The organism is Cellulomonas uda (genome assembly GCF_006538705.1).
GTDB classification, from domain to species: domain Bacteria; phylum Actinomycetota; class Actinomycetes; order Actinomycetales; family Cellulomonadaceae; genus Cellulomonas; species Cellulomonas uda.
In genome coordinates this window covers 1-51,476 of record NZ_BJLP01000029.1, presented here as the reverse complement: position 1 = coordinate 51,476, position 51,476 = coordinate 1, and the positions used below count along the sequence as shown (strand labels likewise).

General features: G+C 73.3%; 43 protein-coding genes and 1 pseudogene. 19 read left to right on the top strand and 25 right to left on the bottom strand.

All coding sequences use genetic code 11. The annotated features are described in order from the left end of the window. Nucleotides 1-45: 45 nt before the first annotated feature. Nucleotides 46-1,965, bottom strand: coding sequence for a carboxypeptidase regulatory-like domain-containing protein (locus CUD01_RS09720; protein WP_141320648.1), 1,920 nt, complete (start codon nucleotides 1,963-1,965; stop codon nucleotides 46-48). 196 nt (nucleotides 1,966-2,161) lie between these two features. Here CUD01_RS09720 and CUD01_RS09715 point away from each other — a divergent pair, with 196 nt between their 5' ends. Next, nucleotides 2,162-2,335: a translation initiation factor 2 gene (locus CUD01_RS09715; protein ID WP_094180187.1), complete on the top strand. Its 174-nt coding sequence runs from the start codon at nucleotides 2,162-2,164 to the stop codon at nucleotides 2,333-2,335. Nucleotides 2,336-2,408: 73 nt separating this feature from the next. Here CUD01_RS09715 and CUD01_RS17260 read toward each other — a convergent pair whose 3' ends face one another. Beyond that, nucleotides 2,409-2,531 (bottom strand): hypothetical protein, encoded by a 123-nt coding sequence (locus CUD01_RS17260; RefSeq protein ID WP_279589642.1) that lies wholly within the window; start codon nucleotides 2,529-2,531, stop codon nucleotides 2,409-2,411. A 120-nt stretch (nucleotides 2,532-2,651) separates the two neighbouring features. Between CUD01_RS17260 and acnA the strand changes: the two genes are divergently transcribed. Next, nucleotides 2,652-5,396, top strand: coding sequence for an aconitate hydratase AcnA (gene acnA, locus CUD01_RS09710; protein ID WP_141320646.1), 2,745 nt, complete (start codon nucleotides 2,652-2,654; stop codon nucleotides 5,394-5,396). A gap of 173 nt (nucleotides 5,397-5,569) precedes the next feature. Then, nucleotides 5,570-9,307 (top strand): hypothetical protein, encoded by a 3,738-nt coding sequence (locus CUD01_RS09705; RefSeq protein WP_141320644.1) that lies wholly within the window; start codon nucleotides 5,570-5,572, stop codon nucleotides 9,305-9,307. 229 nt (nucleotides 9,308-9,536) lie between these two features. On the opposite strand, the gene CUD01_RS09700 is transcribed toward CUD01_RS09705, so the two are convergent. From CUD01_RS09700 to CUD01_RS09675, 6 genes are all read right to left on the bottom strand, one after another. Beyond that, entirely contained in the window at nucleotides 9,537-10,010 is a 474-nt protein-coding gene (locus CUD01_RS09700; RefSeq protein ID WP_141320642.1) for an aromatic ring-opening dioxygenase LigA, read from the bottom strand. Between the two features lie 163 nt (nucleotides 10,011-10,173). Then, a complete protein-coding gene (locus CUD01_RS09695; protein WP_244937734.1) occupies nucleotides 10,174-11,067 on the bottom strand; it encodes a phosphotransferase in 894 nt (297 codons plus the stop codon). Continuing rightward, nucleotides 11,064-11,786, bottom strand: a complete 723-nt coding sequence (locus CUD01_RS09690) for an NUDIX hydrolase (protein ID WP_232514672.1) — start codon at nucleotides 11,784-11,786, stop codon at nucleotides 11,064-11,066. The genes CUD01_RS09695 and CUD01_RS09690 overlap by 4 nt, the downstream gene beginning before the upstream one ends. Further along, nucleotides 11,783-12,481, bottom strand: coding sequence for a type 1 glutamine amidotransferase (locus tag CUD01_RS09685; protein WP_244937733.1), 699 nt, complete (start codon nucleotides 12,479-12,481; stop codon nucleotides 11,783-11,785). The genes CUD01_RS09690 and CUD01_RS09685 overlap by 4 nt, the downstream gene beginning before the upstream one ends. After that, nucleotides 12,478-13,932 carry a GuaB1 family IMP dehydrogenase-related protein gene (locus CUD01_RS09680; RefSeq protein WP_141320638.1) on the bottom strand — a complete coding sequence of 485 codons (1,455 nt, stop codon included), beginning with the start codon at nucleotides 13,930-13,932 and terminating at the stop codon, nucleotides 12,478-12,480. The genes CUD01_RS09685 and CUD01_RS09680 overlap by 4 nt, the downstream gene beginning before the upstream one ends. A 93-nt stretch (nucleotides 13,933-14,025) precedes the next feature. Further along, nucleotides 14,026-14,853 (bottom strand): alpha/beta fold hydrolase, encoded by an 828-nt coding sequence (locus CUD01_RS09675; RefSeq protein WP_141320636.1) that lies wholly within the window; start codon nucleotides 14,851-14,853, stop codon nucleotides 14,026-14,028. Nucleotides 14,854-14,918: 65 nt separating this feature from the next. Between CUD01_RS09675 and CUD01_RS09670 the strand changes: the two genes are divergently transcribed. The 4 genes from CUD01_RS09670 (at nucleotide 14,919) to pflA (ending at nucleotide 20,841) form a co-directional block, all read left to right on the top strand. After that, nucleotides 14,919-15,506: a DUF4126 domain-containing protein gene (locus CUD01_RS09670; protein WP_141320634.1), complete on the top strand. Its 588-nt coding sequence runs from the start codon at nucleotides 14,919-14,921 to the stop codon at nucleotides 15,504-15,506. A 78-nt stretch (nucleotides 15,507-15,584) separates the two neighbouring features. Beyond that, a complete protein-coding gene (dxs, locus tag CUD01_RS09665; RefSeq protein WP_141320632.1) occupies nucleotides 15,585-17,474 on the top strand; it encodes a 1-deoxy-D-xylulose-5-phosphate synthase in 1,890 nt (629 codons plus the stop codon). 111 nt (nucleotides 17,475-17,585) lie between these two features. Further along, complete coding sequence (gene pflB / locus CUD01_RS09660; RefSeq protein ID WP_141320630.1) at nucleotides 17,586-19,859, top strand: formate C-acetyltransferase; 2,274 nt, start codon at nucleotides 17,586-17,588, stop codon at nucleotides 19,857-19,859. An 88-nt stretch (nucleotides 19,860-19,947) separates the two neighbouring features. Then, nucleotides 19,948-20,841 carry a pyruvate formate-lyase-activating protein gene (gene pflA / locus CUD01_RS09655; RefSeq protein WP_141320628.1) on the top strand — a complete coding sequence of 298 codons (894 nt, stop codon included), beginning with the start codon at nucleotides 19,948-19,950 and terminating at the stop codon, nucleotides 20,839-20,841. Here pflA and CUD01_RS09650 read toward each other — a convergent pair. The 6 genes from CUD01_RS09650 to CUD01_RS09625 all read right to left on the bottom strand — a co-directional run bounded on the left by CUD01_RS09650 (nucleotide 20,838) and on the right by CUD01_RS09625 (nucleotide 27,883). After that, nucleotides 20,838-21,506 carry a maleylpyruvate isomerase N-terminal domain-containing protein gene (locus tag CUD01_RS09650; protein ID WP_094180177.1) on the bottom strand — a complete coding sequence of 223 codons (669 nt, stop codon included), beginning with the start codon at nucleotides 21,504-21,506 and terminating at the stop codon, nucleotides 20,838-20,840. The genes pflA and CUD01_RS09650 overlap by 4 nt on opposite strands. Nucleotides 21,507-21,653: 147 nt before the next feature. Beyond that, nucleotides 21,654-23,768: a 3-hydroxyacyl-CoA dehydrogenase NAD-binding domain-containing protein gene (locus CUD01_RS09645; protein WP_141320654.1), complete on the bottom strand. Its 2,115-nt coding sequence runs from the start codon at nucleotides 23,766-23,768 to the stop codon at nucleotides 21,654-21,656. A 56-nt stretch (nucleotides 23,769-23,824) separates the two neighbouring features. After that, nucleotides 23,825-25,087: a thiolase family protein gene (locus CUD01_RS09640; protein WP_141320626.1), complete on the bottom strand. Its 1,263-nt coding sequence runs from the start codon at nucleotides 25,085-25,087 to the stop codon at nucleotides 23,825-23,827. 192 nt (nucleotides 25,088-25,279) lie between these two features. Beyond that, the gene (locus CUD01_RS09635) at nucleotides 25,280-26,614 is read right to left on the bottom strand and encodes an HRDC domain-containing protein (RefSeq protein ID WP_141320624.1); all 1,335 of its coding nucleotides are present in this window, start codon (nucleotides 26,612-26,614) and stop codon (nucleotides 25,280-25,282) included. Between the two features lie 67 nt (nucleotides 26,615-26,681). Next, on the bottom strand, nucleotides 26,682-27,185 hold the full coding sequence (locus tag CUD01_RS17255; protein ID WP_280525816.1) for a helix-turn-helix transcriptional regulator: 504 nt from the start codon (nucleotides 27,183-27,185) through the stop codon (nucleotides 26,682-26,684). Nucleotides 27,186-27,298: 113 nt separating this feature from the next. Beyond that, nucleotides 27,299-27,883, bottom strand: a complete 585-nt coding sequence (locus CUD01_RS09625; RefSeq protein WP_094180174.1) for a DUF3000 domain-containing protein — start codon at nucleotides 27,881-27,883, stop codon at nucleotides 27,299-27,301. 362 nt (nucleotides 27,884-28,245) lie between these two features. On the opposite strand from CUD01_RS09625, the gene CUD01_RS16570 reads away from it, so the two are divergent. From CUD01_RS16570 to CUD01_RS09610, 3 genes are all read left to right on the top strand, one after another. Further along, nucleotides 28,246-28,617 (top strand): YbaB/EbfC family nucleoid-associated protein, encoded by a 372-nt coding sequence (locus tag CUD01_RS16570; protein WP_166771998.1) that lies wholly within the window; start codon nucleotides 28,246-28,248, stop codon nucleotides 28,615-28,617. A 127-nt stretch (nucleotides 28,618-28,744) separates the two neighbouring features. Then, the gene (gene gnd, locus CUD01_RS09615) at nucleotides 28,745-30,205 is read left to right on the top strand and encodes an NADP-dependent phosphogluconate dehydrogenase (protein WP_094180172.1); all 1,461 of its coding nucleotides are present in this window, start codon (nucleotides 28,745-28,747) and stop codon (nucleotides 30,203-30,205) included. Beyond that, entirely contained in the window at nucleotides 30,202-31,467 is a 1,266-nt protein-coding gene (locus CUD01_RS09610; protein ID WP_141320620.1) for a carboxylate--amine ligase, read from the top strand. The genes gnd and CUD01_RS09610 overlap by 4 nt, the downstream gene beginning before the upstream one ends. Before the next feature lie 33 nt (nucleotides 31,468-31,500). On the opposite strand, the gene CUD01_RS09605 is transcribed toward CUD01_RS09610, so the two are convergent. From CUD01_RS09605 to CUD01_RS09570, 8 genes are read right to left on the bottom strand one after another with little or no spacing between them, the layout of a single operon-like run. Continuing rightward, nucleotides 31,501-31,986: a hypothetical protein gene (locus CUD01_RS09605; RefSeq protein ID WP_141320618.1), complete on the bottom strand. Its 486-nt coding sequence runs from the start codon at nucleotides 31,984-31,986 to the stop codon at nucleotides 31,501-31,503. Continuing rightward, nucleotides 31,983-32,795, bottom strand: a complete 813-nt coding sequence (locus CUD01_RS09600) for a dihydrofolate reductase family protein (protein ID WP_141320616.1) — start codon at nucleotides 32,793-32,795, stop codon at nucleotides 31,983-31,985. The genes CUD01_RS09605 and CUD01_RS09600 overlap by 4 nt, the downstream gene beginning before the upstream one ends. Nucleotides 32,796-32,829: 34 nt before the next feature. Continuing rightward, nucleotides 32,830-34,014, bottom strand: coding sequence for a uroporphyrinogen-III C-methyltransferase (cobA, locus tag CUD01_RS09595; protein ID WP_141320614.1), 1,185 nt, complete (start codon nucleotides 34,012-34,014; stop codon nucleotides 32,830-32,832). Continuing rightward, the gene (locus CUD01_RS09590; protein WP_243860750.1) at nucleotides 34,014-35,522 is read right to left on the bottom strand and encodes a sulfate adenylyltransferase subunit 1; all 1,509 of its coding nucleotides are present in this window, start codon (nucleotides 35,520-35,522) and stop codon (nucleotides 34,014-34,016) included. The genes cobA and CUD01_RS09590 overlap by 1 nt, the downstream gene beginning before the upstream one ends. Next, the gene (gene cysD / locus CUD01_RS09585) at nucleotides 35,522-36,472 is read right to left on the bottom strand and encodes a sulfate adenylyltransferase subunit CysD (protein ID WP_198303534.1); all 951 of its coding nucleotides are present in this window, start codon (nucleotides 36,470-36,472) and stop codon (nucleotides 35,522-35,524) included. The genes CUD01_RS09590 and cysD overlap by 1 nt, the downstream gene beginning before the upstream one ends. Beyond that, nucleotides 36,469-37,188, bottom strand: a complete 720-nt coding sequence (locus tag CUD01_RS09580; protein ID WP_141320612.1) for a phosphoadenylyl-sulfate reductase — start codon at nucleotides 37,186-37,188, stop codon at nucleotides 36,469-36,471. The genes cysD and CUD01_RS09580 overlap by 4 nt, the downstream gene beginning before the upstream one ends. After that, a complete protein-coding gene (locus CUD01_RS09575) occupies nucleotides 37,185-37,382 on the bottom strand; it encodes a hypothetical protein (protein ID WP_094180165.1) in 198 nt (65 codons plus the stop codon). Before CUD01_RS09575 ends, CUD01_RS09580 begins: the two co-directional genes overlap by 4 nt. Further along, nucleotides 37,379-39,040 (bottom strand): nitrite/sulfite reductase, encoded by a 1,662-nt coding sequence (locus CUD01_RS09570; protein WP_141320610.1) that lies wholly within the window; start codon nucleotides 39,038-39,040, stop codon nucleotides 37,379-37,381. Before CUD01_RS09570 ends, CUD01_RS09575 begins: the two co-directional genes overlap by 4 nt. A 331-nt stretch (nucleotides 39,041-39,371) precedes the next feature. Here CUD01_RS09570 and zapE point away from each other — a divergent pair, with 331 nt between their 5' ends. Continuing rightward, the gene (gene zapE, locus CUD01_RS09565; RefSeq protein ID WP_371860778.1) at nucleotides 39,372-40,427 is read left to right on the top strand and encodes a cell division protein ZapE; all 1,056 of its coding nucleotides are present in this window, start codon (nucleotides 39,372-39,374) and stop codon (nucleotides 40,425-40,427) included. On the opposite strand, the gene CUD01_RS09560 is transcribed toward zapE, so the two are convergent. After that, on the bottom strand, nucleotides 40,367-43,918 hold the full coding sequence (locus tag CUD01_RS09560; protein ID WP_141320606.1) for a bifunctional proline dehydrogenase/L-glutamate gamma-semialdehyde dehydrogenase: 3,552 nt from the start codon (nucleotides 43,916-43,918) through the stop codon (nucleotides 40,367-40,369). The genes zapE and CUD01_RS09560 overlap by 61 nt on opposite strands. A gap of 493 nt (nucleotides 43,919-44,411) precedes the next feature. On the opposite strand from CUD01_RS09560, the gene CUD01_RS16845 reads away from it, so the two are divergent. The 3 genes from CUD01_RS16845 to CUD01_RS09545 all read left to right on the top strand — a co-directional run bounded on the left by CUD01_RS16845 (nucleotide 44,412) and on the right by CUD01_RS09545 (nucleotide 46,854). Beyond that, on the top strand, nucleotides 44,412-45,383 hold the full coding sequence (locus CUD01_RS16845; RefSeq protein ID WP_141320604.1) for an RHS repeat-associated core domain-containing protein: 972 nt from the start codon (nucleotides 44,412-44,414) through the stop codon (nucleotides 45,381-45,383). Next, nucleotides 45,380-45,655, top strand: a complete 276-nt coding sequence (locus CUD01_RS09550; RefSeq protein WP_232514669.1) for a MafI family immunity protein — start codon at nucleotides 45,380-45,382, stop codon at nucleotides 45,653-45,655. The genes CUD01_RS16845 and CUD01_RS09550 overlap by 4 nt, the downstream gene beginning before the upstream one ends. 725 nt (nucleotides 45,656-46,380) lie before the next feature. Further along, on the top strand, nucleotides 46,381-46,854 hold the full coding sequence (locus CUD01_RS09545) for a hypothetical protein (RefSeq protein WP_141320602.1): 474 nt from the start codon (nucleotides 46,381-46,383) through the stop codon (nucleotides 46,852-46,854). A 38-nt stretch (nucleotides 46,855-46,892) separates the two neighbouring features. On the opposite strand, the gene CUD01_RS09540 is transcribed toward CUD01_RS09545, so the two are convergent. Further along, the gene (locus CUD01_RS09540) at nucleotides 46,893-47,432 is read right to left on the bottom strand and encodes an endonuclease V (protein ID WP_094180153.1); all 540 of its coding nucleotides are present in this window, start codon (nucleotides 47,430-47,432) and stop codon (nucleotides 46,893-46,895) included. An 8-nt stretch (nucleotides 47,433-47,440) separates the two neighbouring features. Next, nucleotides 47,441-47,860, bottom strand: coding sequence for a helix-turn-helix domain-containing protein (locus CUD01_RS09535; protein ID WP_166771999.1), 420 nt, complete (start codon nucleotides 47,858-47,860; stop codon nucleotides 47,441-47,443). A gap of 150 nt (nucleotides 47,861-48,010) precedes the next feature. On the opposite strand from CUD01_RS09535, the pseudogene CUD01_RS17395 reads away from it, so the two are divergent. The 5 genes and pseudogenes from CUD01_RS17395 to CUD01_RS09505 all read left to right on the top strand — a co-directional run. Then, nucleotides 48,011-48,211: pseudogene (locus CUD01_RS17395) on the top strand (CHC2 zinc finger domain-containing protein); the annotation flags it as partial. Nucleotides 48,212-48,557: 346 nt separating this feature from the next. Then, the gene (locus tag CUD01_RS17090) at nucleotides 48,558-48,977 is read left to right on the top strand and encodes a hypothetical protein (RefSeq protein WP_141320598.1); all 420 of its coding nucleotides are present in this window, start codon (nucleotides 48,558-48,560) and stop codon (nucleotides 48,975-48,977) included. A gap of 74 nt (nucleotides 48,978-49,051) precedes the next feature. After that, entirely contained in the window at nucleotides 49,052-50,104 is a 1,053-nt protein-coding gene (gene xerC / locus CUD01_RS09515) for a site-specific tyrosine recombinase XerC (protein WP_208404934.1), read from the top strand. 199 nt (nucleotides 50,105-50,303) lie between these two features. Further along, nucleotides 50,304-50,861 (top strand): guanyl-specific ribonuclease, encoded by a 558-nt coding sequence (locus CUD01_RS09510; protein WP_141320594.1) that lies wholly within the window; start codon nucleotides 50,304-50,306, stop codon nucleotides 50,859-50,861. Next, nucleotides 50,858-51,385 carry a barstar family protein gene (locus CUD01_RS09505; protein WP_141320592.1) on the top strand — a complete coding sequence of 176 codons (528 nt, stop codon included), beginning with the start codon at nucleotides 50,858-50,860 and terminating at the stop codon, nucleotides 51,383-51,385. Before CUD01_RS09510 ends, CUD01_RS09505 begins: the two co-directional genes overlap by 4 nt. Nucleotides 51,386-51,476: the final 91 nt, after the last annotated feature.

Sequence of the window (51,476 nt, the reverse complement as noted above, 5' to 3'; positions counted from 1 at the left end):
CCCGCCGAGCCCCTGGGCCGGCGGGCGTCGCAGCGCGCGAGCAGGTCAGACGACCTTGGCGGTGCTCGCCGACGACCGCGACTGCGACACGTACCCCGACCGCGAGCCCGTGACCCGCACGTGCAGGCGCGCCCCACGGTCCGCCTTCGCCACGACGTAGGTCTTGCCCGTCGCGCCGGAGATCGCCGTGCCGTTGCGGTACCAGCGGTAGGTGAACGTGACGCCCGAGGGCTTCCACGTGCCGACCTTCGCGGTGAGCGTCCGGCCGACCTTCGCGGTGCCGCTCACGGTCGGCGTCGCGGGCACGAGGACGCCCTTGACCGTCGCCGTGCTCGCCGACGTGCGCGACGCCGTGTCGTAGCCCGCGCGGGCGCCCGTGACCTTGACCTTCACCCTCGCGCCGCGGTCCGCCGCCTTGAGCGTGTAGGTCTTGCCGGTCGCCCCGCTGATCGCCGTGCTCCCGCGGTACCACTGGTAGGTGAGGGTCGTCGGGGTCGGCGACCACGTGCCGACCTTCGCGGTGAGGGTCTGGCCGACGACCGCGGTGCCCGCGACCGTCGGGGTCGCGGGCGTGAACGCCAGGCCCGGGACCCGCACCTTCGCCGTCGCGAGGCGCTCGCCACCGCCGCTCGCCGTGAACCGGGCGCGCACCTCGACGGTCGCGGTGCGGTGCGCCGCCGTGACGGCGAAGGTCGTGCCGTAGCCGGCCGGGACGCCGTTCACGTACCACTCGGACCAGACCGACGAACCGGCGGGCGAGAGGGCGCCGTGCGACGCGGTGAGGGTCTGGCCGGGTGCGGGCGTGCCCGTGATCGTCAGCGGCGAGGTGACCGTCGGAGCGGTCCGGCCGATCGGGCCCAGCGAGGTGAGCCGGGTGGCGGTCGCGTACCCGCTGCGCCGTCCCGTGACCTCGACGCCGACCTGCATGCCCTGCTGCGCGCTCGTCGTCGTGAACGTCGCGGCCGTCGCACCCGGGATCTGCTCGCGCCCACCGGCCTCCGAGTACGTGTACCAGCGGTAGCTCAGGCTCACCGTGCCGGGGCCCCACGTCCCGGGGGACGCGGTGAGCGTCGTCCCCGTGTCCGTGCTGCCGACGATCGCGGGGTAGCCGAGGGTCAGCGCCTTGCCTGCCGTCGGCATGACGACGGTGACGTCCACGCGCTGACCCACGTCCGTGAACGAGATGTCGCTCGCGTCGGCGAGCGCGACGCCGGACCCGCCGCCCGCGTCCCAGCACCCGTCGGTGTGGCGGACCGCGGGCGTCCACCTGCCCATGCCCTCGTCGGTCGGCTGGTACCAGGAGTCGGTGAAGCAGAGCCGCCACGTCGTGCCGGGGTCCGCCGCGAACCACATGCGACCGCCCTCGTCGGTCAGCAGCGGCCCGTACTGGCGGCCGAGCCACGCACCGGTGTCCGGGTGCTGCTCGAGGACGTCCCACGCGATGTTCTCGAGCGGGGCCCCGTGCTCGTCGACCGCGTGCCCGACGAAGCCCGAGGTCGGCCGCAACCGGAACGCCACGCCCGTCAGGTCGCTCGTGCCCGTGTCGAACGTCGTCCACGCCTCGACCCCGGCGGTGCCGTCCCACGTCTGGTGCCGCCACAGGTCCTCGGCCGCCCAGTCGTCGTCGACCGAGAGCTCGCTGCGGCCGGGCGGGACGGCCGCGATGGTGAACCGGCCGTCGCTCGCGGTCGTGGCCGACAGCACGCGGCCACCGCCGTCGGGGCTGATCGAGACGACCAGGTCCGCGATCGGCTGGTCGGCCTCGTCGGTCACGCGGCCGGACACGGAGATGGTGTCGGCGGCGTGCGCGGGCAGCGCCGGGGCCAGTGTCGCGAGGAGCAGGGCGACCACGACGGACGCGGTCCTGCCTCGTCGTCGCAGGGGAGTGCGGGGGCGGTCGGGCAGGTGCACGGTCGTGTCCTCAGGGTCGGTCGTCGTGGCCAGGGCACTCGGGGGCTGCGTCATCGTATGCGCGTGCACGGCACGAAAGGCCCGGGTTCGTCCCGCGACGCACGGTTCACCCGACCGTGGTGCGCCGACGGTATCGGTGGTGCGCCGTTCGGGGCGTCGCTGCCGTGCGCGCGGGCGCGGGCACGCCTAGCGTGGAGGCGGGCCCGGCCGGTGCCGGCCGGGGCCGCACACGAGCCGAGAGGAGCCGGGCATGAGCGAGCAGGACGCGGCCCACAAGCTGGCCGAGGCGCGTCGCGTCGCGACGGAGGAGCTGTTCAAGCAGGGCACGCCGGAGTACGACCAGCGCGCGCACCAGCGAGCCGTCGAGGCCGAGCGCAAGGCCGCCGAGGCGGCCCAGGCGGCGAAGGCGGACGGCGAGCACTGAGCCGGCGGGGGAGCCGGGTCGGGCTGACGCGCGACGACGAGGGCCGGGCGGCTGCGGACGCCCGGCCCTCGTGCTAGTCGTCCACGTGCTCGTCGTCCGTGCTCGCGCTCGCGCTCGTGCTCGTGATCGTGCCCGGCGGGGCGCTGCCGAGCGCGCCGCGCCGTGGGACGGACGTGCGCGAAGGCCCTTCGACCATGTATCTTGACGTCGAGATAACTGGTCGTCCCACCGGCGTCGTCACGGCCTAGGCTGGCATCGACGCCCTGCGGTCCGGAGGACCCCGTCCCCGGCGCACTCGCCCCAGAAGGAGCCGCCCGTGAGCACCGTCGACAGCTTCGGATCCAAGGGAACGCTGCAGGTCGGTGACGCCTCGTACGAGGTGTACCGCCTGTCCGCCGTCCCCGGACTGGAGCGACTGCCCTTCAGCCTCAAGGTCCTCGCCGAGAACCTGCTGCGCACGGAGGACGGCGCGAACATCACGGCGGACCACATCCGGGCGCTCGCCACGTGGGACCCCGATGCGCAGCCCGACACGGAGATCCAGTTCACGCCCGCGCGCGTGATCATGCAGGACTTCACGGGCGTCCCGTGCGTCGTCGACCTCGCGACGATGCGCGAGGCCGTCGCCGAGCTCGGTGGCGACCCGGAGCGCATCAACCCGCTCGCCCCGGCCGAGATGGTCATCGACCACTCCGTGCAGATCGACGTGGCCGGCCGCGCCGACGCGTTCGAGCGCAACGTCGAGCTCGAGTACCAGCGCAACCGCGAGCGCTACCAGTTCCTGCGCTGGGGCCAGACCGCGTTCGACGACTTCAAGGTCGTCCCGCCGGGCACCGGCATCGTGCACCAGGTGAACATCGAGTACCTGGCGCGCGGCGTCATGGTCCGCGACGGCAAGGCGTACCCCGACACGTGCGTCGGCACCGACTCGCACACGACGATGGTCAACGGCCTCGGCGTGCTCGGCTGGGGCGTCGGCGGCATCGAGGCCGAGGCCGCCATGCTCGGCCAGCCCGTCTCGATGCTCATCCCGCGCGTCGTCGGGTTCAAGCTCACGGGCACCATCCCCGCGGGCGTCACCGCGACCGACGTCGTGCTCACGATCACCCAGAAGCTGCGCCAGCACGGCGTGGTCGGCAAGTTCGTCGAGTTCTACGGCGAGGGCGTGGCGGCCGTGCCGCTCGCGAACCGCGCGACGATCGGCAACATGAGCCCCGAGTTCGGCTCGACCGTCGCGATCTTCCCGATCGACGGCGTGACGATCGACTACCTGCGCCTGACCGGCCGCTCGGCCGAGCAGCTCGCGCTCGTCGAGGCGTACGCCAAGGAGCAGGGCCTGTGGCTCGACCCCTCGGCAGAGGGCTACACCGAGCCGGTGTTCTCGGAGTACCTCGAGCTCGACCTGTCGACGGTCGTGCCGTCGATCGCCGGCCCGAAGCGCCCGCAGGACCGCATCGAGCTCTCGAAGGCCAAGGAGCAGTTCCAGCGGGACCTGCCGACCTACGCGCCCGAGCTCAACCAGGTCGACGAGGCCGAGCGTGAGTCGTTCCCGGCGTCGGACTCGCCCGCGATCTCGTCGTCGGCGACCCGCACGTACTCGGTCACGGACAGCGAGGGCCGCGCGTTCGAGCTGTTCCACGGTGCGGTCGCGATCGCCTCGATCACGTCGTGCACCAACACCTCGAACCCGTCGGTCATGATGGCCGCCGCGCTGCTCGCGAAGAACGCGGTCGAGAAGGGCCTCGTCGCCAAGCCGTGGGTCAAGACGTCGATGGCGCCCGGCTCGCAGGTCGTGACGAACTACTACGAGAAGGCCGGCCTGTGGCCGTACCTCGAGAAGCTCGGCTTCCACCTGGTCGGCTACGGCTGCGCGACGTGCATCGGCAACTCCGGTCCGCTCGACGAGAAGGTGTCGGCCGTGGTGCAGGAGCACGACCTGGCGGTCGCCGCGGTGCTCTCCGGCAACCGCAACTTCGAGGGTCGCATCAACCCCGACGTGAAGATGAACTACCTCGCGTCGCCGCCGCTGGTCATCGCGTACGCGCTCGCCGGGACCATGGACTTCGACTTCGAGGCCGACCCGCTGGGCCGCACCGAGGACGGGCACCCGATCTTCCTGGCCGACATCTGGCCCGCGCCCGAGCAGGTGCAGGCCACGATCGACGCGTCCATCGACCGCGAGATGTTCGAGGACGACTACGCCGACGTGTTCTCCGGCGACGAGCGCTGGCGCGGGCTGGACACGCCCGAGGGCAACGTCTTCTCGTGGGACCCGCAGTCGACGTACGTGCGCAAGCCCCCGTACTTCGACGGCATGGGCGCCACGCCCGAGCCCGTCACGGACATCTCGGGTGCGCGCGTGCTCGCCAAGCTGGGCGACTCGGTCACGACCGACCACATCAGCCCCGCGGGCTCGATCAAGGCGGACAGCCCGGCCGGCGTCTACCTCGCCGAGCACGGCGTCGAGCGTCGTGACTTCAACTCCTACGGCTCGCGCCGCGGGAACCACGAGGTCATGATCCGCGGCACGTTCGCGAACATCCGGCTGCGCAACCAGCTCGTGCCCGGCGTCGAGGGCGGGTTCACCAAGAACCTCCTCACGGGCGAGGACACGACGATCTACGACGCGTCGGTCGCCTACCAGGCAGCGGGCGTCCCGCTGGTCGTCCTCGGTGGCAAGGAGTACGGCTCGGGCTCGTCGCGCGACTGGGCCGCCAAGGGCACGCGCCTGCTCGGCGTGCGTGCGGTGATCACCGAGTCGTTCGAGCGGATCCACCGCTCCAACCTCATCGGGATGGGCGTCCTGCCGCTGCAGTTCCCGGAGGGGGAGTCCGCCGACTCGCTCGGCCTGGACGGCACGGAGACGTTCGACATCGCCGGTGTCACCGCGCTCAACGACGGCGTGACGCCGCGGACGGTCAAGGTCACGGCGACGAAGGCCGACGGCACCGTGGTCGCGTTCGACGCCGTGGTGCGCATCGACACCCCCGGTGAGGCGGACTACTACCGCAACGGCGGCATCCTGCAGTACGTCCTGCGCCAGGTCGCCGGCGTCGCCTGACGCACTCACGCACCGACGACGAGGCCCGCCTCCGGCGCCCGCGGGAGGCGGGCCTCGTCGCGACGTCATCCGGTCGGGTGATCCCGACCGAGAGTGGCAGGTCCCCGAGCACGGTGCCTGGGATACTCCCATCGGTCGCGGCGCGCGGGTGCCGCCCGACGAACAGGATCCTGGTGCATCATCTGACTCGAACGCGCCGGGCGGTCGTCGCACTCGTCGCCGCGATCGTCCTCAGCCTGGTGGGTCTCACGCCGGCCACAGGCGTCGGCGACGCCGTCCTGTCCGGGACCGTCGTCCCACCGCCCGGCGTCCCGACGGCTGCCGGTGCCACCGTGCACGTGTACGAGCCGGACAACCCGTGGCCCCGGACGAGCGCGCCTGTGGGTGCGGACGGTGCGTTCACCGCGGGTGGCCTGGTGACAGGGGCAGGCTACGAGCTCCGCCTCGGATGGCCGGACAAGGCCGTCCTGACCGGCTACTACGAGGGCGACGCGCTCCCGCTCACGCCCCAGCATTCGTACGCACGCCCAGTGGCGCCGGGTGAGCGGCCCGTCCTCCGGCCTCGAGCCGCCGCCGCCATGTCCGGCGTGCTCGACCTGTCCGATGCCCCGGGCGTGGCGCCGACGGAGGTCACGGTGCACGCGGCCGCGTCACCGGCGCACAACGTCTGGAGCGCGAGCGAGGTGTCGACGACGGTCGACGCGGACGGCACGTTCGTGCTGGACGGGCTCGACCCCACAGCGACGTACCGCCTCGGGTGGTCGGGGCAAGGTATCCCGACCGGCTACTTCAGCGGTGGCGTCGCCGTGAGTGATGACCCGACGCCGATCCCGCCGCGCTCCGGCGTCGTCCTCCCCGTCGGTCACTACGTGCCGATCACCGGACGGGTCGAGCTGCCCGAGGGCGTGTCGTGGGACGCGACCGCGATGGACCTGCGCGTAGGGGACCTGTGGACGCCCGTCGACGACGGCAGGTTCACGCAGGAGCGGGTCCCTTCGTGGGCGACCGCGACCCTGGAGGTGGCCGACACCAGCGGACTCCTGGAGCCCGGATACCTCGCGAGTCCCGAGGGCACGACCACGCCGGATCGCGTGCGTGCGTGGCGGATCCCGGCCGGGAGTGACATCACGGTGCGCCCGGCCGCGATGGCCGCGATCTCCGGGAGGGTGATCTCAGGCGTCTCCGCAGGATCGCTGATCGCGGTCTGCAGTGCCCCGTACGCGAACTGCTTCGAGCCTGTCCCGGTGGCTGAAGACGGCTCTTTCGAGGCACGGGGGCTCGTCCCCGGTGTCTCGCACGTCGTGCAGCTGATCTCCCCGGACCTGGCAGAAGGGTTCGTGGACGGAAGCGGCGAGCTCGTCACGGAGCAGGAGGATGCGCTCGTGTTCCGTCCCCCGGCGCACGGGATCGAGGTCCCGGGCCTGACGGAGGCCGGGATCTCCGTGCGCCTGGCGGCCCCGGCAGGGGGGAACGGGTTCTGGTGCGTCACCGCGATCGACGCACGTGACCTCGAACGTGCGCGCTCGTGCGTGCAGCGTGAGGACAGCCTGGAGGTGCGTGGGCTCGGCGCCGGACGCGAGTACCGGTTGCGGGTGGATGGGGCGGTCGCGCCCGGGTGGTACGTCGACGACGACGGCCCTCTCGCACTGGAGGAGAGCGCTGCCCGCCCCGTGGCTTCCGGCGCGACCGTGCTCGTGAACCCGAGCCCGCCCGCGTCCCTCACGGGGACGGTCACGGGGGATGGCGTCCAGGGTGTCGGCGGGGTCGCCGACCTCACGTTGCTCGACTCCGTCGACGGCCGGACGGTGTACCGGACACAGGTCTACACCGCCAGCCCGTTCCGCGCATCGTTGCCGGCAGGGACGTTCGTCGTGGGCGTCAACGCGGGCCCGAACCCCGTTCCTCGTCCCGCGCAGTACCACGTCGCGGAGGGCCTGAGCACCGCGCGTTGGCAGGACGCGACGCCCGTGACGTTGACGGCGGGTGAGACCACGGAGCTGGCACTGCTCGTCGGCGGCTCGTGCGCGACCTTCGAAGGCAGGCTGGACCTGCCCCTCACAGAGCACGACCGCGTCGAGGTGCGCCTCTGGAGTGACGACCCGCGCCTGCCTCCTCGCACGTGGACGACCTTCTACGGCGATCTCGACTTCGCGGTCGAGGGACTTGTCCCCGGCACTTACCACGTGAGGGTGAGTGCTCTGGACGGCGCCTGGCCCCCGAGGAGCTTCGACGACGTGACCATCACCGGTTGCGAGCGGGTGTCCGGTGTCCACCTGGGCGACGAGCCCGTCGTCGCGTTGCCCCGGGTGTGGCTCGACGGGGGCGGAGCGCCCGGCGTCCCCGTGACAGTCAGGTCGACGACGTCGAGCGTCGTCCCCGACGAGATCCGGTACGAGTGGTACCGCGACGACGTCCCCGTCGCCGGTGCGACCGGTCCGGAGTACACCCCGGGGCCAGGGCACGTGCCCAGCAGGCTGGGGGTGCGGGTGACGCCGGTCAAGGCCGGCTACCGGTCGAGGTCCACGACGAAGACGTGGGAGATGGGCTCGCCCGGGGTGCTCACCGGGCTGACCGCCAAGGTCGAGGGAACCGCCCGACAAGGGCAACCGCTCACGGCATCCGGCGGCGGCTGGCCGGCTGACGCCACGGTCACGTGGCGGTGGGCGAGAGACGGCTGGACGATCAGGTCGGCGACCGGACCGACCTACGTCGTCGGCGAGAGCGACGAGGGGAGCACGCTCACGGCGACTGCGACGGTCGTCGTCGAGGGCTTCCGTCCGGCGACGGTCAGCGCATCCGTCGTCGCCGGGTACTGGACGTTCCGCGCGCTGGCCGAACCCGTGCTTCCGGAGCAGGTGCGCGTGGGGGTAGCGGTCCGGCCGAGCGCGCCGGTCTGGAGCACGCCGCCCGACACCTCCGCGACGACCTGGCTACGGGACGGCAAGGCGATCGCAGGTGCGACGGGGCCGACGTACACCCCGGTCGCCGCCGACGTCGGCACGCGCCTGGCCGTCCGCGTCACGGGCACGCAGGGTGCCGTGCGCAGGACGACCACGTCTCCCTCCGTCCTCGTGCAGGAGGGCGTCCTCAAGCCGACCGCAGGACCGTCCGTCACGGGCGTCGCGCGCGTCGGGGCGAAGCTGCGCACCGACGGCGGCCGCTGGCCGTCCGGGGTCACGCTGACCTACCGCTGGTTCCGAGGCGCCACCGCCATACCCGACGCCACGGGTTCGACGTACGTCCTGACTCCGGCGGACCACAAGGCACGCATGAGCGTCCAGGTCACCGCCAGGAAGCCGGGGTATACAGCAGTGTCGCGGACGAGCTCTGCGGTCGGCCCGGTGGAGAAGGGCCGGTTCGAGCTGGTGTCGGCGCCGAGGATCACCGGTAGGACCGTGCTCGGTCAGACGTTGCGCGCCAGCCGGGGGACATGGTCGACGACGCCCGCATCGGTCGCCTACCAGTGGTACCGCGACGGGTCCCCAGTGGCCGGCGCGCGATCCTCCTCGTACGGGCTCGGCACGGCCGACGTTGGCAAGCGCATCTCCGTCCGAGTGACCGTCGCAGCCCCGGCGTACGTATCGGCGAGTGCGGCCAGCGCCCGGACCACCCTGGTGGTGGGTGCGACTCCGAAGGTCTCGCTGTCCCTGTCGCCGACGACGGTCGCGCGCGGTGGTCGGGTGACGGCGCGTGTCGCCCTGACGCTGCCCGAGAGCGTCACGCAGACCAGCGGGACCGTCGTGCTGTCCGTCGGCAGGTACACGTTCCGCTACCCGACGACGGGCCGCGTCACGTCGCGCGACATCCGGATCGACGACACGGGCGCGTTCCCCGTCAGGGCCACGTTCTGGCCGCAGAGCCGGTACCTGGTCAAGAGCTCGTCGAGCACGGTCACCCTGCGGGTCACGTGAAGCTGACGTGGAGCGAACACCATCCACCAGCGGGTGTGCTCGACCACGACGCGGTGCCGCGTCAGCAGTCGTCCGGGGTTCGTGGCGCTGCGGGCGGCCCGGGCCGTGTGCGGCGAGGTCGTCGTAGCCGGACGACTCGTACGCGAGGTACAGCGTGGCGATACGACGAGGGCCCCTGCCCGCCGGGGGAAGCGGGAGGGGCCCTCGTCGTGGGGGGACGTGCGGTGCGTCAGACCGCCGAGGAGGCGAGCGTCGGCGCGTTCGGCGCGGCCGCGTCGGCCGGAGCGAGCTTGCGGATCGCGACACCCGTGACGGCGAGGACGATGCCCAGGCCCATGACCAGCAGCGCGACACCGAAGGCCACGACCGAGGTGAACAGCGACGCCCGCAGGAAGGAGCCGTTCATCGCGACGGCGCGCAGCGGGTCCTCCTTGTCGAGCTCGGCGTAGGTCTTGCCGCCGGTCGCGTCCAGCGCGTGGTGCTTGATGATGTCGGCCTGCGAGAAGGCCTCCCACGGGGTGTCGACGCGGCCGCCGGCGAATGCCGCGGCGTCGTCGGCGACCGTGATGTTCTCGGCCTTGAGGTTGACCGAGACGGCGGTCCAGGTCGCGGCACCGGCGACGAAGAAGATCGCGCCGAAGATGATGACGATGAGGCCCAGCAGGCGGGGGAGCTTGGTGGTGGAAGCGGTCGGCGTCGACATCGTGTGAAGTCCTTGTCTGATCCCTCGGTCGGAGCTTGTGGCTCCGGCGAACCGGTCCGGGTCGCTGAACTGATCGTTCACCACCGAAGACGCGTCGACCTGGGACCAACGGTCCATGTGCCTCGGGTCACATGTGGACGCGTATACACCGCGCCGACGCAGGTCAGGACGCCGCGACCTGCTCCGCCGCGTGCCGCCCGACGCGCGCCATGAGCGGGTACTCCTCGGGGTGGGCCAGGAACACGGGCACGAGCCCGGCGGCCCACGCCCGGGCCCGGCGCCAGGTCGCGTCGTCCCACGCACGCACCTGTGCGGTGCGTGCGACGAACGCCTCGCGGCCCGCGACGTCGAACGTCAGCCAGCCGGTCGCGAGGTCGCTCGCGGGGTCGCCGTGCCCCAGGTCGCCGAAGTCGAGGAGCGCGGTGAGCCGGCCGGCGTCGCTCACCAGGTTGCCGGGGTGCGGGTCGCCGTGGACCCAGACCGGCGCTCGGTCCCACACGGGTGCGGCCAGACCGTCGCGCCACGCGTCCACGAGCGCCGCACGGTGCGGGATGCCGGGCGCGTCGGTGAGCCGTGGGCCGACGACGTCGGCGCGTGACGCGAGCGAGCAGCCGCGGTACGGGTTGACCGGAGCGTCGGCGGGCGCGGGCACGTGCAGCGCCGCGAGCGCCTCGGCCAGCTCGTGCGCCCACGGCGTGCGCTCGGTGACGTCGGTCGTGGCTACGACGGTCCCGGGGAACCATGGCACGACCGTCCACGGCCACGGGTAGCGCGCCGACGGGCGGCCCGTGCGCACCGGAGCCGGCACGGGCACGGGTACCCGTGCGGCGAGCTGCGGCAGCCACCGGTGCTCGGTCGCGACGAGGGGCGCGCTCACCTCGCGGACCGGGAAGCGCAGCGCGAGCGTCTCGCCGAGCCGCCAGGTGATGTTGTCCCACCCGTGCACGCGCCCGTGCAGGGGCAGGTCGGCGAGGTCCGGGTGCTGCTCGACGAGCAGGTCCCGCGCGAGCGCAGCGCTCACCTCGACCTCGATCAGCGGGTGCCGTGGGCCGCTCACGTGGGCCCGCTCGGCTCGAACCTCTGCCGCTCGAACGCCCGGGTGCGGTCCCACGGGACCGTCCATCCCAACCCGTCGAGGATCCCGTCCAGCACGAGCGCGGTGAAGCCCCAGACCAGCACGCCGTCACCGACGACGAACGCGGGTGTCCGGAGCCGACCGCGCACACCGGCGTGCTCGACGACCCCGCGTCGGGCCGGGTCCAGCAGCTCGGCGACCGGCGTGCGGAACACCTCGACGGCCTCGCGGTGGTCGACAGCCGCGACCCGGGACGGCGTCGCCCACCACGCGACGACGGGGGTCACGAGGTTGTCGCTCACCGGGAGTGGGACGTCCGCGAGCGTGCCCAGCACCTCGACGCCCGCGGGGTCGAGACCGGTCTCCTCGACCGCCTCACGCACCGCGGCCTCGCGCGGGCCGGCGTCCTGCGGGTCGAGACCGCCACCGGGGAACGCCACCTGGCCGGGGTGGTGCCCCACCGTCGCGGACCGGCGCTGCAGCAGCACGTCGAGGTCGGCCGGCACGCGTGGCACCCCCGGTGCGTGCGCGGGGAGGTGGTCGAGCACCCCGAGCAGCACCAGCACGGCCGACCGGCGCGCGCGAGCAGGGTCGCGCAGCGCACGCGCGGGGTCCACGGGCCAGCGCACGCCGCGCTCGACGAGCGCCACGAGCTCGTCGCGTGCGTCCGCAGGGCTCAGGGGTCGGCCGGGCGAGCTCACCCGCGCGTCCGCACCTGCTCGGCGAACAGCTGCACGACCTTGCGCGCGGCGGGCACGAGGGTCGGCAGCACGCGGGCGCCGTCGAGGCGGACCTGCTCGACCTGGTCGTCCTCCAGGCCGCCCACGAGCCCGGGCGTACCGAGCCACAGCTCGAGCATCGACGCGTCGACCTCGAGGTGGAACTGCACGCCGAGCGCGCTCCCGGCGCGGAACGCCTGGACGGGCGTGACGTCCGACGACGCGAGCAGCGTCGCGCCCGGCGGCAGGTCGACCGCGTCGGAGTGCCAGTGCAGCACGGTGGGGCGCGAGCCGAGCGGGCCGAGCACGACGTCGTCGTGGTGGACGTCGACCGGTGCGAACCCGATCTCCGTGCCGTGCCGTCGCAGCAGCGGTGCGCCCAGCGCCATGCCGAGCAGCTGGGCGCCGAGGCACACGCCGAGCACCGGGACGTCCGCCTCGACCGCGGCCGCGAGCAGCCGCCGCTCGGCGGCGAGCCCGGGGTGGCCGCGGTCGTCGTCGGCGTCCATCGGACCGCCCATGACGACGAGGCCGGAGATCTCCGCGACGTCCGGCAGGGCGGGGTCCGCGGTCCCGACGACCGTGCGCACCCGCACCGGCGCGTCCAGACCGGGCGCGATCATGCCCGGTCCCTCGTACGGGACGTGCGTGAGGACCAGGACCGGGCGCACGCTCACCACCCGTCCGGGAGGGGGCGGCCCTCCTCGTAGCCGGCGGCCGACTGGATGCCGACCGTCGCACGGTCGTGGAGCTCGTCGAGCGTCGCGGCGCCGACGTACGTGGCCGCGGACCGCACCCCGGAGGTGATGTGGTCGATCAGGTCCTCGACGCCCGGCCGGCGCGCGTTCAGGTACATGCGCGAGGACGAGATGCCCTCCTCGTACAGCGCCTTGCGCGCCCGCTCGAACGCCGAGCCGCCGCGCGTGCGCGCCGCCACCGCCCGCGCGGACGCCATGCCGAACGACTCCTTGTAGAGCCGGCCCGAGCTGTCCTCGTGCAGGTCGCCGGGCGACTCGTGCGTGCCCGCGAACCACGAGCCGATCATCACCTGCGACGCACCGGCCGCGAGCGCGAGCGCGACGTCGCGCGGGTGGCGCACGCCGCCGTCCGCCCATACGTGCGCGCCGAGGCGACGCGCCTCCGCGGCGCACTCGAGGACGGCCGAGAACTGCGGCCGTCCGACGGCGGTCATCATGCGCGTCGTGCACATGGCACCCGGGCCGACGCCGACCTTGACGATGTCGGCGCCCGCCTCGACGAGGTCGCGCGTGCCTTCCGCGGTCACGACGTTGCCCGCGACGACCGGCACCTGCGGGTCGAGCGCGCGGACCGCGGCGAGCGCGTCGAGCATCTTGCGCTGGTGGCCGTGCGCGGTGTCGACCACGATCGTGTCGATGCCCGCCTCGAGCAGCGCCGCGGCCTTGGCCTTGACGTCGCCGTTGATGCCGACCGCGGCTGCGATGCGCAGGCGGCCGGAGTCGTCCAGCGCCGGGCGGTAGATGGACGAGCGCAGCGCGCCGACCTGCGTGAGCACGCCGACGAGCACGCCGTCGCGGACCACCGGGGAGAACCGGCGCCGGCTCGAGTGCAGCTTCTCGAACGCCGCCTCGAGCCCCCGCGCACCGCCGGCCTCGACGACCTCGAGGTCGACGGTGGTGGGGTGCGCGGTCATGACGTCCTCGACCTGCGTGAAGCGGTCGACGCCCTGGCAGTCGGCCTCGGTCACGACGCCGACCGGGCGGCCGTCCGCGAGGACCACCGCGGCGCCGTGCGACCGCTTGCCGATGAGCGTCAGGGCGGTGTGCACGGTGTCGTGCGGCGAGACGACGACCGCGCTCTCGACGACGGGGTGCGCGCCCTTGACGGACCGCACGACGTCCTCCACGACGTCGACCGGGATGTCCTGCGGGATGACCGCCATCCCGCCGCGGCGCGCGACCGTCTCCGCCATGCGGCGGCCCGCGACAGCCGTCATGTTCGCGACGACCACGGGGATCGTCGTGCCGGTGCCGTCGGTCGTCGCCAGGTCGACGTCGAAACGTGAGGTGACCTCGGACCGCGTCGGGACGAGGAAGACGTCGCCGTAGGTCAGGTCGGAGGTGGCCGAGTGGCCGGGCAGGAATCGCATGAGGGGTACCCCTTTCCGATGCATGCTACCCGGCGGGGGTACCACCGGCCGGTCCGCCGCCGTGGTCGCGGGTCGGGTCCGCGGGAGACGCCGTCAGTCGCCGAGCGTGTCGATCAGCCAGTCCAGCGCGACGGGCAGCGCACGGAGCACCGAGACGTGCCCGTCGTGCGGGCGCTCCCACAGCTGGGCGTCCGGCAGCAGGCCGAGCAGGCGGCGGCTGTGCGTCGACGGGACGACGCCATCGAGGCCGCCGTGCACGAGCAGCACGGGCGCGCGCACGTCACGGGGGGAGAACCCCCACGGTGAGGCGTAGGCGACGTCGTCGTCGACCGCGCCGTCGGGCCAGGCCGCGCCCGCGGGTCCCGCGTCGGCACCGAGCGCGGCCCACGGGCCGTCCAGCACGTGCCAGTCGGCGTCGACGAACCCCGCGACGCCGTCGTCGTCCACGCGCGCCCGGGCCCCGCGCCCGGCGGACGCCGCTCGCAGCGCGGCGTCCGAGGCCATGCCGGCGGCCCAGTCGAAGTCCGGGTCGAACGGCGCGAGCCCGGCGATGCTGACGACCGCCGTCGTGCGGTCCGGCAGCAGCGCGGCGCACGCGAGCGCGTGGGGGCCGCCCCCGGACGCCCCGACGTGCGCCGCTCGCGGCACGTCGAACGCGTCGAGCACCGCCGCGACGTCGCCTGCGGCCGACGCCACGTCCCGGCCGGGCGCGGGCGACGACCCGCCGTACGACGGTCGCGCGTAGGACACGACGCGCAGGCCGCGGGGTCGGGCCGCGGCGAGCACGGGCTCGAGCAGCGCGCCGGACTGCGGCGTGCCGTGGTGCCACACGACGACGGGTGCGTCCGGGGGTGCGTCGCTCGCGTGCGCGCGCAGCACACGGCCGTCGGGCAGGGTCAGCGTGCGGGACGTGGTGGTCACGGCCCGAGTATGGGTCCGGGCGCCCACACGCGCCGCGCGGGCGCCGGCTCGCTAGGGTCGCCGTCATGCTCGTCGCGCTCACCGGGATCGGCCTGTCCATGGCCGCGGGCCTGAACGCCTACATCCCGTTCCTCGTGGTCGCGCTCCTCGCGCGCCTGACCGATGTGGTGACGCTGCCCGACTCGCTCGTGTGGATCGAGTCCTGGTGGGCGATCGGCATCGGCACCGTCCTGCTGCTCGCGGACGTCGTGCTCGACAAGGTGCCGGTGGTCGACTCGGTCAACGACGCGGTGCAGACCGCGATCCGGCCGCTGTCCGGCGGTGTGGTGTTCGCCGCGACCTCCGCCGCCGCTGACCTCGAGCGGTCGGACTGGGTCGAGCGGCACGCGTGGGTGCCGTTCGTCGCCGGCGTGCTCGTCGCGGCGCTCGTGCACGCCGGCAAGGCGACGGTCCGGCCCGTGGTGAACGCCGCGACGCTGGGGGCCGGTGCGCCCGTCGTCTCGACGGTCGAGGACGGCACCTCCGTTGGGCTGAGCCTGGCCGCGGTGTTCGTCCCGCTCCTCGTCCTCGTGCTGCTCGTCGCGCTCGTCGTGGCGTTCGTCGTGCTCCGGCGCCGGCGGCGTGCCGCGACGCGCGGGCCCGACCCGGCCTAGAGTGGGACGTCCGCCGTCGCCGCGCCCACCGGTCACGGGCGAGCGGGCGGGCACCAGGACGAGGGAGGCAAGGACCGCGTGGCACGTTCGCTGCTGTCGTCCATCCGCACGCCGGCGGACGTCCGGGCGTTGCGCCCGGGCCAGCTGGACGCGCTCGCGCAGGAGATCCGCACCTTCCTGGTCGACCAGGTCGCGCGCACCGGCGGTCACCTCGGCCCGAACCTCGGGGTCGTCGAGCTGACGATCGCGATGCACCGGGTGTTCTCCTCGCCGCGGGACACGTTCGTGTTCGACACCGGCCACCAGTCCTACGTGCACAAGCTGCTCACGGGGCGCCAGGACTTCGCCGCGCTGCGGCGCCGCGATGGCCTGTCCGGGTACCCGAGCCGCGCGGAGTCCGAGCACGACGTCGTCGAGAACTCCCACGCCTCCACGGCGCTGAGCTGGGCGGACGGCCTCGCCAAGGCCAACGAGCTGCAGGGCCGCTCGGACCGGCACGTCGTCGCGGTGATCGGCGACGGAGCGCTCACCGGCGGCATGGCCTGGGAGGCGCTCAACAACATCGCCGCCGCGCAGGACCGTCGGCTCGTCGTCGTGGTCAACGACAACGGCCGCTCCTACGCGCCCACGATCGGCGGCCTCGCGATGCACCTCGACGCGCTGCGCACCACGCAGAGCTACGAGAACGTGCTGTCCTGGGGCAAGCGCACGCTCACGCGCTCCGGTCCGCCGGGACGCCTCGCGTACGACGCGCTGCACGGCCTCAAGAAGGGCATCAAGGACGTCGTCGCGCCGCAGGGCATGTTCGAGGACCTGGGCCTGAAGTACGTCGGTCCGGTGGACGGGCACGACGAGCAGGCCGTCGAGCGCGCGCTGCGACGCGCCCAGGCGTTCGGCGGCCCGGTGATCGTGCACGTCATCACCGAGAAAGGGCGCGGCTACACGCCCGCCGAGCAGGACGTCGCGGACCGGTTCCACGCGGTCGGCGTGATCCACCCCGAGACGGGGCTGCCGGTCGCACCGTCGCGGTTCGGCTGGACGAGCGTGTTCGCCGACGAGATCGTCCGCATCGGCCGGCGCCGGCCGGACGTGGTGGCGGTCACCGCGGCCATGCTCCAGCCGGTGGGTCTCGCGCCGTTCGCGGCGGAGTTCCCGGACCGCGTGTTCGACGTGGGGATCGCGGAGCAGCACGCCGCGACCTCGGCCGCGGGCCTGGCGTTCGGCGGCCTGCACCCGGTGGTCGCCGTGTACGCGACGTTCCTCAACCGCGCGTTCGACCAGGTGCTCATGGACGTCGCGCTGCACCGCGCGGGCGTCACGTTCGTCCTGGACCGCGCGGGCATCACGGGCGACGACGGCGCGAGCCACAACGGCATGTGGGACATGGCGATGCTCGCGATCGTCCCGGGCCTGCGGCTGGCCGCCCCGCGCGACGAGGCGACGCTGCGCACCGCGCTGCGCGAGGCGGTGGACGTCGACGACGCACCGACCGTGGTCCGCTACCCGAAGAGTGCGCTCGTGGCCGAGATCCCCGCGCTCGAGGACCTCGACGGCCTGGACGTGCTGGCGCGCCACGAGGCCGCGGACGCCGGCGCCCGGCGCGTGCTCGTCGTCGGCGTGGGGTCGATGGTCGGCACGGGGCTCGAGGTGGCCGAGCAGCTCGCGGCGCACGGGCTGCACGTGACGGTCGTCGACCCGCGCTGGGTCCTGCCGGTCCCGGAGGCCCTCACGAAGCTCGTCGGCGAGCACGACCACGTCGTGACGGTCGAGGACGGTCTCGTGGACGGGGGAGTCGGGTCGCACGTCGCGCAGCGGGCGGTCGAGCAGGGCGTGGTCGTGCCGGTCCAGGCCTTCGGCGTGCCGCGCGAGTTCCTGCCGCACGCGACGCGCGACCAGCTGGTCACGGCCCTGCGGCTCACGCCCGGCGACATCACGCGGGACGTGCTGACGGCTCTGTCCCGCCGCTGACGCGAACAGGTGTGATTCGGGGCACACGGGGTACGGGACCAGGGTCCCGAGACATCCCATCATTCGCTCCGTAGGTTCGGTGGTACCGGACCGATTCCACGAGGAGCGAAGATGTCCACCACCGCCGTACCCGGCACCGACAACCTCGAGGCGACGACGCCTGCAGCCTGGGCGGGGTTCGTCGCCGGACCCTGGGTCGACCACGTCGACGTGCGCGACTTCATCCAGCGCAACTACACGCCCTACGAGGGTGACGCGGCGTTCCTGGCCGGCCCCACCGCGCGGACCACGGGCATCTGGTCGAAGCTCTCCGAGCTGTTCCCCGAGGAGCGCGAGAAGGGCGTCTACGACGTCGACGCCGCGACCCCGTCGACCATCACCTCGCACGCCCCCGGGTACATCGCGAAGGACGACGAGGTCATCGTCGGCCTGCAGACCGACGCGCCGCTCAAGCGCGCGATCATGCCGAACGGCGGCTGGCGCATGGTCCAGACCTCGCTGCAGACGTACGGCTACGAGGCGCCGCAGGAGATCGTCGACATCTTCACCAAGTACCGCAAGACGCACAACGACGGCGTCTTCGACGTGTACCCCCCGGACGTGCGCGCCGCGCGCTCGTCGCACATCATCACCGGCCTGCCGGACGCGTACGGTCGCGGCCGCATCATCGGTGACTACCGCCGCGTCGCGCTGTACGGCGTCGACGCGCTGATCGACGCCAAGAAGCTCGAGAAGGCCGAGCTCGACATGGAGCGCTCGGTCGAGGACGTCATCCGGGCCCGCGAGGAGCTGGCGGAGCAGATCCGTGCGCTGGGCGAGCTCAAGCAGATGGCCGCGTCCTACGGCTACGACATCTCGGGCCCCGCGACGACCGGCCGCGAGGCCGTGCAGTGGCTGTACTTCGGCTACCTCGCCGCGGTGAAGGAGCAGAACGGCGCCGCGATGTCGCTGGGCCGCACGTCGACGTTCCTCGACATCTACCTCGAGCGCGACCTGGCCGCCGGCACCATCACCGAGGAGCAGGCGCAGGAGATCATCGACGACTTCGTCATCAAGCTGCGCATCGTCCGGTTCCTGCGCACCCCCGAGTACGACAACCTGTTCTCGGGCGACCCGACGTGGGTCACCGAGACCATCGGTGGCATGGGCGAGGACGGCCGCACGCTCGTCACCAAGAACTCGTTCCGCTTCCTGCAGACCCTGTACAACCTGGGTCCGGCGCCCGAGCCGAACATGACGGTCTTCTGGACCGACGCGCTGCCCGAGGGCTTCAAGAAGTTCTGCGCGCAGGTGTCGATCGACACGTCCGCCGTGCAGTACGAGTCCGACGACCTGATCCGTGCCGACTGGGGCGACGACGCCGCGATCGCGTGCTGCGTGTCCCCGATGCGGGTCGGCAAGCAGATGCAGTTCTTCGGTGCCCGCGTGAACCTGGGCAAGGCGCTGCTCTACGCCATCAACGGCGGCCGCGACGAGGTCTCGGGCAAGCAGATCGCCCCGGTGTCCGCGCCGGTCGAGGGCGAGTTCCTCGACTACGACGACGTCATGGCGAAGTTCGACAAGACGATGGACTGGCTCGCCCAGACCTACGTCGACGCGCTCAACTGCGTGCACTACATGCACGACAAGTACGCGTACGAGCGCATCGAGATGGCGCTGCACGACCGCGACATCCTGCGGACCATGGCGTGCGGCATCGCCGGCCTGTCGGTCGTGGCGGACTCGCTGTCGGCCATCAAGTACGCGAAGGTGCGCGCGCTGCGCACCGCGGACGGTCTCGTCACCGAGTACCAGGTGGAGGGCGACTTCCCGACCTACGGCAACGACGACGACCGTGCCGACGACATCGCGGTGTACCTGGTCGAGACGTTCATGCGCAAGATCCGCCAGAACCCGACGTACCGCGGCGCGCTGCACACGCAGTCCGTGCTGACCATCACGTCGAACGTCGTGTACGGCAAGGCGACGGGCTCCACGCCCGACGGCCGGCGCCACGGCGAGCCGTTCGCCCCGGGCGCCAACCCGATGAACGGCCGCGACACGCACGGCATGCTCGCCTCCGCGCTGTCGGTCGCGAAGCTGCCCTACGCGCAGGCGCAGGACGGCATCTCGCTCACGTCGTCGGTCGTGCCCTCGGGCCTCGGCCGCACGCGGGACGAGCAGATCGCCAACCTCGTCGGCCTCCTGGACGCGTACACGATGTCCCACGGCTACCACATGAACGTCAACGTGCTGAACCGTGAGACGCTCGTCGACGCGATGGAGCACCCGGAGAACTACCCGCAGCTCACCATCCGCGTGAGCGGCTACGCCGTGAACTTCGTCCGGCTGACGCGCGAGCAGCAGCTCGACGTCCTGTCGCGGACGTTCCACGGCGCGGTCTGACACGACGCCGCCGGGGTGGGTCCGTCCCGCTGACACGCGGACCCACCCCGGTCGGACACCCCTTCCCGCACCCCCAGAGGAGACGACGATGAGCACGGTGACCGACCCGCAGGTCGGGGCCCCGGTCGTCCCGCTGGGGATGCCGCTCGTGGGCGGCGCGCACGGGCGCGTGCAGGGCGCGGGCACCGAGGGCCTCGAGGAGGCCACGAACGAGGACCGGTCCGCGCGGCTCGCCGCCGTGCGTGCGGGCGAGGTCGGGTCGGTCCACTCGTGGGAGCTCGTCACCGCGGTGGACGGGCCCGGGACCCGTATGACGGTCTTCCTGGCCGGCTGCCCGCTGCGCTGCCTGTACTGCCACAACCCCGACACCATGGAGATGCGCCGCGGCACGGACGTCACGTCCGACGAGCTGCTCGCGCGGGTGAGCCGCTACCGCGGCGTCATGCGTGCGACGCACGGCGGCCTGACGATCTCCGGCGGAGAGCCGCTCATGCAGCCCGCGTTCGTGCGGCGCCTGCTGCGCGGCGCGAAGGCCATGGACGTGCACACCGCGATCGACACGTCCGGCTACCTGGGCGCGCAGTGCACCGACGAGATGCTCGACGACCTCGACCTCGTCCTGCTGGACGTGAAGTCCGGCGACCCGGAGACCTACAAGCGCGTCACGGGCCGAGAGCTCGAGCCCACGCTGCAGTTCGGCCGGCGCCTCGCGGCGCGCGGCGACACGGAGGTCTGGATCCGCTTCGTGCTCGTGCCCGGCCTGACGGACGACGTCGAGAACGTCGAGAAGGTCGCGGAGTACGTCGCGTCGCTCGGCGAGTGCGTGACGCGCGTCGAGGTGCTGCCGTTCCACCAGATGGGCCGCGACAAGTGGGCCGAGCTGGGCATGCGGTACGAGCTCGAGGACACGCAGCCGCCCAGCCCCGAGCTGGTCGAGCGGGTGCGCGGTCAGTTCCGCGCACGCGGCCTGCAGGTCTTCTAGAACGCGCTGACCTGCTCGGGAGCGCGCTGGGGGCGGCTCAGCGTCCGCACCAGTGCGTCCTGCCCGTGCCGGCGCAGCGCGAGGTCGGTCAGGAGGGTCAGCACGGGCGACAGCGCCTCGGGCGCGAAGCGCGGTGCCGGGACCGACAGGCTCGCGGCCAGGTCGTCGGAGTGCACGACGATCTCGAGCAGCCGGGTCGCGACGAAGTCCTCGATCGCCATGGCCGCGCCGGTCCAGGGCACGACGACGACAGGCGGCGCGGTCGTGAGCGCGACGTCGAGCCGTGCCGCGACCTCGACCGCCGCGGCGGCAGCCGCCTGCGGGCCTGCGGCCGCCTGCTCCTCGCCGCGCTCGCGCACACCCACGTTCGACGGGCCGTCGAGGTCCTCGCGGATCCACACGGCGTTCGCGTAGTGCGTCGAGACGGGGATCGGCTCGGCCAACCGGGAGTCGTGCGGGTCGTGGGCCGCGAGCGTCTCGACGATCCGCTGCGGCTGGTTCACGAGGTGCCAGGTGAGGGCCCCGACGCTCATGCCGGCGCACGCCGACTCGTCGTGCCAGCGCGTCGTGATCTCGGGCCAGGCGACGAGGCCGGCGAGCAGGCGCGACGCCCCCACGGCCGCGCGGGGGTCGAGGGAGCCGACGAAGGTCAGATCGGGCCACATGGGGACAACCTTGTCACGTCCGGTGGGTGAGGAGGCGGGACCGCGCGTGAGGGCGGCCGCACCGTGGGTGCGACCGCCCTCACGCGTCGTCGTGCGGTCAGGTCGTGCGGTCAGGTCGTGGTCAGAGCGCGCTGTCCGGCCGCGTGGTCACGCTGTGGGGACGTTCGCCACGCCGTCCGGCAGCAGCCGGCGCCCGAGCACCCGCTCGCTGCAGCCCGTGCGGTCCAGGTACGGCGTGATCCCACCGAGGTGGAAGCCCCAGCCGGCACCCAGGATCATGCACAGGTCGATCTGCTGCGGGGTGGCGACCACGCCCTCGTCGAGCATGTGCCCGATCTCGCGCGTGAGGGCCGCGAGCACCGAGTCGAGGACGCCCGCCTCGTCGAGCGGTTCGCCGAGCGGCTCGGCCTCGCGGGCCGCGTCGAACGTCGCCTGGATCGCCGGGTCGACAGGCTTGGGCAGGCCCTTGGCGGCGGCGGGCAGCACGACGGTCGTGCCGTCCTCGACGAGCCTGGCCAGACCGGGGGAGCGGGGGAACCGCTCGCCCAGGTCCTCGCGCAGCGAGGTGAGCACGTGCAGGCCTACGGCCGGACCGACGAGGTCGAACAGCTCGAACGGCGGCATGGGCAGGCCGAGCGGCCGCAGCGCGCGGTCCGCGACCTCGACGGGCGTGCCCTTCTCGACCGCGTCGACGATCACGCCGAGCAGCAGCACGAGCAGGCGGTTGACGACGAAGCCCGGGCGGTCGGCGACGAGCACGGCCGTCTTGCGGAGCCGGCTCGCGACCGCGAACCCCGTGGCGAGGGCCTCGGGCGAGGTGCGCTCGGCCTGCACCACCTCGACGAGCGGCATGGCGGCGACCGGGTTGAAGAAGTGCAGCCCGACGACGCGCTCGGGATGCTGCAGGTCCGCCGCCATCTGCGTGACCGACAGGGCGGAGGTGTTCGTCGCGAGCACCGCGTCAGGCGAGACCACCTGCTCGACCTCCGCGAACACCCGCTTCTTGAGCGAGAGCACCTCGGTCACCGCCTCGATCACGAGGTCGCAGTCCGCGAGGTCGGCGAGGTCCGTGGTGCCACGCACGGAGCCGAGCAGGCGCGACGCTGCCGCGGGCGACAGCCTGCCGGTCGACGTGAGCCGCTCCACGCCCGAGCGGACCGCCTCGAGCCCCTTGGCCACGCGCTCGTCGTCGAGGTCGCGCATGACCACCGGTACCCCGAGCCGCTGCGCGAGCAGCAGCGCGATCTGCGCGGCCATGAGCCCGGCGCCGACGATCCCGACGCGCGTCACCGGGCGGGCGAGCGCGGCGTCGGGTGCGCCGACGGGTCGCTTGCCACCCGAGACGAGCCCGAACGCGTAGACCGACGCGCGCATCTCGTCGGACAGGATGAGGTCGGCGAGCGCCTCGTCCTCCGCGGCGAACGCCTCCTCGCGTGAGCGGTCGCGCGCGTGGGCGACGAGGTCCAGCGCCCGGTACGGAGCGGGCCGCGAGCCGTGGATCGTCGCGTCGAGGCGTGCGCGGGCGGCGTCGGTCACCGCGCGCCACGTGGCTTCGTCGTCGAGCTCGCGGCGCGGCACGACGACCTCCCCCCGCAGGACGCGCGCGGCCCAGCGCACGGACTCCTCGAGGAAGTCGGCCGTGTCGAGCACGACGTCGACCAGCCCGATCCGCTCCGCCTGCTGCGCCGTGAACGGCTTGTTCGCCGCGGGGCGCGTGAGGATGACGTCGAGCGCGTCCTGCACGCCGACGAGCCGCGGGACCAGGTACGCACCGCCCCACCCCGGCACGAGGCCGAGCCCCGTCTCGGGCAGGGCGAGCGCGCGGACGTCGGCGGCGGCCGTGCGGTAGTCGCAGTTCAGCGCGAGCTCGAACCCGCCGCCGAGCGCGACGCCGTTGACGAACGCGAACGTCGGCACGCCCATGTCGTGCAGGAGCCCGTACGCGGCGTGGCCGCCCCGGCCGAGCGCAAGAGCCTCCTCGCGGCTCGTGACGCCCGTGACCTGCGTGAGGTCGGCGCCGGCGGCCAGGTAGTACGGCTTGCCCGTGACCGCGACCGCCTGGACCTCGCCGGCGCGCACGCGGTCGCGCACCGACGTCAGCGTCGCGGTGAGCTCCGCGATGCCCGTCGGGCCGAACGTGGTGGGCTTGGTGTGGTCCAGGCCGTTGTCGATCGTGACGAGGGCGAGCGTGCCCGCCCCGTCGGGGAGGCGGACGTCGCGGGCGAGGGCGTGCGCGACGCGCTCGGCGCGCGGCGAGCCCACGGCGCGGGTCGTGGGGTCGTTCTTCGTGGGGGTGGGCGTGGGGGTGGTCTCGCCGCTCACGGGGCGACCTCCTCGTCGATCGGCGCGGCGCCGGCCGCGGTGGTGGCCGTCGGCTCGTACTCGGCGTGGTGCGGGTTCTCCCAGATGACGGTGCCGCCCTGGCCGAGACCGACGCACATCGTCGTGAGCCCGTAGCGGACCTCGGGCCGCTCGGCGAACTGGCGGGCGAGCTGCGTCATGAGGCGGACGCCCGACGACGCGAGCGGGTGACCCACGGCGATCGCACCGCCGTACGGGTTGACGCGCGGGTCGTCGTCCGCGATCCCGAACGCGTCGAGGAACGCGAGCACCTGCACGGCGAACGCCTCGTTGATCTCGAAGAGCCCGATGTCGTCGATCGTCAGACCCGCACGCTCGAGCGCGCGGTGCGTCGCGGGCACCGGACCGACGCCCATGATCTCGGGCTCGACGCCCGCGTACGCGAAGGAGACGAGCCGCATGCGCACCGGCAGGCCGAGCTCGGCGGCGGTGTCCTCGGCGGCCAGGAGGCACGCGGTGGCGCCGTCGGTCAGCGGCGCGGAGGTGCCCGCCGTGACGCGTCCGCCGGGGCGGAACGGGGTCGGGAGCGCGGCGATCGCCTCGACGGTCGTGCCCGGACGGGGCGGCTCGTCGGCCGTCGCGAGACCCCAGCCCCGCTCGGGGTCGCGCGTGGCGACGGGTACGAGGTCCGGGTCGATCTTGCCCGCGGCGAGCGCGTCGGCGTACTTGCGCTGGCTCGCCACCCCGTACGCGTCGGCGCGCTCGCGCGTGAGGCCCGCGTCGCGGTCGTGCAGGTTCTCGGCCGTCACGCCCATGTTGAGCGCGTCGGCCGCGACGAGCCGCTCGGACAGGAAGCGCGGGTTGGGGTCGGCGTCGAACCCCATGGGGTGGTGGCCCATGTGCTCGACGCCGCCGGCCAGCGCGACGTCGGCCGCGCCCACGCCGATCTGACCCGCGAGGTTGGTGACCGCGGTCATCGCGCCGGCGCACATGCGGTCGATCGCGTAGCCGGGCACGCTGCGCGGCAGCCCGGCGAGCACGCCGACCGTGCGGCCGAGGGTCAGGCCCTGGTCGCCGGCCTGCGTGGTCGCGGCGATCGCGACCTCGTCGACCCGCTCCGGCGGGAGCTGCGGGTGGCGGCGCAGGAGCTCACGGACGGTCTTGACCGCGAGGTCGTCGGCGCGTGTGTGGCCGTACAGGCCGTCGGGGCGTGCGCGGCCGAACGGGGTGCGGACCCCGTCGACGAACACGGTGCGACGGACGGCGGGGGCGGCGGGCATCGGGGCCTCCTGAGGGACGACGGTGTCCAGGGGTGGTCAACGACCGGGAAGCGCTGCGGGTGTCCCGCGACCTGCACGGACGCCGGGACCTTCGACCCACCGGGCCGAAGTTACCCGAGAGTAACATCCGCCGCCCGGCCCCGGGCGGGTTCCCGCCCAGCGATCCGGGCTCAGGCCCGGCTCAGGCCCGACTCAGGCCCCGAGGGTCGCGAACGCCGCCGCGAACGGCCCCGCCACGAGCTCGACCTGCCACGCGCGAGCGCCCCCGGCGGTGAGCTGCTCGGCGATCGACCCCGCGTCGAGCGAGGAGGGCGGCGACCAGCACAGGCGCCGCAGCAGGTCCGGCTGCAGGAGGTTCTCGACCGGCACCGTGTGCTGCTCCGACAGGCTCGCCACCACGTCGCGCGCGGCGGCGAGCCGTGCGGCAGCGGCAGGGTCACGGTCCGCCCACGCGCGCGGCGGCGGGGGCGCGTCGCTCTTCGGCCCGCGCACCGACGGCAGCTCGGAGTCGGGCAGCGCGAGCGCGCGGTCGATCGCGGACTGCCACAGCGGTGCGCGCCGCCGCGTGCCCTTGCCCGAGAACGCCGGCAGTGCCGTCAGTGCCGCGACACCGCGTGGCAGCGCCTGCGCGGCCGCGACGATCGCCGCGTCCGGCAGCACGCGCCCGGGCGACAGGTCGCGCTGGCGCGCGTTCGTGTCACGCGTCTCCCACAGCTCGCGCACGACCGCGAGCCGACGCGCGTCCCGGACCGCGTGCAGGCCCGAGACGCGGCGCCACGGCTCCACGCGTGGAGGCGGCGCGGGTGCGGTCCGCACGGCCTCGAACTCCTGGGCGGCCCACTCGGCCTTGCCGCTCACCGCGAGCCGCTCCGCCAGGACCTCACGCACCTCCACCAGCACCTCGACGTCGAGCGCCGCGTACCGCAGCCACTCCACCGGCAGCGGACGCGTGGACCAGTCCACGGCCGAGTGCTCCTTGGCGAGGCCGAGGCCGAGGGTGTCGGCCACGACGGCCGCGAGCCCCACGCGCTCCATGCCCAGCAACCGGGCGGCGAGCTCGGTGTCGAACACGCGCGAGGGGCGCATGCCCTGCTCCGCGAGGCCCGGCAGGTCCTGCGACGCGGCGTGCAGCACCCACTCGACGCCGACGAGCGCCTCCGACAGCGCCGACAGGTCGGGCAGCGCGATCGGGTCGACGAGCGCCGTGCCGGCGCCCTCGCGCCGGAGCTGGACCAGGTACGTGCGCTGGCCGTAGCGGTACCCCGACGCGCGCTCCGCGTCGACCGCGACGGGGCCGGTCGCCGCGCCGAAGTCCGCGACCACGGCGGCGAGCGCCTCGGGGGTGTCGACGACCGGCGGGACGCCCTCGGCCGGCTCGGTCAGTGCGACGACCTGCACCGCCGCGGGGGTCCCGGGCGTCGTGGTGTCGTCGGTCGCTGCCGGGTCGGTCACTGCCGGGTCGGCCACGGTCGAGGAGTCGACGTCCGCGGTCCCGGCGGGCGCGCGCTCGTCGTCCTCAGGTCGCATGTTCCCACCGTAGGCGACGTGGCTGCGCTGCCACGCGAAGCGCGCCGCAAGTCGTGGGACGACAGCGTCAGTCGAGGAGTCCGCCACGGAACGACATGGCGACCAGGTGGGCACGGTCGCCCGTGCCGAACTTGCGGGAGATGCGCGCGAGGTGGCTCTTGACCGTCAGCGCCGACAGGCCGAGCTCCTCGCCGATCAGCCGGTTGCTGCGCCCCTGGGCGACGAGCTTGAGGACACTCAGCTCACGGGTCGTGAGCTCCGGCAGGGACGGCGCGGGCGGGGGAGCGGCCGGTGTGCGCTGGAGCGACGGCGACGTGGCGCCCGCGACCGCGCCACGCACCCCGCCGGCGAGCAGGATGCCGAGCTCCTGGCGGCTCGCGCGGCGGGTCAGCACGACGACGCGCTGGCTCCCGCGGCGGCGCAGGTTCTGCACGAGCGAGCTCCCGTCGCCGTCGGCGAGCTCGGTGACCACGACGCACATGTGATGGGCCGCGGCGGGGCGCGTCGCGGCCTGGCCCGCCGAGGCAGCAGGACGGGCGACGGGTGCGCGGCGCAGCGGCTCGATGCTCACGACGTGCTGATCGGCACCCCGGTCCGGGGACTTGAGCCCCGGTAGGACGAATCCGTCACACCGGTGACGTGAGTGCGCTGCTCAGGCTGCGCGTCAGCGGTGCGGACCGAGCGTCAGTGGCGCGGACCGAGCGGGACCACGCCCTCGGGCAGCGGCGGCAGGCCGGCCGCGGTGCACAGCAGCGTCTCCCACGCCCGCAGGTGGTCGCGCAGGTCGTCGTCCGCCGCCGTCCACGACGCGCGGATCTCGAGCTCGGTCTGCTCGGCCCGCACCTCGAGCGCGCCGAAGCTCTGGGACAGCACCCGGGTGACCGTCCCACCCGCGGCGTGCGCCTCGAGGCCGACGCTCGCGAGCGCGTCGAGGAACCAGGTCCACGCGACCTCCGCGAGCAGCGGGTCCGCGCCGACCTCCGGCTCGAGCGTCGCCCGCACGAGCGTCACCAGCCGGAACCGGCCGTCCCACGCCTCCTGGCCCGCCGGGTCGTACAGCACGACGAACCGGCCCGACGCGAGCTCGGCGGCCGCGACGGAGCGACGCGCGGTGCGCACCTCGGCCGTGAGCGCCGCCGAGAAGGGCGCGATGCGGGCCGGACCCGGCACCTCGTCGAGGAGCACCTCGGGTCGGACGCTGACGGCACGCAGCGAACGCAGGGCCTGGACGAACTCGACGGGGACGTCGTCGGGGCCGGCGGGGGTCATGGTTGCCGAGCGTAGGCAACGGGACCCACGCGCGCGTGCAGGGCGCGCCGAGCGCCTGTGGAGGACGCGCTCGGGCGTCCTCGCCACGCCGCTACCGTCCCGACCGTGCCGCACGAGGCGCACCGACGACGAGCGACGGGGGAGCAGTCATGGACGCGAACGGACCACACACGGGGGACACGGGCGGGGGCTTCGTCCCCTCGGCGCGGACGGGCGGCCGCAGGCCGCGTGCCGGGTCGGCGCCGTCGCGCGCGAGCGGGTCGTCGACGGTCTCAGCACCCGGCGCCGCCGCGGACGGCGGGCCGGACGGCGGGCCGGATGGCCGCCCTGATGGCCGCCCGGATGGCCGCCCGGACGGCGGGGTGGAGGGCGCCTGGCACGAGGGGGCGAGCGAGCGCATCGCGCGGCAGGTGCGTGACGCGGAGCGGCACGCGGAGGCGGCCGAGGCGCTGCGCGACGAGTTCGCGCGCCAGCACGCGTCCGCGCGCTCCGGGCGTGGCGAGGTGCGCGTGGAGGTCGACGCGCGCGGACGCCTCGTCCGGCTCGTGCTGTCCGACCGCGCGACGGCGCTGCCCGCCGCGACGCTCGCACGGCTGGTCGAGGACACGGCCCGCGCCGCGGCGCACCAGGTCGACGCGTCGGCGCTCGCGCTCGTCGAGCGGCGCCTCGGAGCGGGCTCCCCGCTGCTGGCCGCGATGCGGGAGGACCTCACGCTCGGCGCGGCCCCGCGGTGAGACATCTTGACCCCTGATCGTCCCGGCGGGGCGTCGGGGCGTGCGCACTAGGCTGAGGCGGCACCTCATCCGGCACACCACACGTCCGCGCCCGCCGAGGCGACGAACCGAAGGAGCACCACACAGCATGGTCGACATCGCCCCCGGCGGTCAGGTCGGGATCGCGCAGATCGGCGTCACCGGGCTCGCGGTCATGGGCCGCAACCTGGCGCGCAACTTCGCCCGCAACGGCTTCACCGTGGCCGTGCACAACCGGTCGTGGGAGAAGACGGCCTCGCTGGTCGCCGAGCACGGCGACGAGGGCACGTTCGTGCCGTCCGAGTCGGTCGCGGACTTCGTCGCGTCGCTCGAGCGGCCGCGCAAGGTCGTCGTGATGGTCAAGGCCGGTGCGGCGACCGACGCGGTGATCGACGAGCTCGTGCCGTTCCTCGAGGAGGGCGACATCGTCGTCGACGCCGGGAACGCGCACTTCCCGGACACGGTGCGCCGCGAGAACGCGCTGCGTGCCCAGGGCCTGCACTTCGTCGGCTCGGGCGTCTCGGGCGGTGAGGAGGGCGCGCTGCTGGGCCCGTCGATCATGCCGGGCGGCACGCGCGAGTCCTACGCGAGCCTGGGCCCGATCCTGGAGACGATCGCGGCGAAGGTCGACGGCGTGCCCTGCTGCACGTACGTGGGCCCGGACGGCGCCGGGCACTTCGTCAAGATGGTGCACAACGGCATCGAGTACGCGGACATGCAGCTCATCGCTGAGGCCTACGACCTGCTCAAGCAGGGGCTGGGCGCGTCCGCCGCCGAGATCGGCGAGATCTTCGCCGAGTGGAACACCGGGGACCTCGAGTCGTTCCTCATCGAGATCACCGCCGACGTGCTGCAGCACGTGGACGCGGCGACCGGGTCGGCGTTCGTCGACGTGGTGCTGGACCAGGCGGAGCAGAAGGGCACCGGCCGCTGGACCGTGCAGAACGGCCTCGACCTGGGTGTCCCGATCACCGGGATCGCGGAGGCCACGTTCGCGCGCGCGCTGTCCGGCGGGGTCGCCCAGCGCGAGGCCGCGCGCGGCGTGCTGCCCGCGGCGACCACCCCGTGGGAGGTGACCGACCGGGACGCGTTCGTCGAGGACGTGCGCCTGGCGCTGTACGCGTCCAAGGTCGTGGCGTACTCGCAGGGCTTCGACCAGATCGCCGCCGCCTCCGAGCAGTTCGGCTGGGACATCGACCGCGGGGCCATGGCGCGCATCTGGCGCGGCGGCTGCATCATCCGCGCCCGGTTCCTCAACCGCATCACCGAGGCGTACGAGCGCGCCCCGCACCTGCCGCTGCTGCTGGCCGACGAGTACTTCGCCGGTGCGGTCGGCAACGGTGTGGCCGCGTGGCGTCGGATCGTCGCCGGGGCCGCGCTGCACGGCGTGCCGACCCCCGCGTTCTCGTCGTCCCTCGCGTACTACGACGGCGTGCGTGCCGAGCGCCTGCCCGCCGCCCTCATCCAGGCGCAGCGCGACTTCTTCGGCGCACACACCTACCGCCGCACCGACCGTGACGGCTCGTTCCACACCCTGTGGTCGGGCGACCGCACCGAGCAGGACGCGTGACGCAGGCCAGCGCCCCCGCCGGGGGTCACGGGACGGACGCGCGTGCGCTCCAGCCCGTGATCCTCGGCGCGGACATCGGTGTCTACGCGCTCGCGCGCTCGTTCCACGAGCAGTACGGCGTGACGTCCGTGGTCGTCGCGGGCGCCGCGCTCGGTCCCGTGCAGCACTCGCAGATCGTCGAGCACGAGATCGTCGCGGACGGGCACGACCCGCGCCAGCTCGTCGACCGTCTGCTTCAGGTCGCGCACCGCCTGCCGGACCGCCGGCTGCTGCTGATGGCGAACTCGGACTGGCTCGTGCGCGTCGTCGTCGAGCACCGCACCGAGCTCGAGCCGTTCTACGCGGTGCCGTTCCTCTCGGCGGACCTGCTGGCCCGCATCAGCGACAAGGCGACGTTCGCGGAGATCTGCGCCGAGCTCGACATCTCGGTCCCGCGCACGATCGTCCAGTCGTTCGGCGCGGATGAGCCCGACGTTCCCGTCGACCTGGAGTACCCGCTGATCGCGAAGGCGGCGAGCAGCGCGGACTACCAGGACGTCGAGTTCGAGGGGAAGAAGAAGGTCTTCGAGATCTCCTCGGCCGACGAGCTCGCGGCGCTGTGGCGTTCGCTGCGCGCGGCGGGGTACCGCGGCCGGTTCGTCGTGCAGGAACTCGTTCCGGGCGACGACACGCAGATGCGCTCGGTCACCGCGTACGTGGACCAGCGCGGGGTCGTGACCCTCTCGTGCTGCGCGCACGTGCTGCTCGAGGAGCACACCCCCTCCGGCCTGGGGAACCCGGCCGCGATGGTCACCTACCGCGACGACGCGATGCTCGAGCAGGCGCACCGGTTCCTCACCGCGACCGGCTACGTGGGCTTCGCGAACTTCGACGTCAAGGTCGACCCGCGCACGGGCCGGTTCCGGTTCTTCGAGGTCAACCCGCGCATCGGGCGGAACAACTACTACGTGACCGCGGCGGGTGCCAACCCGGTGCGGTTCGTCGTGGAGGACCGCATCGAGAACCGCGCGGTCGATCCCGTCGTCGTCGACCGCGAGGTGCTCTACTCGATCCTGCCGCACCGCCTCCTGCTGCGGTACGTGCGGGACCCGCAGCTCGCGGCGCGCGTGCGCGGCCTGATCCGGGCGGGCGCCACCGCGCACCCGCTGCGCTACCGCAAGGACCTGTCGCCGCGGCGTCGGTTCTACGTGCTCGCGGCAGCGGTCAACCAGGTGCGCAAGTTCCGTCGCTGGTACCCGGAGCCCACCGACACGGGCTTCTGACCCGCGTCGGCGCAAGCGTCGAGATCCTCGCGGTCAGCCGAGCTCGGACGTGCCCGAGTACAGGTGCAGCACCGGGATGTGCAGCTCGTCGCGGGCCCGGGACGCCCAGTCGCGGTGGAACGTGTCGAGCCACGCGTGCGGGTAGGTGACGATCGCGACCTCACGCGCGTCGTGCGCCGCGGCGGCGGCGCGCAGCGCGGGCAGTGGGTCGTCGTCGACGACCTCGCCGGTCGCGGTCCGGCCGGCCGCGGCGAACTCCGCGAGCGTGCTCGAGAGCTGCTCGACGGCCGTCGCGGTCGCCTCGCGCTCGGTGGGCTCCTTGCCGCGCAGGCGCTCGAGCGCGCCCTTGATCTCGCCGAGCCCGAGGTCGTCGACGATGGTCGGCAGCAGCGGGCGGTCGGTGTCGGCAGGCACCAGCACGTGGTACGCGAGCTGCTCGCCCTCGTGGAGGGCGAGCAGGTGCTGGACGTCGACGGGCGCGAGGGTGTCCTCGATGAGCACCAGGATCGTGTCGGTCACGTCGCCGAGCCTAGTTGCGAACGCGCGTCCTGGCTGGCCGTGTGCAGGTCCCAGCGCCCGAGCAGGACGCCGTCGGCGTGCAGGAGCTGCACGAGGCGCGCGGGCAGGGGGTCGCGCACCCACGGCGCGCCGTCCAGGACCCGCGGTGCGGGGCCGCCCACGACCGTCGGGCTCCACGTGAGGAAGAGCTCGTCGACGAGGCCCAGCGACACGAGCTCCCCGAGCAGCGTCGGCCCGCCCTCGGTGAGCACCGCGGTCAGGCCGCGCTCGGCCAGCGCCGCGAGGGCACCCCGCAGGTCGACGGCGGAGCGTCCCGCGACGACGAGGCCGTCGCCGAGCCGGTCGCGCAGCTCCCCGACGCGCGGGCTCGTCGCGCACGTGACGACGAGCGGCAGGCGCTCGGCGTCGAGCAGCGCGCCCGGCACGTCGCCGGACCGCGTGACCACGGCGAGCGCGGGGCGGTCGCCCCGACCGTGCGCGCGGCGCGTCGCGGCCACCGCGGGCGGCAGGTCCAGCTCGCGGTAGCGCTCCTGGCGGACCGTGCCCGCGCCGACGAGCACCACGTCGGCCAGCGCGCGCAGCGCGGTGAACACGCGCAGGTCGGCCGGTCCGTTGATCGAGCCCGTGACGCGGTCCGGGCCGGTCGCGGCGCCGTCGAGCGTGGCGATCATGTTGGCGCGCACGGACCGGCCGGGGGCGAGGTCGTCGAGCAGCGCGACCAGCTCGGCCTCGTCCTCCCGCGGCTCGAGCCGCGTGGGGGGCGCGGCGGTCGCGTGCAGCAGGACGTCGAGCGCGGGGGAGTCGGTCATGGTCAGACCGTAGGGTGCCTGCGCTCGCCCCGGGTCACAGCGAGTCGGCGAGGGCGGCGACGTCGCCGACGACGATGACCGCGGGGTTGGCCACCGCGCGCTCGCGCGCGAGGTCCGCGATGGTCGCGAGGGTGCCGACCGTCGTGCGCTGGCTCGGCAGGGTGCCGTTCTCGACGACGGCGACCGGTGTCCCGGGGTCGGTGCCGTGCGCGACGAGCGCGTCGGCGTACGCGCCGATGCGCGCGACCCCCATGAGCAGCACGAGCGTGCCGCCGAGCTGCGCGAGGGCGGACCAGTCGGGGTCGGTGTCGTGCGCGGACAGGATCGTGACCTGACGGGACAGGCCGCGGTGGGTCACCGGGATGCCCGCGGCACCCGGCACCGCGACGGCGCTCGTCACGCCCGGCACGACCGTGACGGGCACGCCGGCCGCCACGCACGCGGCGACCTCCTCGCCGCCACGCCCGAGCACGTACGGGTCGCCGCCCTTGAGCCGCACGACGCGCAGCCCGGCACGCGCGCGGTCCACGAGCACCGCGTTGATCTGGGTCTGCGTGAGCGTGTGCGCGTGCGGGGCCTTGCCCGCCTCGACGACCTCGACGTCGTCGGGCAGCTCCGCGAGCAGCTCGCGCGGCCCGAGGCGGTCCACCACCACGACGTCGGCCTCGGCGAGCGCGCGCCGACCCTTGGTCGTGATGAGCCCCGGGTCACCCGGCCCACCGCCGACGAGCGTGACGGAGCCCGTGGCGGGCGCCCGGTGGTGGCGCAGCGGGAGGCCGCCGGTGTCCAGGAGCAGCGCGATCGCGGACCGCAGCGCGGCGGCGCGACGCGGGTCGCCGCCCGCGTTGACGGCGACGGTGACGTCCCCGGAGCGTGCCACCGCGGGCGTCCATGCGGAGGACGCGGCGTGGTCGTCGGCGCGGACGCACCACACGCGCGCGTTCTCGGCGTCGGCCGCGACCTGGTCGTCGATCGCCCGCACACCCGTGGCGGTGTGCACGAGCCACGCGTCCGCGAGGTCGCCGGTGGCGTAGTCGCGCCGCTCCCAGCGCACGCCGCCGCGCGCGGCGAGCGCCGCCAGGTCCTCGCAGAGCGCGGGCGCGACGACGAGGACGTCGGCCCCGTCCTCGACGAGCCGTGCGCAGCGGCGGGCCGCGACCGGACCTCCGCCGACGACGAGCACGCGCCGTCCGGTCAGGTCCAGCAGGAGCGGGTGCATCAGATGCCTGCCCCCGCGAGCCAGTCCGCGTCGGCCGTCTCGTCCGCGACGACCTCGGGGGCGAGGCGGTCGAGCAGCGTCGGGCCGACCATGCCGGCGGCGAGCGTCGAGCCGTCCGCGGGGTCGACGAGGAGGAACGCGCCGGTCCCGCGGTGCTCGGCGTAGTCGTCGAGCAGCACGGGCTCGGCGAGCCGCACGCGCACGCGACCGATCGCGTTGAGCCCGAGCCCCGTGGGGGTGGCGTCCGACGACGTGTCGGTGGCGTCCACCTGGTGCAGCGTGTCGACGCCGCTGAGCAGCTCGACCGTCTGGGTGTCGACGTCGAGACGAGCGTCGACCTCGCGCAGGAGTGCGCGCACGGTGCGCGTGCCGACGCGTACGAGCAGACGCGCGCCCAGCACCGAGCGGCGCTCCGACAGCCAGCACACGGTGCCCACGAGGTCCTGCCCGAGGGTCACGGACGCACCGGTGGGGACGAGCACGTCGCCGCGGGAGATGTCGAGCTCGTCGGCGAGCCGCACGGTCACGGACCGGCCCGCGGTCGCCTCGTCGAGCGGGCCGTCGAACGTGTCGATGCCCGTGACGAGGCTCGTCTTGCCGGACGGGAGCACCGTCAGCGCGTCGCCGACGCGCACGGTGCCCGACGCGATGCGCCCGGCGTACCCGCGGTAGTCGGGGTGCTCCGCGGTGCGCGGCCGGATGACCACCTGCACGGGCAGGCGCAGCTCGTCCTCGGCACGCGCGTCGGTGACGGGCACGGTCTCGAGGTGCTCGAGCAGCGTCGGGCCGTCGTACCAGGGTGTGCGCGCCGAGCGCTCGACGACGTTGTCGCCCGTGAGCGCGGAGACCGGCACGGCCAGCACGTCGCTCAGCCCCAGCCCCGTCGCGTACGCGGCGAAGTCGTCGGCGATCGCGCGGAACGTGTCGCCGTCGAAGTCGACCAGGTCCATCTTGTTGACGGCGAGCAGCACGTGCGGGACGCCGAGCAGCGCCGCGACGGTGGCGTGCCGCCGCGTCTGCTCGAGCACGCCCTTGCGCGCGTCCACCAGCACGATCGCGAGCTGGGCGGTCGAGGCGCCCGTGACCATGTTGCGCGTGTACTGCACGTGGCCCGGGGTGTCCGCGAGGACGAACGCGCGTCGGGCCGTCGAGAAGTAGCGGTACGCGACATCGATCGTGATGCCCTGCTCGCGCTCGGCGCGCAGGCCGTCGGTGAGCAGGGCGAGGTCGACCTCGCCCGCGGCGGCGCCGCGCGCCGCGGTCGCGCGCTCGACCGCCGAGAGCTGGTCGGCGAGCACCGACTTCGTGTCGTACAGCAGGCGCCCGATCAGCGTGGACTTGCCGTCGTCGACGGAGCCGGCGGTGGCGAGCCGCAGGAGCTCGCGCGAGGCGTGCTCGGCGGCACCCTCGGACAGCGCGGCGGGTGCGGTGCCGGGGGCGGGGGTGGGGGACGTCGTCACGGGTCTCGTCTCGTCGTTCGTCTGGGTGGGGCCGGGGGCGGTGGGCATCAGAAGTACCCCTCCCGCTTGCGGTCCTCCATGGCGGCCTCGGACGCGCGGTCGTCGGCGCGGGTGGCGCCACGCTCGGTGAGGCGGCTCGCGGCGACCTCGGCGATGACGTCCGCGACGGTCGTCGCGGACGAGTCGACCGCTCCGGTGCAGCTCATGTCACCCACCGTGCGGTACCGCACGGTGCGCGTCTCGAGCCGCTCGTCGGCGCGAGGCCCACCCCACTCGCCGGGTGCGAGCCACATGCCGTCACGCGCGAACACCTCGCGCTCGTGCGCGTAGTAGATCTCGGGCAGCTCGATGCCCTCGCGCTCGATGTAGCGCCACACGTCCAGCTCGGTCCAGTTGGACAGCGGGAACACGCGCACGTGCTCGCCCGGCTTGTGGCGGCCGTTGTACAGGTCCCACAGCTCGGGACGCTGGCGGCGCGGGTCCCACTGGCCGAACTCGTCGCGCAGGGAGAACACGCGCTCCTTGGCACGCGCCTTCTCCTCGTCGCGACGACCGCCGCCGAACACCGCGTCGAACCGGTTGCTCGTGATCGCGTCGAGCAGCGGGACGGTCTGCAGCGCGTTGCGCGACCCGTCGGGGCGCTCGCTCACGCGGCCGTCGTCGATCGCGTCCTGCACGTGCGCGACGACGAGCCGCAGCCCGTGCCGCGCGACCGTCGCGTCGCGGTACTCGAGCACCTCGGGGAAGTTGTGCCCGGTGTCGACGTGCAGCAGCGCGAACGGGACCGCGGCGGGCCAGAACGCCTTGCGTGCGAGGTGCAGCATGACGATCGAGTCCTTGCCGCCCGAGAACAGCAGCACGGGTCGCTCGAACTCGCCGGCGACCTCGCGCATCACGTGGATCGCCTCGGACTCGAGCGCGTCGAGCTGGGTCAGGCGGGTGGGGGACAGCGGGGAGGCCACCGGCGTGGGGGACGTGGCGCCGAGGGTCGTCGTCATGTGTGCAGACCGCATTCCGTCTTGGAGGTACCGGACCAGCGCCCCGCCCGCGGGTCCTCACCCGGGGCGACGGCGCGCGTGCAGGGGGCGCACCCGATCGAGGTGTACCCGGCCTGCCTCAGGGGGTTGAGCACGACGCCGTGGGTCTCGACGTACTCGTCCACCTGCGCCTGCGTCCAGGCGGCGAGGGGGTTGAGCTTCACCTTGCCACGCTTGGCGTCCCAGCCGACGACCGTGATGTCGGTGCGGGTCGGGGCGTCCTCACGGCGCATGCCGGTGACCCACGCCCGGTAGGGCGCGAGGCCGCGCTCGAGCGGCTCGACCTTGCGCAGCGCGCAGCACAGGTTCGGGTCGCGGTCGTGCAGGCGCGGGCCGTGCTCGGCGTCCTGCTCGGCGACCGTGCGCAGCGGCAGGACCGTGCGCAGCCGGATGTCGGTGAAGTCGGCGTAGTAGTCGCGCGTGCCGATCGTCTCGGCGAAGTGGTAGCCGGTGTCGAGGAAGATGACGTCGATCCCGGGCACCGCCCGCGCGGCCATGTGCACGAGGACCTCGTCGCCCATGGACGACGCGACGACGAGGTCGCGGCCGAACGTGCGCGCGGCCCACGCGAGGATCTCCTCGGGGTGCGCGCCCTCGAGCTCGACGCCCGCGCGGGTCGCGAGCTCGCGCAGCTCGTCGGGGGACAGGTCGGCCGCGGTCGGCGTCGCCGTGCTCATCGGGCACCTCCCGCGATCGCCGGGCGCGGCGTGCGCTCACCCGGGTCGGCGACGGACACGAACCGCACCGCGAACGTGCGCGCGCACGAGCGGCACTCCCACTGCCCGTGGGTCTCGCCCGCGGGCCACAGGTCCTCGCTCGCGCAGAACGGGCAGTAGTACGGGACCGCGCGTCCCTCGCCGGAGCCGCTCATCGCAGGTCCTCCTCTGCCGCTCGGTGCACCCACTGCGCGAACTGCTCACCCTCGAGGCGCTGCTCGTCGAACCGGCGCGTGACGCGCTCGATGTAGTCGGGCAGCTCGGACGACGGCACGCGCAGCCCGCGCAGCGTCTTGCCGAGACCGCTGGTGAGGCCGAGCCCGCCGCCGAGGTGGACCTGGTAGCCCTCCTCGCCCTGCGCGAGCGCGCCCTTCAGGCCGATGTCGGCGGTCTGGATCCGCGCGCAGGAGTTCGGGCAGCCGTTGACGTTGATCGTGATGGGCTGGTCGAACGTGGGCAGGCGGCGCTCGAGCTCGCCGACGAGGGCCGTGGCCCTGGCCTTCGTCTCGACGATCGCGAGCTTGCAGAACTCGATGCCGGTGCACGCGAGCGTGCCACGCCGGAACGTCGAGGCGTTGCGCACCTCCAGGCCGAGCGCCTCGAGGCCGTCGACCACCGCGTCGACCTTGTCGCCCGGCACGTCGATCACGACGAGCTTCTGCTCGGTGGTGAGCTGCACGCGGTCCGAGCCCGCGAGCTCGACGAGGTCCGCGACCGCGTCGAGCACCTCGCCCGAGATCCGGCCGACCGCGGGTGCGGCGCCGATGTAGAACCGGCCGTCCTTCTGCGGGTGCACGCCCACGTGGTCGCGTCGGCCCGTCGGCGGGGGCGGCGGCTCGGGACCGTCGGGCAGCGCGTACCCGAGGTACTCCTCCTGGAGCACCTGGCGGAACAGCTCCGGCCCCCAGTCGGCGAGCAGGAACTTCAGGCGCGCGCGCGTGCGCAGCCGGCGGTACCCGTAGTCGCGGAAGATCGACGTCACCCCGACCCACACCTCGGGGATCTGCTCGAGCGTCACGAACGCGCCGAGCCGCTTGCCGAGCATCGGGTTGGTGGACAGCGCGCCGCCGACCCACAGGTCGAAGCCGGGGCCGAGCTCGGGGTGGACCACGCCGACGAACGCGACGTCGTTGATCTCGTGCGCGACGTCCTGGTGCGGCGAGCCGCTGACCGCGGTCTTCCACTTGCGAGGCAGGTTCGAGAACGCGGGGTCGCCGATGTACCGGCGGTGGATCTCCTCGATCGCGGGCGTGCCGTCGATGATCTCGTCGGCCGCGACGCCCGCGACGGGCGAGCCGATGATGACGCGCGGGACGTCGCCGCACGCCTCCTGCGTGGTCAGGCCGACCGCCTCGAGGCGGCGCCAGATCTCCGGCACGTCCTCGATGCGGATCCAGTGCAGCTGGATGTTCTGCCGGTCGGTGATGTCCGCCGTGCCGCGGCCGAACTCGCGCGAGATGCCCGCGACGGTCCGCAGCTGCGCGAGCGACAGGCGCCCGCCGTCGCACCGCACCCGCAGCATGAAGTACTCGTCCTCGAGCTGCTCCGGCTCGAGGGTCGCGGTCTTGCCGCCGTCGATGCCGGGCCGGCGCTGCGTGTACAGGCCCCACCAGCGCATGCGACCACGCAGGTCGTCACCGGGGATCGAGGCGAAGCCCTCGTGGGCGTAGATCGTCTCGATGCGGTGCCGGACGGACAGGCCGTCGTCGACCTGCTTCATCTCCTCGTTGCCGTTGAGCGGCGTGCGCTCGGGGTCGAAGGCCCACTGGCCCTCGGGCTTGGCGGCGGGTGGTGCGATCCGGGTCTGCGCCATGAGGCGCTACCTCCAGGACGTTCACGGGCTCGGCTGCGCTCAGGACCCGGCCTCGAGCCGGGTTCATCCCTCTGGGCACAGACCGCGCGCCCAGGGTGGGGGACGGGGGCGGGGTCAGTTGCTCCGCAGACAGCAGCACATGCACATGGACGTGCGGGCACGCGCAGCCGACTCGGCACAAGGCCGACAGCACCGCACGAACCCGGACTCGATCACGCGTCGAGGTTCACACGGTGTCGCCCGATCGGGGAGTCCCAGACCGGATGATGAGACGCACATGACACGATGCGGACGCGGGATGGGTCACGAGGTGGACGTACCCTGGACGACCGTGACGGACCTCCAGCCGGACCCGACGCACGGTCCCCACCCGGCCGTGCGCTCGCTCGCCGCGAGCGCCCCCACGGTCGCGGCCGACCGGCTCGTCGCCGAGCTCGTCCCGCCCCCGCACTTCGCGGGCGCGTCCTTCGAGTCCTACGTGCCCGACCCGGCGCACCCGAGCCAGGCCGCCGCGGTCGAGCGCCTGCGCCGCGCGACGGACGCCGTCGTCGGCTCCGCCGGTTCGTCGTGGTGGCGCCGCAGGCGCGCCACGCCCGAGGCCGTCTACCTCGACGGCGGCTTCGGCGTCGGGAAGACCCACCTGCTCGCGGCGCTCGCGCACGCGGTGACCACGGCGGGTGGGCGCGCCGCGTTCGGCACGTTCGTGGAGTACACCAACCTCGTCGGCGCGCTCGGGTTCCGGCAGACCGTCGAGGCGCTCTCCGCCTACCGCCTGGTCTGCATCGACGAGTTCGAGCTCGACGACCCGGGCGACACGGTCCTCATGTCCCGCCTCCTGCGCGAGCTCGCGGACCGCGGCGTCGCGCTCGCGGCGACGTCGAACACGCTGCCCGAGTCGCTCGGCGAGGGTCGGTTCGCCGCCGAGGACTTCCTGCGCGAGATCCAGGCGCTCGCGGCGCGGTTCGACGTGCTGCGCATCGACGGTGAGGACTACCGGCACCGCTCCGTCGAGCACGGGGACGCGCTGCCCGACGACGCCGTGCGCGCGGCGGTCTCCGGACGCCCCGGCGCGACGCTCGACGACTTCTCCGCGCTGCTCGCGCACCTCGCGACCGTGCACCCCTCGAAGTACGGGGCGCTGCTGGACGGCACGACGCTCGTCGGGCTCACGGGCGTCGGGCCGGTGACCCGGCAGGAGGTCGCGCTGCGCCTCGTCGTGCTGGTCGACCGCCTCTACGACCGTGACGTGCCCGTGCTGCTCGGGGGTGGCGGGACGCAGGGCCTGTTCAGCGACGAGATGCTGCGCGGCGGCTACCGCAAGAAGTACTACCGCGCGCTGTCCCGGCTCGGCGCGCTCGCGTCGGCCGGAGCCGCCGCGGCCGGCTGACGCAGCACCTCGCGCGCCAGCGGATCCGGCGACCCGAAGCGGTGCGCGGTCATCGCGACCGCCTGCTCGCGCAGGAGGGGCGCGAGCTCGACGCGCCCGGACTCGGTCACCGGGTGGTCCCACACGGCGACGTCGGGGCGACCGCCGGTCGCGGCCACGACCGACGCCTCGGTGGCCCCCACGAGCCGCACGCGCGCGCCGTCGAGCGCCGCGACGCGGGCCAGCCACGCGGCCTCGACCTCGACGTGCAGCCCGTCCGCGACCGTCCGGACGGCGTTCGCGACCCGCGGCGGCAGCGGTACGTCGCTCGAGACGACGACGCGCGTGCCGGCGGCCGCGGCGGCGGCGACCACCCGCACCAGCCCGGGCAGCCCGACGAGGTCGTCGCCCACGGTCGGCCCCTCGAACGCGAGGCGGACGAGCACGCCCGGGCCGTAGGGCAGGTGTCGCAGCACGTCGCGCTCGGCGGACAGCCCCGTGACGTCCCGCGGGGCGAACCGCGTCGCGAGCGCGTGCGCGTCGTTGCGCGCGGCCCGCTCGACCGCGTCGGCCGACGCCGGGGGCAGGTCCGCGCGCGCCGCGGCGACGAGTGCCTGCACCCGCGGGTCGGTCACGTCGGCACCGCGGCGCGCCCGCGCGGGACGCCAGGAGCCCAGGACGTCGAGGTACCCGGGCCCACCGGCCTTGGCACCCGGCCCGACGGCCGAACGCTTCCACCCGCCGAACGGCTGTCGCCGCACGATCGCGCCCGTGATGCCGCGGTTGACGTAGAGGTTGCCCGCCTCGACGCGCTCGAGCCAGGTCGCGATCTCGTCGGCGTCGCGCGAGTGCAGCCCCGCCGTCAGGCCGTAGTCGACGGCGTCGACGATCTCGAGCGCCTCGTCGAGGTCCGCGGCCGTCATGACGGACAGCACGGGCCCGAAGTACTCGGTGCGGTGCGACCGCGACCCGGGCCGCACCCCGACCCGCACACCGGGCGTCCACACCCGCCCGGCGTCGTCCAGGCGCCGCGGCGCCAGCGCCCAGGCCTCGCCCGGGTCGAGCTCCGTGAGGCCCGCGAGCAGCTTGCCCGAGGCGGGCTCGACGAGAGGCCCCAGCTGCGTGCGCGGGTCGTGGGCCTCGCCGACGACGAGCGACGACGCGGCGTCCAGGAGCTGGTCACGGAACCGGCGTGAGCGTGCGACCGACCCGACGAGCACCACGAGCGACGCGGCCGAGCACTTCTGGCCCGCGTGCCCGAACGCGGAGGAGACGACGTCCTTGACCGCGAGGTCCACGTCGGCGCTGGGCGTCACGACGATCGCGTTCTTCCCGCTCGTCTCGGCGAGCAGGCGCAGGTCGGGGCGGAACGACCGGAACAGCGCCGCCGTGTCGTACGCGCCCGTGAGGACGACCTGGTCGACGCCGGGGTGCGCGACGAGCGTCCGCCCGAGCGTGCCCTCGTCGACCTGCACCAGGTGCAGCACGTCGCGCGGGACGCCCGCCTGCCACAGCAGGTCTGCGAGCACGGCACCGCAGCGCTGCGACTGACCCGCGGGCTTGAGCACGACCGACGAGCCCGTCGCGAGTGCCGCGAGCGTCGAGCCCGCCGGGATCGCGACAGGGAAGTTCCACGGGGGAGTCACGAGCGTGAGCCCCACGGGCTCGAACCGCGCGCCGTCGACGCCGTCGAGCCCGCGTGCGAGCTCGGCGTAGTAGTGCGCGAAGTCGACGGCCTCGGAGACCTCGGGATCGCCCTGCTCGAGCGTCTTGCCCGCCTCGGCCGCCATCACCTCCAGGAGCACGTCCCGGTGCTCCTCGAGCACGTCGCCCACGTGGTGCAGCACCCGCGCACGCTCGTCGGACGGCAGGGCCGCCCACCGTGCGGCGCCGGAACGCGCGGTCGCGACGACGGCGTCGACCTCGTCCGACGAGCGCAGCCACGCGCCCGCCGCGGCGTCGACGCCGAGCGTCGAGCCGGGCACACGCGACAGCACGGCCCGTGCGCGGGCGCGGTTCTCGGCGACGGCCGGATCGGTGTCCGGCGTGCTCGCGAACCGGCCCAGGGTCGGGCGGGGGACCGCGGCGTACCGGTCGGGCACCCGGTGCCGCTCGGGCGCCTCGTCGTCGATCGCCGCGACCGACGCGAGGAAGCGGTCGCGCTCGCGGTCGAGCAGGCGCTCGTCGGACCCCAGGTCGAACACCGCGGACAGGAAGTTCTCGCTCGACGCGCCCTCCTCGAGCCGGCGGATGAGGTAGGCGATCGCGACGTCGAACTCGGCCGGTGCCACGACGGGCGTGTAGAGCAGGAGCCCGCCCACGTCCCGCCGCACGACGTCCGCCTGGCCCGGTGCCATGCCGAGCAGCATCTCGACGTCCACGGCGTCCCGGACGCCGCGCCGCCCGGCGAGCAGCCACGCGTACGCGACGTCGAACAGGTTGTGGCCAGCCACACCGAGCCGCACGTTGCGCACGCGATCGGGCGTCAGCGCCCACTCGAGCACGCGCTTGTAGTGCGTGTCCGACTCCCGCTTGGTGTGCCACGTCGCGAGCGGCCACCCGTGCAGCTCGGCCTCGACGCGCTCCATGGGCAGGTTGGCGCCCTTGACGAGCCGGACCTTGACGGGCGCGCCACCGCGCGCGCGACGTGCCGCGGCCCAGTCCTGCAGGCGCCGCATCGCGGGCAGCGCGTCCGGCAGGTACGCCTGCAGCACGACACCCGCCTCGAGGTGGAGCAGCTCGGGCTCGTCGAGCAGCCGCTGGAACACCGCGAGCGTCAGGTCCAGGTCGCGGTACTCCTCCATGTCGAGGTTGACGAACGTCGTCGGCGACGAGGACGCCGCCAGCCGGTACAGCGGGCGCAGCTGCTCGACGACGTGCGCGACGGTCTCGTCGAACGCCCACGGCGCGTGCGGCGCGACCACGGACGAGACCTTGACCGACACGTAGTCCACGTCGTCGCGTGCGAGCAGCGCCATGGTGCCGTCCAGCCGCCGTCGCGCCTCCCGCTCGCCCAGCACCGCCTCGCCCAGCAGGTTGATGTTGAGCCGCACGCCTTCCGTCCGCAGCCGCGCGATCGCCCGGGTCAGCCCGCGGTCGCTCGCGTCGACCACGAGGTGCCCGACGAGGTGCCGCAGCACGCGACGGGCCACGGGCACCACGACGTCGGGCAGCGCCGGTGCCAGCGCACCACCGGCGCGCAGGAGCGCACGCAGCGGAGGCGCCAGGAACCGCGGCGCACGCGCCGCCAGATCGTGCAGCGCCGCCGCCGCGACGCGCGTGTCCTGCGGCCGGACCACCCCGTCGACGAACCCGACGACGAACGCGAGCCCGTCCGGGTCCCGCAGCGCCGCCGCGAGCTGCGCGGCCGACGAGTCGGGCCGATGGCCGGCCGACTCGCGCACCCAGCCGCGGACGAGCTCGACCGCCTCGAGTGCGAGCGCCTCGCGCTCGAGGCGCGGGTCCGGCACGTCCTGGCGGCCGTCGGGGTCCGTGTCGGACGAGAGCGTCATGGCAGTCCTTCGTGAGGCGGCGTCGAGCGGAGCGGGCCGGGGGTGGTGGCCCTGCACCGACAATGCGGCCTGCGAGCCGCCCGCGCCAGACCGAGCGTGCCCTGGCTCCGCCGGCCCGCGGCGCCCGGACCACAGGTTGTCAGCGGTCCAATCGGGTGAACTGCGGACATCTCGACCGTGAGCGGGGTGCGTGACCACCACGCTGCGTTCGGATCTGATCGCAGCCCAGCCCGGTGGTTCGCCCTCCTCGCTGAGTGGGACCGGGGGGGCTCGTGCGTGTGTCGAGTCGTGGTCTTCGCGTCATGGGCGCTGGGCTTGCGGGTGTGCTCGTGGCGGTGGCTGCTTACGCGGTCGGTGAGGTGGCCGGCGGGTCGTCGGCGGGGTGCAGTGAGACCGAGGCACCGGACATCGAGTCGGCGCTCGTCCTCGCACAGAGCTGCGGACAGGTCGACCTGGGGAACACCTACGGCGCTGTGCAGCTCGCGGCGCGGGCGTGGACGTGCCCGGTGAGCGGCAGTTCCTCGACAAGACCCGAGACCCCAGCACCGGTCTGACACAGGTCGGTGCACGCTACTACGACGAGGCGACCGGACGGTTCATCTCGGTCGACCCCGTGCTGGACCTGACCAACCCTCAGCAGTGGAACGCCTACGTCTACGCGAACAACAACCCGACCACCTGGTCCGACCCCACCGGACTGTTCAGCTGGGGCTCGATCGGGGACGTCCTGAGCGGGTTCGGCAAGGGTACGTTCAACACCGTCGCGTCCGTCGCGCAGTCGTTCAACCCGGCCTCCGTCGTGCAGTCCATCGCCGCGATGCCCGCCATCGCGAAGGAGAACGGTGGCGGCGCGTGGGGCTGGTACACGTCTGCGACGTTGACCTTGAACCCGATGTACGGCGCGGTCGCGAGCGGCTACTCGACCGTGGACGCGGTCAAGGACGGCAACGTCGAGGCGGCGGCCTTCCACGCCACCAGCGCAGTCCAAAGCACGGCGATCGCCGCCGCCACCGTGTACCTGCCCGTCAAGGGCGGAATCGGCGTCATGACCGGCAAGGGAGCCCGCCCCACCACCACGATCAGCGAGACGCCCCATGCTACGGTCCCCAAGACAACACCGCCTGACCTGCCCCAGGCCGCCGCAAAGTCTGCGGACGAGTTCGTCGACCTAGCGTCAGCGTCGCGTCGTAGTCATATCCTTGACGGCCACCGCTATGGCGGGGAGGCCGGCAACACCTGGTTCCCCAAGGGCTGGTCGGACGACAAGATCATGCACTCGATCTCGGACATCGCGACTGACCCATCGCTCACCTGGGTTCAGCAAACGGGTCGAGCAGGCGCAGCGTTCACACGCGGCGGTGCGCCAGTCAGATACACCGTCGAAGGCGTCCGAGACGGGGTCAAGATCCGGGTCGTCCTCGAACCCGGCGGCGAGGGCATCATCACGGGGTTCCCGATTCCATGACCACGACACCGACTCCCGAGCAGATGACCGTCCGACTCCATAAGGCGATGGACGCAGCCGTTGGGCTCACCCCGGATGACATCAGCAACGTGCAGTCGCTGATCGATGTGGGCGAGTGGCTCGTAGCCTTCGAGACACTGTGCACCCAGATCTACGAATGGGAGATAGGGCTCGAGCCCGACGTCATTCGTGACCTCGAGGGTCTCGGTGCGGTGCTCGGCGCTCGCCGCGAGCTCACCGATCATCTGTGGGAAGACGCTGCCGATGCGTAGCAGGATCGGGACCCTGATGGCCGCGGTGATCGCCGCAGTGCTGGCTCTGCTTGCAACTCCAACGTCTAACGCCGTCGCTGTCGCTCCAGGAGAATCGTTCCCCGGCTACGCCTACGACGGCACCCGCGCTTCCGAGCCGTTCGACGACACCGCAGCGGAGCGTGGGCCTCCCGGGCCTAACGACCGTGCAATGACATACGACGCCGTCGACCGTTGGTCGCACGGCGCTTCGGCGTCCCCGGATATCGCCACACCTGGACCTACGAGGACCTACACCGCCCCCGGCGGTCCCCCGCAGGTTGTCGAGGCTGCGGGCAAGACCCAGGCGGGAGCCCGGGCTGACGTCGGGGGCCTTTCGTCGCTCGCGCGAGCCGGTGTTGCCGCAAACACCGCACGAGCGGCGGACGCGGTGCCCAACCCGACGCCCGTCTACAGGCCCAATGGCGCTCCGGACCGGAGCAGCCCCTGGTACGTGAGCTATCGCGACGCCGATGGCAACGTCCAGACGGTTGGGAACCTCAACGGAGTTCACGCTGAGGTACGTATCCAGCAGATGCAGCCTGGCGCTCCGATGAGTCGCCCATTCGGCTGGCGCACGCTCGACAGCAGCGCGGGGCCGCAGTGGGTCGAAGGCACCGTGTGTCGGGGGTGTCAGGTCTATCCGCGATCCCTGTTCCCCCCGGGTACCGGAGGGGCACCGGGCGGGCCTTGGGGAGACTGAAGTGGTGAAGCCGATCGCCGAATGCGTGATCGATGCCGTCGATTGGTCGACGTATCGGGTGGCTGGTGGTTCAGCAACCATGCTTGGAGCAGCGCTTCGCGACCTCCTGGTGAGTTCGGACGTCGGCGAGGCGTCGGTGGCGTGGAATGAGATCGAAGAGCACGTCTTCTCGCAGGGGACGATCTACTCGGCGGCTGAGCCGACGGTGTCCGTGGTGCTTGCTGCTCTGACGGAGGACCAGCCGTCCTGGCGAAGCGGCCGGATGTTGGATCTCTTGTTCTTCATCGTGAGAGGCACGTCGGTGACGGACTCGACCCTGCAGTCTCGCTGCAGGGACCGTGCGCGTGAGGGGCTCTGGCTGCTCGCGCGATGGGCACTGGCGCATGAAGGGTGGGCGCGAGACAACGCCCTGGAAGTGATCGAGGTCGTCGCGCCTGATCGGATCGAGTTGATCCGCTCGGCGCTGGCTGCGCGTTGATCTCGTCTGGGCGCGGGCCGGCCGGAGGATAAGCCGAGTCAGGAGGTGTCTTCGGCGTTGATCGGCTGGACGCGGCCGCGAGCGAGGAGGTCCACCCTCGCCAGTACGGCGGGGAGCCGGTTCGGTCCTGTCATCGCAGCGACGATCCGTGCCGCCTCAGCGGTTGTGAGCCCTCCGGCGGCCGTGACGTAGAGGGGTCGGGTCGCGGCGCCGCGGATCACCTCGGCTGCATGTGTCGCGGTGCGGAAGGGCGTCTTCGCGACGCCGATGACCGGAATGCCGATTGCGGCCGCGGCGTGCGCTCCGAGCCCTGGGCGGCCCGATGGATCGAGAGTGGCATAGCCGTCGATGACCAGGAGCTCGAGCGGTGGACCGAGTGCCAGGACCGCTTGGATGCACGGTAGTTCCCGCTTGAAGAGTGCACCCGGCTCGTATGGTGCCGTCCGGGCGATGGTGGCGACGTGCTCGGAGGACACCGTCGAGAAGGTGAGTTCTCGACAGGCGACCAGGGCGGCTCTCGCTCTACCCGCGTCGTCGTAGTGAACGTCTACGGCGCCGACCGTCGTTGCGTCGTGCACGGGGTTGGTCAGCTGGCGTCGGTGGTCAGGGCGCGGAGTTTGGTCTTGGTGACGAGGGCGTCGAGGACTTTGAGTAGTGCGGCTTGGTCGTCGGGGGGCAGGGTGGCGAAGGCTGTGAGCTGGTCGGCCAGGGCGTTGGTGGGGGCGTGCTGGGGCCGGCGGGGCGCGTCGGGGACGACGAGGTAGTCGACGGCGACGTCGAAGGTCTCGGCGATGCGGACGACGGTGTCCAGGCCGGGGGCGACCTTGCCGCCTTCGTAGCGGGAGACCTGGCGGGCGTCGGAGTCGATCTTGGTGGCGAGGTCGGCTTGGGACCAGCCGGCCTGGGTGCGTAGCTCGCGCAGGCGGTGGGGCTGGAACGCGCTGGGCATGTCGTGGCCTCCGTGGTCGTCACGTGAGGGCCATTGTGCTGCGTGGATGACGGTCATGTGTGCCTCCGGTGGCGTGTGCTGTTGCCACCATGGCATGGCCTGTTGCCACCGAACGCAATCGAGAGTTCTTCGGAGGGCACGGCGTGGCGCGGATCCCGGAGGCCGAGCTGGCCCGGCTGAAGGCCAAGGTGTCGGTGGCCCAGTTTGGTGGAGGGTTGCGGGGTCGAGCTGTCCCGGCAGGGCAAGGACCTGGTGGGTCGGTGCCCGTTCCACGACGACGGGTCGCCGTCGCTGGTGGTCTCGCCGGGGAAGAACTTGTGGCACTGCCTGGGGGCGTGTCAGGCCGGTGGTGGGCCGGTGGACTGGGTGATGACCGCCCAGGGGGTCTCGTTCCGGCACGCGGTGGAGCTGTTGCGCGAGTCCTCCCCGGCGCTGGGGGTGCTGGCGGCGCCGAGGGTGGCGGGGGCGGGTCCGGTGGTGCGGTCGACGGCGGCGAAGCTGCCGGCGTTGGTGGCGCCGGATGCGGCGGATCGGGTGTTGGTGGGTCAGGTGGTCGCTCATTACGCGGCGGCGTTGGCCGGGCATGAGACAGCGCAGGGGTTCCTCGCGCGGCGGCGGATCGACCACCCGGAGGCGATCGAGACGTTCCAGGTGGGGGTCGCGGACCGGACGCTGGGTTACCGTTTGCCGTCCTCCCAGGTCCGAGACGGCCGCGCGCTGCGGGCCAGGTTGCCTGGCGGTCCCGGCCGACCTGGTGCGGTTCACCCGCCGTCAGCTGCGCGAGCACCTCGCCGCGACGGGGGCGGGATGGGGGGACACCCAGCTGAAGGTCCACCTGGCCCGCCTGGTCGACCTCGAGCTCCTCGTCGTCCACCGCCTGACCTCCGGGGCGTTCGGCTACGAGCTCACCTGGACCCCACCCACCACCGGCGAGGTCGGGGGGCGGTTCCTGGCCGGCCTGACCGACCCCACCACCCTCACCTCCGAGCCAAGCACCCATGCGCCGTCCGCCTACGACACCGGACCGGCCGGGACCCCAGGCCCGGTGGTCGGGGTCTGGTCGGGGCCCGGTCGGCCACTGGTCGGCTCCCGGTCGCACCCCACCGGTGACGCTCACGACGTGTCCGAGGGTCCGTGGGCCGGTGTCTCCCGGGTCGCGGCGGGAGGCCGGTGATGGGCCGGCGCGGGACCCACACCCCCCAGACCATCCCCGGCGACCCCGGCGACAGGCACGGGTTCCCCGCGCTGGTGAGCGAGTTCTGCACCGACCTCGCGGCCAGGGGTTACTCACCGGCGACGATCCGGGCCCGCCGCCAGGCCCTGGCCACCCTCGCGGCCTGGCTCGCCGACCGGGGGGTGACCCGCCCGGTCGAGGTGACCCGCCCGATGCTGGTCCGCTACCAACGCCACCTGTTCCACTACCGCAAGACCAACGGCCAGCCGCTGTCGTTCCGGTCCCAGAACGCCCGCCTGCTGCCCGTCCGAGCGTTCTTCAAATGGGCCGTGAGGAACGACCACCTGGCGTCCAACCCCGCCGCGGACCTGGAGCTGCCCAAGGTCGAGCACCGCCTCCCCAAACCCGCCTTGACGACCGGGGAGGCCGAGCAGGTCCTCGCCATCCCCGACACCACCACCACGTCGGGGCAGCGGGACCGGGCCATCCTGGAGACCTTCTACGGCACCGGGATCCGCCGCGCCGAGCTCGCCCACCTCAACCTGCGCGACCTGGACACCGAGCGCCGCACGTTGACCGTCCGCCAGGGCAAGGGCCGCAAGGACCGGATGATCCCCATCGGACCCCGCGCCCTGTCCTGGATCGACCGCTACCTCACCTCGTCCCGGCCCCGCCTGGCCGGCGCGGACGACGACGGGACGCTGTTCCTGACCGTGGACGGCACCGGGTTCTCGTTGGACCGGCTCACCCAGCTGGCCCGTGACCACGTCACCGCCTCCGGGGTCGGCAAGCAGGGGGCCTGTCACCTGTTCCTCCACACCCTGGCCACCCTCATGCTCGAGGGCGGGGCCGACATCCGCTACATCCAGGCCATGCTCGGCCACGCCGAGCTGTCCACCACCCAGATCTACACCCAGGTGAGCATCAGGGCCCTGCAAGCCGTCCACACCGCCACCTTCCCCGCCGCCACCACCCACCCCCCACGACGAGCCCCGGCCCTCGTGAACCTCACCAGCCACGACGACCACGACGCCCCGAAGGTGTCGGCGTCCCAGCTGCTTGCTGCTCTGGGCCAAGAACTCGACGAAGAGAACCGCCCACACCCCGGATCAACCCCACCGACCTGACCCGGCCCAGGGGTCCACTCCGCTGTCGTCCGCGATTCATGGACGATCAGAGCTGCTACTCCTCTTGCACTACGTGTTCACGCCCGCCCCCGTCATCGCCCCCGGGCGCCCGCGTCATCGGTTCCGTCATCGCCGCCGTCATCGACACGGGCCTCCCAGAGCCCCCGCTCCCGGCCCTGGCGCTGCCAGACTCAGGTCCATGACCACCTCGACCCGCCGCGCCCACGCGCCGGCCTGGGTCCTGGCCTTCCTAGCCGCCGCTCTCGCCGTCGTCCTCGGCCTGTTCACCGCCGGACCGGCGTCGGCAGCCACCCACTCCACGGCACAGAACGCCGTCGGGGCATCAAGCACCGCGGCCCAGGTTGCCGTCGAGCCATCAGCGAGCATCACCGCAGGTCAGCGGCTAGGGAAGGACCCCCCGCGGCTCCGGATCGTGGTGGCTACCGGTGTTGCCCCAAAGACAGCAGACCATGTCCTGCCGATCGGCTCGGGGCCACAGAAGGCATGGTCGGTCCTGAATCGGATTGACGCGAAGGGCGCGCCGCTCCCGGGGTACAAGGGCGGCTCCGTCTTCAAGAACTCGCAAGGTCGCCTGCCGGAGACTCCAGGCGTCACGTATCGAGAGTGGGACGTGAATCCGTACGCCAAGGGTGTCAAGCGAGGGCCAGAGCGGATCGTCACCGGCAGCGACGGCTCGGCCTACTGGACGGGCGATCACTACAACACGTTCGTGATGTTCCGAGGGGCGACACAGTGACGGACTACTTGGCGCTGAAGAAGGTCGAGGCCAAGTTCCGGCCTCTGCTGCTCGAGGGTGACGTCCAGTCGGTCGGATCCGCAGTTAGCGGCTGGCTCGAGTCCGGCTTGACCGCTCGTGTCGTCCGCGGTCGCAAGATGCGAACGCTCGGCGGCCTGTTCGACGAGTTCGCCGCCGCGCTTCAGTTCCCGCTCTACTTCGGGGAGAACGAAGATGCGTTCAACGAGTGCATCGCCGAACTGGAGACGCTGCCTGCGGGCGAGGGCTACGTCGTGACCATCACCGAACCGGAGCAGATTCTCGCGGACGCAGATGCCGCAGCGCTCAGCTGGCTGGCTCGCTCGCTGGCGTCAGCAGCCGAGGGATGGGCTCAACCGGTCGAGCTCGGCGAATGGTGGGATCGACCCGCGACCCCGTTCCATGTGGTCCTCGTGGGAGCACGCGAGCAAGTCGAGAGCGCTGCCCGTCGATGGTCGAGCGCCGGTGCAGAGCCAGTGCCTTTCGACGGTCCTGATGGTGGCTGAGCAGATCGCCATCAGGGAGTCTGAGAACTGACGCCGCGACGGTAGTCGCGGCGGGGTTGCGCCGGCCGTAGCGGGGTTCGTGCTCGGCCGG

What these genes read in the sequence shown, in the direction of transcription:
- CUD01_RS09720 (WP_141320648.1), bottom strand. Translation starts at nt 1,965, where the DNA reads ATGACGCAGCCCCCGAGTGCCCTGGCCACGACGACCGACCCTGAGGAC.
- CUD01_RS09715 (WP_094180187.1), top strand. Translation starts at nt 2,162, where the DNA reads ATGAGCGAGCAGGACGCGGCCCACAAGCTGGCCGAGGCGCGTCGCGTC.
- CUD01_RS17260 (WP_279589642.1), bottom strand. Translation starts at nt 2,531, where the DNA reads ATGGTCGAAGGGCCTTCGCGCACGTCCGTCCCACGGCGCGGCGCGCTC.
- CUD01_RS09700 (WP_141320642.1), bottom strand. Translation starts at nt 10,010, where the DNA reads ATGTCGACGCCGACCGCTTCCACCACCAAGCTCCCCCGCCTGCTGGGC.
- CUD01_RS09680 (WP_141320638.1), bottom strand. Translation starts at nt 13,932, where the DNA reads ATGCGATTCCTGCCCGGCCACTCGGCCACCTCCGACCTGACCTACGGC.
- CUD01_RS09670 (WP_141320634.1), top strand. Translation starts at nt 14,919, where the DNA reads ATGCTCGTCGCGCTCACCGGGATCGGCCTGTCCATGGCCGCGGGCCTG.
- pflB (WP_141320630.1), top strand. Translation starts at nt 17,586, where the DNA reads ATGTCCACCACCGCCGTACCCGGCACCGACAACCTCGAGGCGACGACG.
- pflA (WP_141320628.1), top strand. Translation starts at nt 19,948, where the DNA reads ATGAGCACGGTGACCGACCCGCAGGTCGGGGCCCCGGTCGTCCCGCTG.
- CUD01_RS09650 (WP_094180177.1), bottom strand. Translation starts at nt 21,506, where the DNA reads ATGTGGCCCGATCTGACCTTCGTCGGCTCCCTCGACCCCCGCGCGGCC.
- CUD01_RS09640 (WP_141320626.1), bottom strand. Translation starts at nt 25,087, where the DNA reads ATGCCCGCCGCCCCCGCCGTCCGTCGCACCGTGTTCGTCGACGGGGTC.
- CUD01_RS09635 (WP_141320624.1), bottom strand. Translation starts at nt 26,614, where the DNA reads ATGCGACCTGAGGACGACGAGCGCGCGCCCGCCGGGACCGCGGACGTC.
- CUD01_RS09625 (WP_094180174.1), bottom strand. Translation starts at nt 27,883, where the DNA reads ATGACCCCCGCCGGCCCCGACGACGTCCCCGTCGAGTTCGTCCAGGCC.
- gnd (WP_094180172.1), top strand. Translation starts at nt 28,745, where the DNA reads ATGGTCGACATCGCCCCCGGCGGTCAGGTCGGGATCGCGCAGATCGGC.
- CUD01_RS09600 (WP_141320616.1), bottom strand. Translation starts at nt 32,795, where the DNA reads ATGACCGACTCCCCCGCGCTCGACGTCCTGCTGCACGCGACCGCCGCG.
- cobA (WP_141320614.1), bottom strand. Translation starts at nt 34,014, where the DNA reads ATGCACCCGCTCCTGCTGGACCTGACCGGACGGCGCGTGCTCGTCGTC.
- CUD01_RS09590 (WP_243860750.1), bottom strand. Translation starts at nt 35,522, where the DNA reads ATGCCCACCGCCCCCGGCCCCACCCAGACGAACGACGAGACGAGACCC.
- cysD (WP_198303534.1), bottom strand. Translation starts at nt 36,472, where the DNA reads ATGACGACGACCCTCGGCGCCACGTCCCCCACGCCGGTGGCCTCCCCG.
- CUD01_RS09580 (WP_141320612.1), bottom strand. Translation starts at nt 37,188, where the DNA reads ATGAGCACGGCGACGCCGACCGCGGCCGACCTGTCCCCCGACGAGCTG.
- CUD01_RS09575 (WP_094180165.1), bottom strand. Translation starts at nt 37,382, where the DNA reads ATGAGCGGCTCCGGCGAGGGACGCGCGGTCCCGTACTACTGCCCGTTC.
- CUD01_RS09570 (WP_141320610.1), bottom strand. Translation starts at nt 39,040, where the DNA reads ATGGCGCAGACCCGGATCGCACCACCCGCCGCCAAGCCCGAGGGCCAG.
- CUD01_RS09560 (WP_141320606.1), bottom strand. Translation starts at nt 43,918, where the DNA reads ATGACGCTCTCGTCCGACACGGACCCCGACGGCCGCCAGGACGTGCCG.
- CUD01_RS09550 (WP_232514669.1), top strand. Translation starts at nt 45,380, where the DNA reads ATGACCACGACACCGACTCCCGAGCAGATGACCGTCCGACTCCATAAG.
- CUD01_RS09535 (WP_166771999.1), bottom strand. Translation starts at nt 47,860, where the DNA reads ATGACCGTCATCCACGCAGCACAATGGCCCTCACGTGACGACCACGGA.
- CUD01_RS09510 (WP_141320594.1), top strand. Translation starts at nt 50,304, where the DNA reads ATGACCACCTCGACCCGCCGCGCCCACGCGCCGGCCTGGGTCCTGGCC.